Origin of the sequence: Bifidobacterium olomucense (genome assembly GCF_012932375.1) — a bacterium.
Classification (GTDB): Bacteria; Actinomycetota; Actinomycetes; order Actinomycetales; family Bifidobacteriaceae; genus Bifidobacterium; species Bifidobacterium olomucense.
Map to the genome: position 1 here is coordinate 288,357 of NZ_JAAIIG010000003.1, position 54,539 is coordinate 342,895.

A 54,539-nucleotide genomic window follows, 5' to 3' on the forward strand; every position below is an offset into this window, starting at 1 on the left:
CGCGGCCCGCGCGGCGGCAAGCACCCTGTCGCGCGGAGTCACATTGGCTTGATAAGCGGTACCACGCAAGGCGGCCTCGGTCAGTGGTGAGCCGGCAAACTTGGGCAGGCCCGAGCTCGTGACGCGCACACCGCAAGCGGCCAAAGACTCGAATACGGTCCGTTCCCGTTGCAGTTCATGCGGGTCAATCATCGCAGGTACGGGAATATGAGGATTGGCCGGCTTCGACGCGAGTGCGTCTTTGAACTGAATGAGCTGAATAAGCGTATGGCTTTCCGGTTCGAGCTGCGTGTATCCGGCCATGGCGGTGAGCCCCGGACAGGTACCGGTACCAAATGCGGCCATGGCCGCCACAGTCGTACTGGGCGCACAAGTGGAAATAGGCCTTTGATTGACGCGATCGTTCATCAGGGACCGCAGGTACGGGGCGTGCCCAAGACGCATGGCAAGATTCCAGTAGCCGAGTCCGTCCACCAGCACTATGATCGCGGATTTGACATCCGGAAAGCCAAGAGCCTCCTGACATGCTTTGGGATCGGCATGGACTTTGGTGGCGATTGGATGTCCGATTGCGCTTGACAACGCCGGCAACACTGCTGACAGGTGCAATGCTCCTCCACGACCGCCATGCTCACCTGCAGAAGTCCCGTTTACGTAAACGGCATCTCCATAGGCTGCGGTGGGGACCAAGCGCAACAGTTCATCCATATCCGGCGTTTCGACAGTCATAGGCTTTATGGTAACCCCACCGCCCCCACAGCGAACGGTTCTCAATAAGAAACATGTAGGGGGAAACTTGCAAAAACAATCATTTGCACAACATCCCAGTTCGCTATATTCCAATATTCCGGCCGTTTTTCCTGAGTGATTGGCTGGCTAAGAACCTCGTACCAGACTGATTGAGCATGATTCGCTGCGGGGAGTGCAACGGCACTGCTAATATGGGGCAAGTTTGAAAGGGAGTTCCATGGCATCACACCGCAAACCGTCCGTGCAATCCTATGACCCGCGTACCGTCAAGGAGCATATCGTTGAGACGCCGCTCAATGAGGAAATGAGCAAGTCATTCCTTGAGTACGCGTATTCAGTGATCTACGCGCGCGCCTTGCCGGACGCACGTGACGGCATGAAGCCGGTGCAACGCCGTATCGTCTACCAGATGGGTCAGATGAATCTGAGCCCGGATCGCCCATACATGAAGTCCGCCCGTGTGGTGGGCGAGGTGATGGGTAAGCTGCATCCGCACGGTGATTCCGCTATTTATGAAGCCATGGTGCGCTTGGCCCAGCCGTTCGCGATGCGCCTGCCGCTGGTGGACGGCCACGGCAACTTCGGTTCGCTGGACGACGGTCCGGCAGCCTCCCGTTACACCGAGGCCCGTCTCGCCCCGGCCGCACTCGGCATGAACGCTGATATCGACGAGGATACGGTTGATTTCACGCCGAATTACGACAATAAGCTTAAAGAACCGACCGTTCTGCCGGCTGCGATTCCGAACCTGCTGGTCAATGGCGGCTCGGGTATTGCAGTGGGCATGGCCACGAACCTCGCCACGCATAATCTCGGCGAGGTGGTGAACGCCGCCAAGTTCCTGATGGCTCATCCGGAGGCCACGCTTGAACAGCTGATGCGCTATGTACCGGGCCCTGATTGGCCGACCGGCGGCACTATTCTTGGCCGCGACGGCATTCGTGAAGCCTACGAGACCGGCCGTGGCACGCTCACTACGCGCGCCACCACGCATGTGGAGCATGTGACCGCCCGCAAGCAGGCGATTGTGGTGACCGAACTGCCGTACATGGTAGGCCCGGAAAAGGTGATCGAACGTATCTCCGATGGCGTGAAGAACCGCAAGCTGGAGGGCATTTCCGGCGCGTTTGACCTCTCTGACCGTCACAATGGCACCCGTCTGGTGATCGAAATCAAAACCGGTTTCGATCCTCATGCCGTATTGGTGCAATTGTTCAAGCACACGCCGTTGCAGGACAACTTCGCCATGAACAATGTGGCACTGGTGAACGGTCGTCCACATGCGATGGGCTTGAAGGAAATGCTGCAGGTGTGGATCGATCACCGCCGCGTGGTTATCCGCCGCCGCAGCGAATATCGCAAGAAGAAGGCTCAGGAGCGTCTGCACTTGGTCGAGGGCCTGCTTCTGGCCATGCTGGACATCGATGAGGTGATTCAGGTGATCCGCACATCGGATGATGCGGATGCCGCCAAGACCCGTTTGATGGCCGTCTTCGATTTGGACGATGTGCAGGCCCAGTACATTCTGGATTTGCGCTTGCGCCGCCTGACCAAAATGAATCGTATCGAGCTTGAGGCCGAACGCGATGACCTCAAGAAAAGCATCGAGGAGCTCACCCGCATCCTCGCCTCCGCCGAGGCGTTGGATCAGGTAGTAACCGATGAGATGGATCAGGCCGTGGCCAAGTGGGGCTCCCCACGCCGCACGGTGCTGCTCGACGTGGACCCGGATGGCACGCTGACTCCGGTGGCCGCACATGGTTCCGGCACGTCCGAACTTGCCCAGTCCGCTCTTGAGGCCGTCAAGTCAGCAGCCACGATCTCCTCCGCCGCAGCTGATGTGGCCGCCGCCACCAAGGCAGCGAAGAAGAGCGGCGAGGAGAACGCTCTGGCCGGCGCATTGAAGATCGATGATGAGCCGTGCGTGGTGATGATGAGCGCCACCGGTCTGATCGCCCGCACCACGCCGAGCGCCATGGATGTGTATCATGCACGTTCCGCGTCCGATAAGCGCCAGCCGAACGATCAGATCACCACGATCTTCCCGACCTCCACGCAAGCGACGTTTGCGCTGATCACCTCCGCAGGTCGCTTGGTGTTGGCTCATGTGGTCGATCTGCCGGCGTTGCCCGCCTCGGAAACATTGACGCTGACCGGCGGCGTTCAGGCCGATGAGCTGATTGGCATGACCGAATCCACCGATCCGGTTCCAGGTGAGCATGTGGTGACCGCCATCGCCATGGAACAACCAAAAAAGGGCGATGAGGACGCTGCCGAACCGGCCCCGCTCCCCTCGCTGGCTCTGGGTACGCGCAACGGCGTAGTTAAACGTTGGAACCGTGAGGCACCCACCACCATGGATTCATGGCCTGTGATCGATCTGAAGGAAGACGACGAAGTGGTGTTCGCCGCCACCGCCGAGGATGACGATCGGCTGGTGTTCATCTCCTCCGATTCTTCGCTCCTGACGTTCGAGGCGAAGAATGTGCGCCCGCAAGGTCGTACCGCAGGTGGCATGGCCGGCATCAAACTGGCCGCCGGAGCACATGTGATGGCGTTCAACGTGGTACCCGCAGGCAAGGTGGCATGGACGTATGAGGAAGGCGAAAACGGTTTGAGCTCGGCCTCCGGCGCCGTGGTACTCACCGTTGCCGGCGATGTGGATGCCTTACCTGGCACTGAGAACGGTGCTGCCAAGGTGACACCGCTCGAAATGTACCCGACCAAAGGTCGTGCCACGGGCGGCGTGCGCTCGCAACGCTTCCTAAAGGGCCAGAACACACTGATTTTGGCATGGGTGGGTCTCTACCCGCTCAATGCGGCCACATCGTCTGGGACCGCGGTAGAGCTGCCGAAACCGGATATGCGCCGCGACGGCTCCGGCGTGGATCTCGCCTCCCCCATCGCCTTCATCGGCTAACCATCTTCCTGGACAGCTCTTGGCTCCCCTCCCCCAGGGGAGCTCTCGTAGCAAACTCATATCCCCCGACACGCAAACCTCTTTCCATTATGGAAAGTGATACTATTTTCCATGACGGAAAGAGGTTTGATATTCCCCGCAGGCCTCATCCCGCACCAAGGAGGCCATCATGGCGAACATGCAGAAAGCACAACAGTCGCAACAGTTGCATTCCGACAGCCATACCGGCAATCAGCAGCAAACGGTTGATGCACTCAGCGCCCTGCAAGCGCTCGATACCGATCGCGCGAAAATCGCATCCGGCTATGCGGCCCGCCGCACATCCAACATCGTTTGGGTTGCCATCGTATTCGGTCTGCTCACATTTACGTATTGGCTCATCCCTCAGGCATGGCTCAACCGATTCAACCTGCCGTGGAATCCCATATGGATTGTGGCTGCTCTGCTGGTGATGAGCCTACTGCTTCTCATTGCGGCCATCATGCTCAATAGCCGCCGCCAGGGCATCGCCCCTCAATGGCAGGCGCCAAAACCTGCGATGCGGAGCCGCCGCTATAAGATTGCGATTGCCGTGCATTTCTTCGTCAATTTCATTCCACCGATTTTGGCGCTTGCCGTAGGATTCGCCACCACTGCATGGTGGTCAGCCGTGGCAGTCGCATTGGTTGGCGCGGTTATCAATGGTGCTATGGAAGCGTGGGAACTTGACGAAATCGTCCGCGCATTGCAACAGCGCACCACCCCTGAGTCATCTGCCCTCGGCTCTTCAGCGGAGGTACATCATGACATCGGATAATCCACAGCCGGTATTCAACGAAGTCATTCATGCTCCGATTCGATTGCGCATCTGCGGCCTGCTTGACACCTATGGCACGATGCGGTTCGATGTACTCCGCGATACGCTCGAAATCAGCGACGCCACATGCTCCAAACATCTCAAAACACTGGCCGAGCACGATTACATTCAGCTCGATAAGAAGACCGGAGATGGCGGCAAAGCGTACAAGGTTACTTGGGTAAAGCTCACCCGCGAAGGCAAGCAAGCGTTCCAATCCCATGTAGCCGCCTTACGTCAAATCGTCGCCGGACAGTAGGCTCCGCCTTCTCTCAGCGCAAGCCATACCCAAAATCACCATTACACGCATGGCTTGGCGCAAGCTTACCCAAAATCACCAAAGCGCCACCCAGCACACCAATCCGAGGCATCTATGCAAGCCATCTTTTACAAAGATTTCCAGCAGCTCCGTCATAACACCGCGATGCTGGCCATCGCCATCATCGCCATCGCCATGCCAATGCTGTGCATAGCCACGATTCCTTTGCTCGGTATACGAAGCGATGCAGCAAACGCCCTGTACCAATTCGCCATCATCACATTGGGCATGTGCTTGGCACCTATGCTTTCCATCGATGCTATTCGCAGCGATCTCGCCAATGGCACTATCCTCACCATACGAGCCTGCGGCCGACCGCTGCGTCAATACGTCATCGCGCAACTGGTGTGGGCTCTCATCCCCATCACCATTGCGAGCGCACTACTCACCGCATTTGCCTATGTCATCGCTCCGACGCTGCGTTCAACAATCCTTACTCCGCAAGCAATGGCGGGCGCATTCACGCCCACGCTCATCGCATTCGCACTCTATCTCTGGTCCATTTGTATCAAAGGAAAGGCTTTACTCATGACCAGTTCCACTCTCGCACCGAGTAACAACGCTACCGATGTCAATCATCTACCAGCCATCCGCGTCACGGATATGACGTTCGGCTATAAGCGCGGCAAACCCGTGCTGGAACACATCAATCTCGATGTTCCAGCCGGCCAGTCGCTGGGCATTCTGGGATACAACGGCGTGGGCAAAACCACCCTGTTCGGCATTATCACCGGTCTGTTGCGCCCGCAACATGGTTCCGCTGCAATCAACGGCAACATATTCCATTCGATGCGCGAAGTGTTTCAGTTGAGCGATTCCGGAAACCTCTCCCCTACGATGACCATCCGCGAAAATCTCAAGTTCCGTTCGATGCTCTATGCCACACACGAGAACCCGCATCCCCTTGACATGCAGCATCTCGATGCGCTGCCTATGGTGCAGGCGTTCGAACTGGGCGAGCATCTCGACAAGAAAGTCAAGGATCTTTCCAGCGGCCTGAAAAAACGTGCAGGCATCGTGGCGGGCATGTTGTTCGACCCGAAGCTCATTCTGTTGGACGAGCCGACCAATGCGGTGGACCCGATCACCCGCCAACTGCTTATCGGCTTGATGAAGCAGCTCAAAGCGAATGGTCGCACGATATTGACCATTACGCATGATTTGGAGTACTGCTGGGAAGTTACCGACCGTGTCATCATCCTCGACAACAAGCATCTCGTCAAAGATTGCACCATCACTGATTTCCCAAGCATAGAAGCATTCAAACAAGCTGCCACGCTCGGGCATGAACGCAGCAACGTGAACTTCGGCATCAGCAAACAGTAGTCATCAAAGGAGGCTCTTATGCACGCAATGCTTTGGAAAGATTGGACTCTGTTACGCAAGAACCCGTTATATCTGGCACTCGGCATCGGCCTTTGGCTGTTCATTCCGGTGATGATTGCCGTGCTCTCCGCCAGTGACCCCAAAAATCCTGCCACTATAGACGGATTATCCGCGGCACAGACGCTCGCGCCGTGGTATGGGCTTTTGGGCAGTGAATTGGCAATATGCACGCTGATGGCCAATCCCAATGAGATGGATATGTCGGCCGCAGTGGAAAGCGACGGCACTGTGGAAACATGGCGCGCATCCGGCCACTCGATGCTGCAGTATTGCATCGCCAAAAGCCTGTTGCCGATGCTCATCGCCGAAATCATGTCGATGAGTATCCTTGGCTATCTGGCTTGGGGAGGATTGGCCCATTGGAGCAGCGCCGCGATTCCCGAAACCGTGTGCATTGTGCTTACGCCAGCGGTGATTGCATTCGCCGGCGAGCAGATGCTACTTGCCTCGCATGCGGCCTCAGTCGGCTCGTTCTCGGTGGTGTCGCTGGTGTCTTCTGTGCCGATGCTGGCGTTTATCGTTGTGATGCTAATGATGTCCGCGACTTGGGCGTTGATTGTGCTGATTACATTCGGCATCCTTGCCGTTGCGTTCAGCATTATTTCCGCGCATCGACGTTATCCTATGACGTTGCGCCCCATTCTGTAATCACACTTCTCTGACCAGCCACATTCCGGCCTAGACTAGGCGAAAGGCTCTGGACGATATTAGCATCTAGAACCTCTGCCATACCTCGACCTACACTGCATACCCCGGTCTACACTGGGCGACGTAGGAGGTGCCTCATGAAATTACTGGTCGCCGCATCGAATGAGCCGCTCGCCCGCGCCATTCGCGGCACGTTGCTGGGCGCGCAGCATGAGGTTGACCAGACCGGCACCCGGGAAGCGACATTGCGTGCGATCATCGCGGCACAGCAAGGGCAGGTTGTAGCGGAGGCTGAAGTTGGAGCCAAAGCACCGGCCGACAATCAGACTAAGACTGTGCAAACTGGCGCTCCGGCCCAAACCTCCACCTCAGCGCAGTCCCAATCCGCGAACGATACTGATGTCACCCCTATAGTCCCCTATGATGCCATCGTGCTCGATGAGGATCTGGTCGAACCGCCGCACAATGATTTCGTTGCGGAACTGCGCAACGCCGACCCCTCATTGAAGATTCTGTTGCTTGCCACTACCCCGCTGAGCCGCGCGACCGGCGAAGGCAATCGTTGGCGAGCGCTGCCGCATGAATACGCGCCAATAGAATCGAATCAATCAACCGAGCCGACTGCATCATCTGAATCCAATGGGTCCAGCGAATCCGACGATTCAAAGGAATCCGGCACACCAGTAAACACCAACCAGCCGGATGCCGTGCTGCGCAAACCGTTCTCCGACACCGAACTGCTTTCATATATCAGCGCGCTTGCAGCCGACTCCCCTGCCATGATCATTCGCGGCAATCTCACGTTGGACACCACCCATCGCCGGGCCTACTATGCGTCCACGCATAGTCCAATCACACTCTCCCGCTTGGAATACAGCCTGCTGGAGGCGTTGGTCAAAGCCGACGGTAAGTTCGTGAACACCAAGGAACTTGTAGGCCTTGTGGGCGGACCGTATTTTGAGCAACAGGGCTTGCTGCGCAACGCTTTGTACACGTTGGACAAGAAACTCACGCGCGCGGGCCTCATCATGACCCAGCGTGGTTCCAATTATCGCATTCGGTAGCGCTCGCAAACGCCTACTGTCATTGAATACAAATAGTGTGCTTACGAACAAGTTGTTTATGATTAACTTGTTCGTAAGCACACTATTTCACGATAGGAGCAAACTACTGCCTCACAGCTCGGGCACGACCTCGATCTTGAGGCCCTGCATGCTGAGCGCGTATTCCATGGCTTCGTTGATTTGGTCGAGCGGGAATACGTTGGTCACCAGGTCCATGACGGGCAGGCCACGGTCCTTGGCTTCCTTGAGGAATTCCTGCGCTTCCAGCCAGTCGCCAGCCTGATAGGTCCAGGAGCCGGTGAGCTTTATTTCCTTCTGGCATATATCCAGATGCGGGTTGTAGGTGGCGTCACCGGTATTGGTGAAGAAGCCTACCTCGCAGTAGGAGCCGCCACGGCGAATGTACTTGAACAGGGCTGCTGCGGCCGCGGGTGAGCCGGTGCATTGGAAGCCCATTTCCGCGCCGAGCCCTTCGGTCGCTTCGCGCACGGCGTCGGCCGCGGCATCCACGGAATCATAATCGGAGAAGTTCACGGTGGCGGTGGCACCGAGCTTCTTGGCCATCTCAAGTCGGGCTTCCTTGGCGTCCACGGCCACGATGTTGCGGATGCCGTAGGTCTTGAGCAGTGCGACCAGCAACAGGCCGATCGGACCGCAGCCTTGGACCAGCACATGGGAGCCGTGCTTAAAATCATAGATCTTCTTGGCTTCCTCCACAGCGTGCACAATCACGGCGGCCGGCTCGATCAGGATGCGCAGATCACGGTCGGGCATGTCGTTCACATTGAAGATCACCGCGCCCGGATTGCACTTCATATAGTCGGAATACCAGCCGTTGAAGAAGTGGCCTTCGCCGGGCATCAGGCCGTGGATTTCGCCGTTTTCACACAGATGGATCATGTCGGCGCGACGCTTACAGATGGCACAGTGGCCGCATGGGCGCAGACCGGTAACGATCTTGTCGCCCACCTTGAGCGGTTTGCCGGAATAATCCGTGGTGACATTCTTGCCGATTTTCACGACTTCGCCGGTGGCTTCGTGACCGAGCACGATGGGCGCGAATCCGAACGGGTCGGCACGGTATTCGGATTGGTCGGTGCCGCAGATGCCGCAGCCTTCAACGCGGACGAGCACTTCGTCATCGTTGATTTGCGGCAGTGGGAGCGTGCGCACGTCGATGTGCTTGGGCTCCGTCAATACAGCAACGCGGCCTTCTGCGGGGATGGTTAGTTCGGACATTGTCATAACTCCTTTGTGATGAGGGAATGCCTTCACTTGGTTACATTAGTCCGATTGCCCCGTAGAACGCTACAGCAACACTTGCGCAACAAGCTTCTCGCTTTCTCGGTTCCCTTCCATATGCGCCTACTAAGATGCGGCACACTATCGATTCAGTACCGAGACAGCATATACGGGAAGATAATCCACTTGCCCAACGGTTTTCACGTTTGATTCTGCGAGCACTATGCCTCGTTTCATACCGTAGCTCTCGGTGGCGAGCGCCTTATTCAAAGCGCTGTGCCGCGTGTAGGTCTTGCCTGATTTCACCTCAATCGGCATCACTGTGCCTCTCGGATGTTCGACAACGAAATCAAGCTCTCCGATCATGTTGTTCTTGAAATAATACAAATCGAAACCGTGCGCTTTCAGTTCCTGTGCCACCACGTTTTCATACAACGACCCGTAGTTGATATCGGTGCGATCATTGATAAGGTCACGGACTACGTCCATGCCACACATGCAGGTCAACAGACCTATGTCGCTGAGAAACAGCTTGAATAGGTTCGAACGTTCCGCCAGCATCAACGGGTAGCGCGGTTCGTCTACGTTGTATACCGGTAACGCAACTCCTGCATCTACCAGCCAAAGGAACTCCTCCTGATAGCGCACATATCGAGCCCCCGATCCCACGCTCGTTACCTTGAATCGTTTGTTTTGCTGATTGAGTTCACTAGGAATCAAATCATAGATTCTGCGAACAATCCGAGATTGTCTGATGCTTTCCGTGTATTGCGAGATATCTTCCCGATAGCGGGAGATGATGTTCTGTTGATATACGCGCAACGATTGCACGTTATGTTCATTTACGAAATTCGCGACGGCTGCCGGCATACCACCGACGATGAGATATTCATGAAATAGTCTGGTCAGTCGCCGATGCACAGCATCATTGATTTCGCGCTTCTCTTCAATCGCCTCATGCACTTCCGTGAAAACGTTGGCTGGCACACCATTCGCCCAACAATATTCCTCGAAATCCAACGGATACATGGTAATCGAATCAAGATATCCCACCGGCACGGATCGAACACTCTTCAGTTCCACCCCAAGCAACGAACCAGACAGCACGAAGTCATAGTCATCGAACTGGTCCACCAAGAATTTAATCTTGGTCGCCACTTCCTTGCACTGCTGTATTTCATCGAGAAAAACTAGCGTCTCACCTTTGACGAGCTCATCATCCGCATACGCCGAAATGGCGAGAAACAGATCTTTCGCGTTACGCGCAGCATTGACAGCGTCTCTCGCATCCTCATTGTCGATGAAGTTAAGCTCGACAACATGCCGATAATTGGCTTTGCCGAATTCTCGGACAAGATACGTTTTACCGACTTGTCGCGCACCGTCCACCAGCATGGCCTGCTTAGTATGATGTTCTTTCCAGAACAACAATTGCGTCATGGCTTTTCTTCTTAACATGATACCCGCCTCAACTTGAGTATGCACATTACAGAGTAGTTCTGATACTAATTAAAGAACATTATAGAATGTATCTATGCTTATGAATTGCATATTACAGACATAATCAACATCATGAATTGCACATTATAGAAATAATTGATGCACCCTAATCAATCACTCACATTCCGGCATATGTCGCAACGGCGACTACAGATGAGCGTAAGAACGCAAAAAGACTGATATCACGCTCGCACCAACATGTCTGACTACATTCCTTCCGGAATGCACTTATCACGCCAGTAGTATTCCTGATCATGCTCGTTGATTTCGCGTAACACGCGGCATGGGGTGCCGATTGCCACCGAGTTGGCGGGAATGTCTTTGGTGACCAGACTGCACGCACCGATAACCGAATTGTCTCCGATGGTGACACCCGGCAGCACGGTGACGTTCGCTCCAATCCACACGTTGCGACCGATATGGATTGGCTCCGAGAACTGCGCGAGTCGCTCACGCAGGTCAGGGCGAATCGGGTGGCCGGTGGTGACGAGCGTGACGTTCGGACCAATCATCGTATGGTCGCCGACGAAGATCTCGCCATCGTCCACGAGCGTCAGATTGAAGTTCACATACACGAAACTGCCCAAATGGGTCGAGCAACCCCAATTGGCGTGAAACGGCGGCTCGATCCAAGTCTTCTTCCCCATTTCGGCAAAATACTTGTGCAGCAACTGGTTTCTCTCCGACGAGGTAGCCGGCAGATCATTGGTTTTACGCAGCATGTCTCGCTGCTCCTGCTGGGCAGCGTCCATCAGTTCGCTGTTCCACAGATACACCTCGCGCGAATGCAACACATCCAAGACTTCCTGCGGCACGCTCATACGATTGCCCTCCTGCTTCATTGCGGTCTGTATCAATCTCAGCCAAGCTGGATCAGTCCATCATCCCAGACCAACCTCGCTTCAATTCCTATTCATGTTAGCTGAATGGCAGCGCAAACTCATGCATACAGAATCATGTCAAGCAAAGAACAGTCAAGCAGCCAAGGGACATGACAGGAGACTATATCTCATCTCTTTTCACTCCGCCTTCATATGAGCGACTTGCCTTTCCTCCTGTAGTATCTCGTCAGCCCCAAGCATTCTGACACCCGCCAGGCATCCAACGAATCCAGAAGTTGACTCCACACTGAGGTAACCAGTATCGAAAACATGTGCCGTCGTGTAACGGGCAGGTAGTACATATTGGGGACGAAGATTCTGCTTAAGCTGCGCTGCGTCAGTGTCGGCAATGACTATTTCTGTTGTCGCCCCTCGAAACACTATCGCCATATTCTCCACATTGCACTTTTCCACTGCCACGATTGATTCATGAATACATGAGTCAATCATCATATGAACTATTACATCGCAGCCGCCTGCAGGCCTAGATGACACATCAAAACTGATGTAATTCGATCGACTCAAATGAATAACTGTCTCGAAAGAATCAGACAACCACATCCACATAGGTAAATCAGTGATTCTGCGAAACGTTCCATTGCTACGGTCACCGGCAATGCTGATTGGCGGCATCTGCGGCTGACCAATCTGCGGATATAAGCATTCCGCGGTATCCATCAATGAAACCCGACTTGATTCATCCTGAATACGCAGCGCTAACGGCAACCTGCCAATGCCCGGAGAGGCAACGGGCCAACCTGGATCTTTTGTGCCGGAAAAACAACGGTCCATAATATCTGTTTCCTCAGGAATCTGCTGTTGCCATTGCAGTGTGGTGACGAATGTTTCTCTTCCCAGATAAGTTCGAGGATTACGACCATCGGCATCGGCATACCGCCGCACGCCCAAGCAGAATAGCAACCATCCGTAGCGAGGATGGCACGCAATATCCGCATGGCCTACGCATTGAACCGGGAAGCTGAGTCCCATATTTCTATGGGTAAGAAGCGGATTATTCGGGCTGGGACGGAACAGTCGAGATTCATAACAATTCTGGCAAAGCCGAGATACACGCGATGATTGCAACGCCTCATCTAAGCTCCGCGGCGCATATGCTCGCGCAACCATCTCTGAATGATGGAGATAAGTGCCTCCTTCAGCTGTAAACAGATAAATATAATCACCATAACGGTATAGGTGTGGTCCTTCCGGCCAGAAGGCCTCAGTTGACGCACCATGCCAAATGACCGTCCGCTCTCCCTGCAATTCCCATGAATCCGAAGAGATCCTCTGCGTCCATATTGCAGTCTGTCCACTCCACTTAGGGCGTTCGGCTGGTGTTGTCTGTGTCCAATACATCACACCATCTGAATCGATATAAATATCCGGGTCAATGCCAACCGCACCTTCTATCCAGAACGGTCCATTCCAGGGACCAGATAGAGAATCAGCAGTAATGATGAAGTTTCCTCCAGATCGCTTATATGCGAGTATTGCCTGCGGCGAATGCCCCTGCCGCAAAGCAAGATCACAATCCACGTTCTTCACCGTACAAGCGATGATGTACCTGCCATCCTTTTTCCGCATTGTAGGCGCAAACAACCCGCCAGAGTCTCGCGCACAATCCAGAAAAAGCTTATTCCCCATATCAGCATCGACAGCAAAACCGGCATGAGTCCATGTCAATAAATCTGGAGATTCGGTTATTGGCAATCCGGGCACCTGTTCGAAACTTGAGTTAACCACAACGATAGATTCACGATCCTGGTCCCATAAGCATGTTGGATCAGGCATCATGCCCCGGAGTACGGGATTAGCCACTACTTTCGATTCAACCGTTACATTAGACGCACTCTGGGCTTGCATGGTCGAACCTCCTTAACTGTTTCCTGCATGTATCAACCACGTTGGTGATCTGCTGAAATGTATGCTATCATTTTTTCGTGACGTTACGAAATTCGCAACGTCACGATTATCAAAGCGCAGACGATGTTGTGGCGCAAAACAGTGCAAGGAGTCACTAACGATGAACAGACCTCAATCCGCCTTCCACAGGATCACTACAGCAGCATTGACATCAGTACTGATGCTTAGCGTCGGAGCATGTGGGAACTCCACGTCCGCAGGCAACGCTAGCAGTGGCATGGATATAAAGCTTTCCGACATAGAGCACGCCCTGACAAGCGACAATGACGTGAATCTGACCATGTGGGCATCTTCATACGAGTATCTCAAGCAATCAGTACAGGCATTCGAGGAAAAATATCCGCATATCCATATTGATTTCGTCAACCCCGGTTCCCAATCCGACATGATGATCAAATTCCAAAACGCAGTGACCGCGAAAAAGGGAATTCCAGATATACTGCAATTTGGCTATGACAGCTACCCACAATTCGCGGTAAGCGGCTCCCTGTTGAATTTCAAATCCGAAGAAATCGAGAAAGCTTGGGCGTCAAAATACTCACCGTCAACTTGGCAAGCGGTCCACGTAGGCCAAGGCCTGTACGGTTTACCGCAAGATCAAGCGCCAATTGCCATGTATTCCAGAAAAGATATCCTTCAGGAGCACGGCCTTGAGATTCCAAAGACTTGGGACGAGTTTTATGAAACCGGTAAGAAGCTGCATGAGGCAGATCCATCCAAATACATGGGATTCATTGACGTAACCGATTCAAAGGCGTGGAGCACGTTTTACCGCCAAGCATCAGCACCCCTATGGAAGGTAGAAAACACCTCAGAAATAAGCCTCTCGACCGATAGCGCACAAGCAAGGAAAGTTACTGCTTTTCTCCAGAAATGCCTTGACGATGGCGTATTGAAAGGCGTTTCAAACGCAACCGATGAGTTCATGCGCGATATCAATGCCGGAAAGTATGTGACCTGGATTGACGAGAACTGGAGAGGCGGATTGATTGAAAAATCATACCCCTCTCTTGCCGGAAAGTACACGGTCACACTTCCCCCAGCCTGGGGAGACGATCCACAATCCGTGAAAACGGCAAGCGGTGGTTCCATGCTTGCATTGTCAGCTGCCATTCCACAAGAAAAAGCGGCAGCGGCACTGGCTTTCATGGACTGGCTCAACACTTCCGAGGAATCCATTGAAGCATTTCAGAACTCAAATGGCTTCTTCTTCATGGCTTCGTCGAAATTCCAACAAGAGGCAGCAAAGAAGAAGACCATTGATGAATTCTTCGGTCAAGATGCAAATTCTGTTTACTTCGAATCCGCTAATAAAGTGAATGCCGATTGGTCATACTTGCCTTTCCTTAGTCAATTGAATACATATTTCACTGATGTCATTGCCCCCGCATTGTCTGACGATGGCGATCTTGAGGATGCAATCAATGCATTCCAGCCAAAAGTAGAGGATTTTGCTCAAAAACAAGGATTTACTGTTAATAAATAATAATTCATTATGGTTGTTGCTGCAAATATTTATTGCAGCAACAACCGGATTTCTTAGAAAATACTTGTAAGGTAAAAGATGTTTAAAGTACATTCTCTACACCATGACAATAGAAAACAGTATTCAAAAGACAAGAAACAAAATATAGGAATAATTTACTGTCTACCATATATCGTGGTTTTCATGTTAGGAATGATCATTCCTATGATCTACTCCATATACTTAGGTTTCTTCCAAACAAGAATGATTGGCGGAAGCACATTCGTAGGGCTTGATAATTATATTCAAGCGTTCTCAGACCATCAGCTATGGGATGGATTCCGCAGAGTTCTCGCCTATTTTGTCATACAGGTTCCGGTTTGTCTCATGCTTGCTTTACTGGCAGCTTTAATGTTGGACTCAGGGAGAATCAAGCACCTCGCTGTACCAAGAATCCTCCTGTTCTTACCTTATGCCGTACCCAGTGTTATCGCCGCGTTGATGTGGGGTTATATCTGCGGTCAACAATATGGTCTAGTTGGTCAGATGTTAAACATTTTCAGCATCCCCTCTCCGGATTTATTGTCTGGTCAAATAGTTTTATTTGTAATTGCAAATATTGCTACATGGACTTTTATGGGATATAATATGCTGATTTATTACTCAGCCTTACGAGTAATCCCTATAGAATTATATGAGTCCGCCAGAGTCGATGGAGCCTCAGAATTACGAATTGCATGGTCAATAAAAATTCCTCAAATAAAAGGGGCCATCGTAATGACTGTTGTCTTCTCGGTAATCGGAGCATTGCAACTATTCAATGAGCCAAATACATTAAAAGCCATCTCACCGGAAACTATTACCAGTTACTATACACCGAATATGTATACATATAATCTCGCTTTCGCCGGTCAAAATATCAACTATGCTGCTGCCGCTTCTATCGTTATAGGAGTAATTACCATGATCCTTGTTGCCATAGTGAAAATTGCCGGCGATAAATGGGAACAAAAGTAATCATATTTACCACCTAAAAAGGAAAATACTATGCGCAATAGTAAACACGCTTCTCTACTTGAGCTGACCATTGGTCAAAAAATCATGTCTATAATTTTGCACCTTGTCATGCTGATGATGGTTCTGTACTGCATTGTTCCACTGGTATGGCTAGTTATGTCTACCACAAAAACAAACGAAGGACTATACTCGTCCCCTGGTTTATGGTTCGCCGACGATAACGTATTCTTGCAAAATATCGTCAATACATTTAGTTTTCAGAACGGTATTTACGGACGATGGCTGTGGAATACGCTTATGTACGCGGTGGTTGCTGGCTTGGGGTCAACACTATTCGCAACTTTCGCCGGGTATGCCATCGCTACGATGGATTTTATTGGAAGAAAGTGGCTGCTGGCAACAACACTCGCTTTCATGTCCATTCCCAGTAGTGTGATTACGGTGCCATTGTATCTATTGTATTCGCAAATAGGCCTCGTGGGCACTCCGCTCGCTGTTATCATCCCGCAATTATCGAATGCCTTTGGTCTATATTTGATGATTATCTATGCGCAAACTTCAATTCCGATTCCTCTCATCGAAGCCGCGCGTCTCGACGGAGCGAATTCGTGGACCATTTTCTGGCGTATCGCTTTCCCTCTTCTTTCCCCAGGATTCGTAACGGTGCTCTTGTTCTCCTTAGTAGGTGTTTGGAATAATTATTTCCTACCCCTGATCATGCTTTCGGATACCAAAGATTACCCGTTGACAGTAGGACTTAACGTATGGTTGAAAATGACTTCAGATTCTGCGCAGCTCTCCGTTCCCAATAACCTGATTTTGACGGGATCCTTTATAGCAGTTATTCCTCTTATTATTGCTTTCGTTTTTTTGCAGAAGTTCTGGCAGTCCGGTCTTTCTGCAGGATCCGTCAAAATGTAACAGTAAGACCGATTTCTCTAGGAATATATCATGCCTCCTTTTATCTCAATAGACAGCAATAACAATGCGACTCTCATGGTTCAAGGTAAACCATTTCTTGTCCTCGGCGGCGAAGTTCATAATTCCAGCGCTTCCAGCTTGGAATACATGGCTGAAAAGGTATGGCCTAACGTGGCTAAGCTCAATATAAACACTCTCCTGGTCCCCGTCTATTGGGAACTGATCGAACCTAGTGAGGGACACTTCGATTTCTCGATTCTCGATGGTTTACTTCATCAAGCTCGAGAGCACGACACGCATTTGATTCTGCTGTGGTTCGGTTTATGGAAGAACGCCGAATCATCGTACGTTCCCCAATGGGTAAAACAGGACACAAAGCGATTCTGGAGAGTTATTACCTCAGCCGGAACCCCGTCCAACTGTATTTCACCATTCTGTGCAGAGGCCATAGCCGCGGACGCCAATGCTTTCTCGCGACTCATGCACCACATCAGGACCATGGACAGCGATGATTCCACAGTATTAATGATGCAGGTGGAAAATGAAGTCGGAGTGCTAGGAACGGATCGTGATCGATCAGATACAGCCAATCAACTGTTCATGTCTCAGATTCCCGAAGCGCTGCACGCCATTGCCGATGCCGGCACCAATTGGGATCAGGCATTTGGCGAACGCTCTGCAGAGGCATTCATGGCACATGCTTTCGCCTCAGCAGTAGAACAGATCACGCATGCAGGCCAACAGCAGTATCCGCTCCCCTGCTATACGAACGCTTGGCTTCGCCAATACCCTTGGTATCCGGGATCATATCCAGTCGGCGGACCGGTAGAATCAGTTCATGATATTTGGTTCGCCACAGCCCCATCTTTAACGGCGTTGGCTCCCGACATTTATCTTCCAAATGCGCCTTCCGTTATGAAGCGGTTTCAGTCTGCCGGCAGACCGCTCCTTATCCCGGAAGCACGGCAAGACGTCTCCACAGTATCATCCGCACTCTATGCGTACGGCATAGGTTCATTACTGTATTCCCCATTTGGCATCGAAGATCTCGAAGAGCACGGGGACTGTCAACCAGCATCTTCCGAGCTTCTGGAATCATTAAACATCGATCGCGAAGCTTTCAACACGACAAATACCAGTTACTGCCTTTCCCAACTTAACGACTTACTTTCCGAGAGTTTTCCGGCAATAAGGCAATACAGGGACCACCATCGAATCACTGCATTTATTCAACGCGACATTGACGATCGAGGTCATCTGATACATATTTCAGGAATGGATGTTCTGTTGCGATTCCAACGGATCCAGCAATCACCACTCTCTTCGGGGCTTATTCTTGATGATGGCGATGGCGAGCTTTACTGCTTAGCGATGAATTGCTCCATATCTGTAGGTGATTGCTCCATGGGTTGCATGAACAACATGATCGAGCATATCGAGGAAGGAAAATTCGTTTCAGGTCAGTGGGTAAAGCGTCGCGTGCTGAATGGCGACGAAGGTGCCGTAGCGGTATTCGACGATGTTCCCAGCTGGCGTCGGATTCATGTATCGGAAAATCGAAAAAAGGACTGAGTCCAGTCAGAACAGCGATCTGGAATAGGCAAGAACATGGTTACGATAAAAGATGTAGCAAAGGAAGCTGGCGTATCTGCTTCTACCGTTTCTTATTATCTCAAGGGAGGCGAATCGGTATCCTCCCACACAGCTAGGAAGATTCGCACAGCAGTTAAGAAACTAGGATATACGAGGAACACCTCTGCACAGTCTTTGCGCTATGGAAAAACCTATGCGATTTCCATAGGAGTACACGAGTTGGACATTCCCTACTTCTTCTCAAAGTTTAATTCAGTGGCTATTCCGATTGTGGAAGAAAAGGGATATCGAGGCAATGTTTTCCAAACCGGCATCAAGGCTTCGAGCGTCGAAAAGGCACTAAGACGTATTTCGGATCAACCATGCGATGGTCTCATTTTAGGATCGACGAAGTTACCAGTACGTCGAATTATTGAGATAAGCAAAAATAAACCCACCGTTCTGCTCGACGACTGTTCTCGGGAACCAATATTGGATACCGTGAATACAGCAAACAGTGAGGGCGCTTATGTTGCGGTAAGCCATCTTATTGGATTAGGTTGCTCCAACATAGCTATGATAGGCGTTGACCTCCGAAAAACAGCTCACGAAGACAGCGATCCAACAATACAATCATTACGATGCATGGGTGCTATGAAGGCCTTACGCGAGTCCGGATTACCAGTCTATGAGAGTCTCATCATCAACAGCAGGAATTTATCTGTGGATGAAGGCTTGTCTGCCGCACATCGCTTAGTTAAGGCGCATGTACCATTCGACGGCTTGTTTTGCGCATCCGATGCAGTGGCGTTTGGCGCCATACGCGGATTGGTCGATTGTGGATACAGCGTGCCCGCTGATGTGAAGGTTATTGGAATGGATGGCATATCGCTGAATCCATACGCTATCCCATCTATCAGTTCCGTTGAAATAGATATGCATGATTTTGCAGAAAAAACAGTCGACATGCTTATCAGTAGAATTTCAGGGGAATACCAAGGGCCAGCTCGCAGAGTTAACGCTCGATATAGTCTTGTAGAGAGGGAATCCACGCAAACAGCTGGACGATGAGGTACGCAACAATCGTCGACTGTTTTCCTTCCGCGTAATCTAATCCCGAACTTCAGGAATTCTTACTGTCGTCATATGCACTTCCAGCATAGGCTGATTTCATATGACGTTCAGATATACGCTGCAGCTGTCATAGCGGACAATTGCTGTATGTCCACGATGAAGATGGAGCATCAAAGCAGAACGACAACATCATTTGCACGACGCAGCTATATGAACTCACACACAGTAATCAAAAGACTTAAAGGACACTTCTATGAGCAAGGCTCCTGATCATATTCTTTTTGGTGCCGCCTATTACGACGAGTACATGCCCGAGGACCGTTTGAACAAGGACATCGCGCTGATGAGGGCCGCGCACATCAACACCGTGCGCATCGCCGAATCCACGTGGAGCACGATGGAGCCCCAGCCCGGCGTATTCGACTTCTCCCACATCGACCGCGTGCTCGACGCGATGGGCGCGGCCGGCATCGACGTGATCATCGGCACACCGACCTACGCGTTCCCGTCCTGGCTGTCCAACATGTATCCGGACGTGCTGGAGACCACGCACAAGGGCAAGGCCGTCTACGGCGGCCGCCAGATCATGAACATCGCGGACGCCTCGTTCCTGTTCTACGCCGAGCGCGCCATCCGCAGGCTCATCGCCCACGTGGCCGGCCACAAGGCCGTCATCGGCTACCAGGTCGACAACGAGTGCAAGTACTACGACGTGGTGTCCAACAACGTGCAGAAGCTGTTCGTCAAGCACCTGCGCGAGAAATTCCACGACGACCTCGACGCCATGAACCTGGCCTACGGGCTCGACTACTGGTCCAACCGCATCAACTCGTGGGACGACTTCCCGGACGTGTCCGGCGCCACCGGCACGATCAACGGCTCGCTGGGCTCGGAGTTCGACACCTTCCGCCGCAAGCTCGTCACCGACTACATCGGCTGGCAGGCGGACATCGTGCGCGAGTACGCGCGCCCCGACCAGTGGGTCACCCACAACTACGACCTCGAATGGCGCGTCTACTCCTACGGCCTGCAGCCGTGGGCCGACGACTACGAGACCTCCAGGCACCTCGACATCGCCGGCGTGGACATCTACCATCCGGGCGAATCGCACCTGACCGGCCGCGAGATCGGCATGGGCGGCGACCTGACCCGCTCCTTCAAGGGCGGCCGGAACTGGCTGCTCATCGAAACCCAGGCCCAGGGCCAGAACGGCTGGCTCCCCTACCCTGGCCAGCTGCGCCTGCAGGCATACTCGCACCTCGCCAACGGCGCGGACTCGGTGATGTACTGGCACTGGCACTCCATCCACAACTCGTTCGAGACCTACTGGAAGGGCCTGCTGAGCCACGACTTCGAGCCGAACCCCACCTATGAGGAGGCCGGCGTCTTCGGCGGTGAGATCGAGCGCGTCGGCTCGCACCTGGTGAACCTGAAGAAGCGCAACAAGGTCGCCATCATGATGAGCAACAAGACGTTGACCGCGCTCACCCGCTTCACCATCGAGACCGGCTTCCCGGACCCGGACCCGTACGACGAGGGCGTCTCCGGCCTGACCACGTACAACGACGTGATGCGCTGGCTGTACGACGCGCTCTTCGACCTCAACATCGAAGCCGACTTCGTGCCGTACACCGCCTCCGAGCAGACCCTGGAGCAGTACAAGCTGCTGATCACCCCTGCCCTGTACGTGGCGGACGAGGAGCTGATCGCCCGCATCCGCACGTACGTGGAGCACGGCGGCAACGTGCTCGCCACGTTCAGGTCGTTCGTCGCCGACGACAACGTGAAGGTCTACCACGACCGCCAGCCGCACAACCTCACCGACGTGTTCGGCGTGAGCTACAACCAGTTCACCAACGACATGACCGACGTGGAACTGGCGTTCAGGGGCACGCTCGAAGGCACGCCGACCGTGCAGCCGCAGCACTTCCTGGAACTGCTCAAGCCTGCCGAAGGCACCGAGGTGCTCGCCGACTACGGTGATTCGGTCTGGGGCAAGGCCGGTTACGCGGCGATCACCCGCAGCGAGTTCGGCCAAGGCTCCGCCGAATGGATCGGCACGATGACCTCCACCGAGGAAATCAAGCCGGTACTGCTCGAGGCCGCCCGCAACGCCGGCGTGGTCGACTGGTCCACCGACGAGTTCGCCGGCACCACCGTGCGCGTGCGCCGCGGCGTGAACCAAGCAGGCAAGCCGGTGACCTACTTCCTGAACTACTCCGGCAAGGAAGCGGCCTTCAAGGCGCCGGTCGCCGGCACCGACCTGCTCGCCGGCAAGCCGGTGGCCGCCGGCGACACGCTCACCATCCCCGCCTGGGGCGTCCTCATCATCGAGGAATGAGAAATATACAATATTGTAGATTCGTTCTGATAGAGGCCCCGGCAAAAAATTGAACCGCACCCCGATTGTTGGACTGAAGTAATTCAGGTTCGATGATCGGAGGTGCGGTTTCTCATGTCTGGGGATCGCAGGCGTCGTTACAGTGATGATTTCATGCGGGTCGTTGCCGACCCGATTTCGGCAGGGTGTGGGGAGTCGTTCCCTTGCCGCGCGGCTTAGCGTGCCGCGGAAGACCGCGGAAAAATGGGTGTTGTTGTACCGGATCGGCGGGAAGGCGGCGCTCATGGGAGAACACAAGGGCAACAAGGCCTACGACTACGAGACCAAGCTCGCGGCGGCGCGGGACCATGTGGAGCGCGGCCTGACGAAGGCGGAGGTCATGGCCCGGTACGGGATCGCGAGCATCACGGCGCTGGAACGCTGGTGCTTGGAGTACCGTACGGGAGGTCCGGAAGCGTTGCGTCCGAAGCCGAAGGGCAGGCCGAGAGGCGCGAAGTCCAAACCGAAATCGGCTCCAGACCGTGAGCGGGAATTGGAGGAGGAGGAGAACGCGTACCTCAAGGCAAAGGTCGTGTATCTGGGAAAAGTCAACGCCCTGCTGGCGGAGAGATCGGCAACCGGGACAGAACGGCGATCGTCTCGACGCTGGCGGGGCTCGGCCATCCGCTCCGGTGCCTGCTGAGGGCGGCGGGGCTCGCGAGAAGCACGTACTGCTATCTTCTGTCCCATCCCGGACGGGTGACCCCCGGCCGGACATCGAGCCGATGGTCGCCGAGGTCTTCCATCGCACGCCCAACGGGTGCAGCCACCGGCAGATCCGCATGTGCCTCGTATGCGAGTTCGGCGTGCGGGTGAGCCACAGGAGCGTGCTGAAGGTAATGCGCCGCATGAACCTTGAATGCCGGATACGTCGGCCGAACCCGTACCGGGGATACAGCTGCAAGGGCGACACGGGTGCCAGGGTGCCGAACCTGCTGGAACGCGACTTCTCGGCCGACAGACCCTGGATGGAGCCGGGCACGGACGTCACCGAGTTCAGGATCGTGGGAGGCAAGGCGTATCTCGCGCCCGTATACGACACGGGATCCAAGGAGATCGTCGCATGGGACGTCAGCCGACATCCGACCTCGCCCAGCAGCGACGCCTGCTCGACATGCTCGCTAAACGCCTACCCGAGGGCGCGAATCCCGTTCTTCACTCCGACATGGGTTGGCACAATACCAGCACGACTGGTGGAGAAGCCGCCTGACGGAGTTGAACATCCGCCAGTCCATGAGCAGGAAGGGCAACTGAATCGACAACGCCGCCACCGAGCAGGTGTTCGGCCATCTCAAGGACGAGTTCTACACCGGCCGCGAGTTCACTTCCTTCGAGGAATTCAAGGCCGGATTGGACGCGTACATCGTCCATTGGAACACCAAACGAAGGCAGGAACGACTTGAGGGACACACCCCGGAGGAGTTCCGGAGCATGTCCCTCACAGCCTGATCAGGTACCCTGAATAAACCACGTCCAACTTTCGGGGCGCAGTTCATTCTTCGGCGGGTTGGCGGAATTGGACCGATGCCGGTGTTTTTCGGAAAATGGGCCGGTGTTGTCAGTTCCATCCTCCGACGAGTTCGAGGCAGCAGTGGCCCGTCACCGGGCGTCCCCGGTAGGTGCCGACCACTTGGCTCGCGCCTTCGTATTTGCGGCCGGAGGGGTTCGGCGAGGCGATTTCCTGTTCGTCCATGATGGACGTGACGGTGAGTTTCGCTTCCCATTCGGGGATGGAGACGGTCCATCCGGTCGGATATTTCATGCCTGTCGTGGGACTTTCCCACACGTTGAAGGAGTCGTCGACCATCGGATCCACGCCGGCGGAAGATTGGGTGCCGTCCTCGTGCAGGACGCTGGCCCAGCAATGTTCGCTGCCGGTGGCCAGTTCGGTTACACCCCATAGGCTGATCACGTCGGGATCGTTGTCGAAGCAGAGGTTCATCCACAGCCATTTGCAGTTGTAGCCGTCCTTGAGGCTTCTGCCTTTGGGCATGCCGGCGAACTGACGGTCCATCCACACCATTCCCTCCACCTCGTGGCGCTGGCCGTCGAGAGTGATAACGCCTTTGGCCGCCATGTGCGGGAACGAGTATTGGTAGTTGGGTACCCCGGCGATCTGGAAGTAGCCGGTGCCGAGACTGTAGAGCGGGTATCCGGTGCCGTGCAGGTCGAGGTAGATGGATCCGTCCGGCATGGCCGATGCGATGCGCATGTTGTCGAGGTCGCCTTCGATGACGTCCTTGTCGGTGTGGATGTGCAGTCCCTGGCCTGCGACCTGTCCTCGCCTGACCTTGTAAAAACGGTCTTCGTGACGGTAGATGCGTCCGGTCTCATCGGTGATGGACAGCACACTGTTGATCATGCGCACCGGCAGGTATTTGGAGAGCTGCAGGACGCTGACGTGGTACATGAAGTCAAGGGTGTGTCCGTCCGCCTCGAAATGACCGACCCAGAACCATGAGTTGCCGGCTTTGTCGGTGCGTATGAATGTGTCTTGGATGGGATCCACCAGCGGTTCGGTGCCGTGGTGGAAGGTGCGGATGTTGCGGGTCAGCGAGTTGTTCGTGGTGTTCATCATGTCTCGTTTCGTTTTGGTTCCGTGTTGTCTGTTGATGCGTTGTCGTTTCGGTCACTGTCCGACGAGAGTCCGTTTCGTCGTGCCTCGGTGCGTTCGAGTCACCAGAAGCGCCGTGACGAGGGCGGCCGCGAGGATGACCGCGATGGCGGCGAATGCCAGCGTCGAGCCGAGTATGGATTGCGCGTGTCCGGTGGCGGTGGGCGCGAGGGTGGTGGACAGTGCGGAGATGGATACGATGAGGGCTGTGCCCATCGAGGAGGCGATCTGTCCGACGGTGTTGGTGACGCTTTGCGCGTGTCCGATGTTTTCGTTGTCGAGCGCGTTGATGCCCCAGGTGTTCACCGGGGTCATGGCGAACATGAGTCCCGCGTAGAGCACGGTGTAGGCGCATGCCGTGAGGATGACCGAGGCGTCCGCGCCGAGCAGAGCCATGAGCACGCCGCCGATGGTCATGACCGTCAGGCCGGGCAGGGCGACCTTGCGGATGCCGTATTTGTCGAACATGCGGCCCGAGACGATGCCGCAGCATGCGCCGATGAGGGCGCCGGGGAGCATGGCGAGCCCACTGGCGGTGGCGGATGCGCCGAGCACGGCCTGGATGAACATCGGCACCATGACGTTGCATCCCATGAGGGCAGCCTGCATGCATGCCACGATGATCACCGAATGCGCGTAGGTGCGGTTGTCGAGGATGCCGACGCGCAGCATCGGTTCCTTCGCCTTGAGCTGTCGGCGTACGAACACGGCGACGAGCAGTACGCCGATGACGATCAGCGCGACGGTGAGCGCCATGTTGCCGGTGGATGTGAACGTGGACAGTCCGTACAGCAGGCATGCCAGGCCGACCGAGGAGAGCAGCACGGAGACGGGGTCGAACGCGCCCGGCTGGAATCCGTCGAAGTTGCGCAGGTAGACGGCGGCCAATGCGATGACGATCAGCGAGACTGCCGCCATGATGACGAACAGCGTGCGCCAGCCGAACGAGTCGATGATCACGCCGGAGATGGACGGGCCGAGCGCCGGGGCGAAGCCGACGACCAGTCCGGTGATGCCCATCGCCGTTCCTCGGCTTTCCTTGGGGAACACGAGCAGGATCACCGCGGTGACCATCGGCATGATGGCGCCGGTGCACAGGGCCTGCAACACACGGCCGACCATGAGCAGGGGGAAGGTCGGTGCGAACGCGGCGACGAGACTGCCGGCCGCGAACAATGAGATGCAGCCGATGAACAGCCTGCGGGTGGAGAAGCGTCCCATGAGGAACGCGGCGAGCGGGATGACTATCGCCTCGACCAGCGAATAGCCGCTGGACAGCCACTGCACGGTGGTGGAGTCCACGCCGAGGTCCTTCATGATGGACGGCAACGCCGGCGTGACCACCGACATGTTGAGCACGGCCAGCAACGTGCCCATGAGCAGCACGATGACCATGATCCATTGTTTCCTGTTGATGCCAAGTTTCACAATAACACTCCGATAAACAATAGTTGTTGATTATTCAACGAGCATCAATTATCATCGAAACGCAGCGGATGACAACCACCGATATGCGACATTTCTCGCTTATTCGACGATTCGCCTGAATCGTCGAACAATCCACGGCTTATGGGACGGAGCGGGAATGACGCTACCGGCAGAACGAAAGGAGCATGGTGACCGATCTGCGCATCGTCAAAACCCGCAAGGCAATCCGCGAGGCGTTCCTGCACCTACGGGCATCAGGAGTTCCGGTCTCGAAGGTCAAGGTCAAGGACATCTGCGACCTTGCGCTCGTCAACCCGAGCACGTTCTACAAGCATTACCTCGACGTATACGACCTCAACGACAATCTCGAGGACGAGACCATCGACGCGATGCTGGAGCATTACCCCGACAAGGACAAGATCCTGTCCGATCCACCCGCATTCCTCAATGGCTGGAGACCGGCCATCGACAGCCAGATCGACGATCTGCGCGTCCTGTTCGCAGGCCGCCCCGAAGCCATGTTCCGCAAAATCGAATCGACGCTCGTCGAACGTTACTCCGCCCGAGCAGCGAACGAGCGCGAGCGCATCGCCGCCGTCTTCTCCATCGCCGGGGCCCTCCACTCGCTTGGCCTGCTCAAGCTGGAAGGCGGACAAAGCGACGACGAGATCATCGCGGCGGTCGTCGAAAACCTCAACGCCATCGCCGCTCGGATCCCCGACGGACGATAACGAACACCCCCTATACGAATCAACGGCATCATCACACGGATACTCTTTAATCATCTAGTCGATCATCATGGAACAGATAACAGAACGTCATCCCATCCCCTCGTCGGCATCGCGATTCGCCGCATCGATACTGACCGCGTTGGTCTTCGTCGTCGCGCTGAATCTGCGAGCCCCGCTCACATCCGTCGGCCCGCTGCTGCCATGGATAGGGGCGTCCGAACATCTCAACGCGACGATGTAGGGTCTGCTCGGCTTGTTGCCTATCCTCGCGTTCGCCGCCGTCTCCCCGATGGCGCACCGGGCCGCCGGACGCATCGGCATCGAATGCACCGTGCTGGCCGCGATGGTGTTCCTGACGCTCGGCATTGTGATCCGTTCGGCATGCGGCACCATCGGACCGTGGGCCGGCACGTTCGTCATCGGTTGCTCGATCGCGGTGGGCAACGTTCTGGTGCCGGCCATAGTCAAACGCGATTACCCCGGTCACGCATCACTTGCCACCGGCATGTACTCCGCATACATGACCGGCATGGCCGCGTTCGCCTCGGCCGTGACATTGCCCCTGTCCGATGCAATCGGGTGGCGGGGCACGCTCGGCATCTGGGCCATTCCCGCCGGAATCGTCACGCTGCTGTAGCTGTGGCGTTCACGGGCGAATGCGCGAAGGACGACCCCGGCTGCGAAGACCGCCGCCGATGCGCAGCCCCGCAGCCGACGGAGTACGGCATCGGAGACCCGACTCCGAGTCTCCATGTGGAAAAGGTCGGAGGCATGGGCCGTCACCCTGTTCATGGGGCTGCAATCCGTGAACTATTACGTGTGCGTCACCTGGCTGCCCACCATCGAGGTCCCCTTCGGCGTGCCCGCCGACCGGACCGGCTGGCATCTGGCGGTCTTCCAGCTCGTCGGCATCGTCATGGGACTGCTCATCCCCGTGCTGCTGAAGGGCGACAGCCAGGTCGCCGCCGTTGTCGTCGCCAGCGTGCTATTGGCCATCGGCGCGCTCGGACTGGCATTCGCGCCGCGGCTTGATCTGCTGTGGATCATCGTCACCAGCATCGGCTCGGGATGCTCTCTGGTCGTGGCGCTCTCATTGATCGGATTGAAGACCTCGACCACCGAGGAGACGACGCAACTGTCGGGCATGGCTCAATGCGTCGGATACCTGCTCGCCGCGGTCGGTCCCATGTCGGCCGGAACGATCTACGACATCACCTCGGGATGGCGGACGGTGCTCATCATGCTGACCATACTGGCCGTCGCACAGACCGCCATCGGCATCATCATCGGACGGAATACGGAAGTGGGGCGATGACCATGCTCGGCGAAACAACCCACGACGCAATGGTACTAGCCCGGTCGGTGGGCTACTATCGCAATCGGCGGCTAATCCTTGCCGACGTGAACCTCACCATTGCCACCGGCGGACGATGGGTGCTGTTCGGACCGAACGGAGTGGGAAAATCCACACTGCTGGAAATGATCGCGATGCGCACCTACCCCAACGTCGGCGGACTGCGCGTCTTCGGGGACCGAACAGTCGCGGGCTCGGACCCGGAGCGCCGTCGCACCCGCATAGCCATCGTCTCTGCGGCGTTCGGGCACAACATCGGGTCGGGAATGAACCCGCTCACGGTCGTCGCCTCGGGGATTCCACGAGGAACGAAGGATTCGTCCGACGAGGCATACGAGAAGGCGTACGCGATGATGCGCCGACTCGGCATCGCATATCTGACCGGCAAACAGTGGCGCAACCTGTCCGAAGGCGAGCGCACGAGGGTGATGATCTCCCGCGCGCTCGTCTCGCCGGCGGATCTCCTGATCTTCGATGAACCGACCACCGGCCTTGATCTGGGTGGCCGTGAAACGGTGTTGCGAGAACTGTCGGCGCTGGCCTCGCGAGGGGACGAGCGCACGATGCTACTCGTCACGCATCAGGTGGAGGACATCCCCGCCGGATTCGACCATATCGCGATGATGGGCCGAATGATGGAACACGAGTGCATGACATACCTCGACACGCATCCGCGCATCTACGCCACACTTGACGGCAACACGACACCGGGAACCATCACGTTCACCGGACCACTTGACGAAGGACTTACCGACGAACGTCTCGAATCGATGTTCGGCGTCCCGCTACACGTAGAGCGAACCGGGCAGCGATGGAGGGCCTCGCACCGGCTGCGTTTCGCATGAGCGGTCCGAATGAATGCCTCGTCGCCGGTTCCAGTGCTCCTCAGTCGTTCCGTCTCATTTGACTGGGGAACACTGGTGCCGTTGTGGACACAACCGGGACACAATGGCCGCGGAGAACAGCGAAATCGACGGCAATTAACGAATCTCGTGAGCGTCACCAGAACGGCTTCATTGCAACGAAAACACAACTGACGAAGCTTGCAGAAATCAACGAATCAACCCTTCAAACCAGCAAGGGGTTACTCAGTCATTCCAAATAACGGATCAGAATCATACAAAGGAGCTTATTGGAAAAATCCATAACAAAGCGCGAAAAACACCATGGCGAATACCTATGGCGGCAACCAGTGATGCAGCTCGAAATCGCAAGAAAATATACAGAGAACAAGCTGATAATTAACGCCGCACTCTCCCATGTTGTATTCTGGTGCGGTTCTCCCAAGTTGGCTGACTTGAGCGGGCCATTGATGACCTGTACATATTATCGGGAGGACGATGATGAACAAGAAGACTGCATCATTCGAGCTCACATGTCTGATTTGCGGCAAGGCAATTAGTCTTCTTGACGCGGATTTATTTGCCGAAGATTCGAACGATAGAAGCTTCTTGCCCAATGGCGCCATGGAGCTATGCTCATACGGACATTACGGCACTACATTTTTCGACCCCTGTGACGGTACACAAGTTGCCGCTCTCATCTGCGATGAGTGTATGGAAGAACGCAGCAGCCGACTTCTCTATGTCAACAAACAACGTCAACTCAAACCATTCAACATCGCAATGAAAGAACTTGAGGAACGATGAAAGGCCGAGAAAGCTGAGCGCGAAGCAAATCCTATGTCCCCTCGCTGTTCCCCAGAAGAATTGCCGGTGGACGAGGACGGTTATCCGATTATCAACGAGGAATTCTTCCGCACAATAATCCCGGAGGAGCCATCAACAGACAATTAACCGATAACCTCTCACCCACATAATCGACACCATCCAAACAACGTCAGGAGCAATCATGACTAATGGATTCACCACACCCTTCTACTAGGCAACTATTGCCTAGTTTGAAAGGAACATCACCATGTCTCGAACATGGAAGGACCGACCATACCGAATCATGGAGGCCGAGGCCAAGCGAGCAGGATATACGCACAACAGATACTGGCTACTCCCCTATAGCGCATCGCGAGAACCTGCACCTGATGTAACGTCATATGCTTATGCCACCAGACATAACGCACATATCCCCGCACGTCGCATACGAGACTATCGCTGGATTGAGGATGATTGGATTCCCGATTACGGAGCCAGCCACCGCGTTCGCGAAGCACTCAATGCCGCAACTATCGCAGCCAATAACGGCTACGATATACGCGACTGGGACGACCCCATCGCATATCAAAGACGCCGACGCTGGATTATTGGGGCATGATCAATAACTGTGTTGCGCTCGCAACAAGTCGTTTGCGAGCACAACACTAAGATCATTGCTTCAAGCACTGTGTATTGACACATTTATTTACCTTTTCACTGCATAATGGGGAGTGTGATGATGACAGGCCAGCAACAAGCATCGCAATTTAGTATTTCTCTCACCGATGAACAATATGCGCTCATCGCGCACGCCGCTTCATTGACCGGCTTGACGCTCTCCCACTGGGCCACACAACATCTTATTGATGCAGCATGCTACGAAATCAACAAAGAAACAACCTTACAATTAGACTCCGCATCATTCGACATTTTCATAGCAGCACTGGAAGCCCCTACATCCGATGCGGCCAAAGAACTGGTGGCAAGGAATCCACAATGGGCTTGAGGTTCCTTCCCTATTTCAAATGTTTAACGAGTATTTCTTAAGTTGTACTAGTATGCATCATTGCCAGAATCCATGCCGTCCAATTTGAGAGAGGAAAGATATTCATGCTTATCGCATCATGTATTTTTGCCGTACTTGCAGGTTTGCTACATGCTTTGATTTTCGTTCTGGAGTCATTTCGATGGACTGAACCGAATACCATGAAAACTTTCTCCATCTCCTCAGTCGAAGAAGCCGAAGCGACCAAGGAGATGGCCTACAACCAAGGGTTTTACAACTTGTTCCTCGGCATTATGGCTGCCGCTGGTGCAGTAATCACTCTGCTCGGCCAGCAGTCTCAACAGACCGTTGGCATCACACTGATGGCAGCCGGCACAGCATCAATGGTGCTCGCCGCACTGGTACTGTTCACCGGCAGTCCGGACAAGCGCGCAGCCGCCGTCAAACAGTTCACTCTGCCCGCGCTTTCCCTAGTCTTCCTCATTATCTCTGCTCTTCTGTAATCGCGACAACAGGCAACATCACTGACATGAACCGGGATTAGCATCGGGCGCAATATCCGAACATCATCCAGACAACGGAGGAGTTGCACCATGGAGATGCTCACCGTAGGACCAAAAGACATCTATCAGTTCGCCACAGTCAAGGAGTTCGCTGAAGCATTCGAACTTGGCCCGAGCGACCTGGTGGTCAGCATCGGCATGATTCATGACGCTTTTCTGAAGCCGTATCTCAATGGCGCAAACGTGTTGCTGGTGGATAAGTACGGCAATCAGGAACCTACCGATGTAATGATCGACGAGATCATCCAGGACGCTGGTCAGTTCGACTACAACCGCATCGTCGCCATCGGCGGCGGCGCGGCCGTGCACGCGCTGAGCTACCAGCTGGGCGGCAAGTATCATGTGCCGCACGGCGAATCGAACTATGCGATGTTCACCGGCGTGCTGCGCAATTATATGGAGATCAAGTCGGATGGTGAAATCGCAAAGCTAAACGCCGTGCTCGCCGATTTACTTGACTGCGATGTGGTTAACGTGTACGACGAGCTGGAAGCACTCATCAACCAGTTGTTGCCGAAGAAGGCACTGCATGAGTATGGCGTAACGCGCGGGGATCTGCCGGAGTTCACCGAGCGCGTGATGACCACACAGGAGCGACTGATGCGCAACAATTTCGTACCGCTCGACGCCGCCCGCGTGCGTAAGATTTTTGAAGAGTTGTACTAAAGCCTAGCAACGATAGTAGTGCGCGAAGAGACTCCAGCAGATTATCTGCTATTTACCTGCAGGAGCCTCTCCCCAAAAAAACGATGAGGCTCTTGCGAACACCGAAGTTCGCAAGAGCCTCACTCAACCATTAATGAGAATGGTTATCAACATACCTTCCACATCTGCTGAGTGATACAATAGAACAAGCGTTCGAGCCGTTTTTTCTTGATATTTCAACGTTTTAGGGACTATCGGTATACCATTGATAGACCATTAGCAACGAAACGTTTGTTGGCGAATGTTGGCGAATGGAGGTCCTACGATGCCACGACAGAAGCGGAACGGTGCCATATACCCCATCAAGCAGACCTATCGCAAGCTGCTCAGCGACGGCAAGGAGAGGCAGTACGTGCGGTGGAAGGCCAAGGTCGGCGACACGTGGGTGAGCGGCAAAACATACGAGGAATGCGATGAGAAAATCAAACAGGCGCTGCGCAACCGCAACGAGTGGGGCGTGAGTCTGGACCGCAGCATAAGTTTGGGCGAATACGCGGATCAATGGTTCGAGATGAAGAAGCGCACCATCGACCCGAACAGCATCGATTTGTATAAATCCCTGATGAAAAGGCATCTGGCCAAATACCGGGACACCCCGTTGGCCGACGTGACCCCCTCCATGTTGCAGAGGCTTTTGTCGAACATGCGCAACATCGACGGGACCGAGTCCTCGCTCAGCCGCAGACAGTCCATGTACAACGTGTTAAGGCAGATATTCCAAGCCGCCACGGCCGATAGGATAATCCCCACGAATCCGGTCACCACTGCCATCAGGCCGAAGCAGAGGGACGAGAAGCTTTCAGTCAAGGGCAGGAGGAGGGCGGCATTGCCGTCCCCCGACGACTCCGCGAAGAAGGATGGCCGCACAGGAGTCCAGAATCGTCAGGCGTACACCCCCGAAGAGATGATGCGCATGCTTCAGGCTTCGACCGATGACATCTTCACCGGCGCACGGCAATGGTGGCGACTGTTGACCGGCATGCGTCAGGGCGAGGTGTTGGGCATCACGTTGGATGATCTGGAACTGTGGGAGAAGCCCGGCGCGAACGGCGTATACGTGGGACAGTACACGGTGAACTGGCAGTTGTCCGAACTGAACAGGATGCATGGCTGCGGGGAGTCTGACGGACGCGGCGTCTATCCGTGCGGGCAGAAGCGTCCCATGCTATGCCCGGACGCGCAATGGGTGGTGCCGGATGATTTCGATATGATTCACTTGTATAAGAGGTTCGCGTTGACGCCTCCGAAAGCGCAGCGCGGCAGCGTGAAGCCGTTGATTCCCGAACTGGGTACGGTCATACACCGTTATCTTGAAGCGACGAAAGACGTACCCAACCCATATGGGCTGCTGTTCCGTACGGAGAAGGGCCTGCCCATAGACGCGAACGATGACCGCAGGGGTTTCCGCGAACTGATGCGCAAGGCCGACATTCCTGATTATCAGCACCGGTATGTGCATGAGTGCCGCAACTCGGTAGCGTCCCTGTTGTTCAAGATGGGCGTTGACCCCGGCATCATCCAAAGGATTCTCGGCCACTCCTCCATAGAGATGAGCGAGCATTACCGTACCGTGCCGATCGAAGACCTGCTGTCAGGTATGGAGACGATTGGTGAGAAACTGGATTTGAAGCAGATCGAGTGGCGTGATACGACAAAGGCCCCCGCAGGGGCCTAGGAAACCTTTCCCGCTACTCGGCGGGTAGGCTAACCGGCATCGTCCTATACGGACGGTGCCGGCGACTCCTCATACAACCTGTATGCGAGCTACCTATATTCTATGACCGCTAACGCACTTGTTCCTTTCAGGATAGAGGATACTCCCATCCGTTGGCCCCGTTTTTGTACACCAAATAACCGTCCGTTGATGGCACGTCCAACATGACCTTGCCTTCCGCCTTCACTCCCTGCCCGATGGTCCCAGGCAGTCTCTCATTGTCGGGAATGCAAGAGTAGACCGGCATATTATCAATCGTGCCGTCCAGATTGCCGTTCCATTGAGTTCCATCCTTTTCGATGTACGTCCACACAGCCGGGCTTCCCAACGCCAGTTGCCCGTACCGGGAATCAAATTCCGACGTGGTTTCCACCTCAATGTCGAGCATGACGAAATGTCCGTTAGAAGGTGTGGTGGACGCCCCCTCATAGGCGGGGGTGCATGGGGCGTCGATGATTATGTTCTTGACCGTCCATTGAGCTATGAGATCGCTGCTGCCCGCACTGGCTGATATGCCCGCCACATCCCCTATATGCTTGATCAGGTTCCCTCGACTACTGGTCTTCGGCTCCTCTTTTTGTTGGGGTTCTGCCTTCTCCGGTTTCTTGTAATCCTCGGCTGTTGCAGAACGTTGCTCGTTGTCGCGGATGACCATGCCAACGGTGATTGTCATTCCTACGGACAAAGCCACTACGACAACGGCGGCAATGATCAGCTGCCACCATTTCAATACCACGACGCCCTTGTCTCTGATAGGCGGCTGTTGCGGGATTGATGGTTGCTGCGGGTTGCTCATGGTGTTCTCCTTGTCTCTTCTTTGCGATCAGTCCAGTGTATCCGAGTTTCCGCGCGCCTGTTTGCGGTAAACGCTGTTTGGGTGAATAATCAGAGTCATGTAGTCGAACAAATGTTTGCCTCTTGCAGTGACGCGAGCCGCATCAGGATTACCGACCCGAACGATTGTTCGACTCATGGGATAAAAGAAAAGGGAGCGCGCCTCTTCCGCCAAGAATACGACGCACTCCCCCCAGCATTGCCCGATTCACCAGAAAGGAGAAAGGGACATGAACTAGTGTATATCGCCCCCCTTATCTTCAAGGCCGGCTCTTGCAGCGATATCTTCGGCGCGCGCAACAAGCTCTGACACTTTGATGTTCAGCGCCCCCGATATTTTGCGAAGCTGCTCGTAATCCACTGCGGACTTCAGAGTGAGAATCTTCCGAAGCGTTGTCAATGGAATACCTGACTCTTTCGCAAGAGCCGGAGTGCGGATACCTGCTTCTGCCTCAAACGCTTCAATCGCCCTTATCAAGGCAATCGAACTTGAGGTTATTTCTCTTTTATTAGTACCCATATGGGTTACAGTACTCCATTTCAGACAACAAAGCAAACCCAAATGGGTGACACGCCGCATTGCTAAGTAACCCATTTGGGTGATAAAGTGAGCCATATGAACAAGCAAGCAACATCCCAGAATCTTGGAGAAGCCATGAAGCGTCTCTTCAAAAAACAAGGCTTAAGCCAAGATGAAGTTTCTCTTGAGACAGGCATTCCGATCACCAGTCTCAGTCGAAAACTGAACAGTGGAATCTTCAAATATGAAGAGATGTGCTCCATTGCGAATTTGTTAAAGATGCCATTATCGCGCCTTATTGAGCTAGCCGAATGGCTCCAAGAGGGGAAGAGTTTTGACGCGTATCTCGCCGCTGAGGAGCAGTTACTTGATAACCAAAAGCATCCCCAGTAGAGAAGGTAGCGTGACGATGAACGCGAGAATCAACGAGCTTGAAGCCCGCGTCCACTACCTCGAAATGAAGGTCAGTCAATTGGAACTTGACTCGATTTCCACGAATCAGAGGATTTCGACTCCATCATCAATCAGGGATGTGGGTGAAGCTGAGGGGAGCGCCCGGAGTCCAGAAGAACTCCGATACACGTACACACGTGGAAGAAATGTCGCCTACGGACCGTTCGGGCCATCCGACGTAGCCGCCTCCACTGGCGGCGACACGATTCATCCGAACACGTAGCTCATTGTATTCATCATCCGGCAACGGGCCGAAGTCCTGCCCGTTGAAGTGAATCATCCAACTCATTAGTTTTTCACCTCCCTTCCAGAAAAGAGAACCAGCATGAACACCACAAATCGTAGCCCAGTCAAACAGCGGCTTATCTATATGGAGAAGGTGGCGTGAAGATGGACGTTGACTCTTATCGGCTGGCTCATGATGCCGATTATGCGGCATGGCTGGTTCAGGGAATCAAGAACGGTCACATCTACCGCCTGTATTTCCCTGACTCCGTTCCCGGTGTTGACCAGCTACTCGACATTAATCCGAATCTCATAGGCAGATTCACCTACGGAAACCCTATGCGCATGGAGGTCAATAAGGGGAACGCGGCTTACGTCACATTCCCCAGCGCACGGTTCATGGACAATCAACGCATCATCGATTGGCTGACCATGATTCAACAAGACGAGTTCACGACCTCACCTGCGGATACTGAACCGTCCAAGCTTGTCCTTCCCTGTTTGTCCCAGAAAGAATAAGCCCGGTGAACGAATTGCGAATGTTGGTGGCGCGGAACTTCACCCGAAGCGGTTTCCCGTCTGCGATGGTCTGATGCAAACCGTCCTTCACTACAAGGAACGGCAGCGAGACGCCATCATATGAGCTGATTTCATCCACGGTGAGCGACTGTCCACTGATGTTGGTCAGCTCCCATTCGTCTTGACCGGCGTAGACCGGTTGACTCCAATACTCCATTTAGTTTTTCACCTCCTCTCCTAACTGTTTGTTTCGCGTTATCCAGCTTACGGGGAGACGACATACACACGAAAAACCAGAAGAAAGGATCCGTCATGGTCTGGTTCATCATCTCCATCATCCTTGTGATCGTCGGAATAGGCATGTTCGCCGTAGCCGTCGCCGGCAATCGCGGCAAGGGGGCCGGGCTCGCCGCAATCCCCTTCGCGCTGGCGGTCCTGTTGATGATTCCGGCGTGCCTGTACTCGTTGGACGTGGGCGAAGTGGCGGTCATCCGCAACATGGGCGGCTCCGTCGCCGGCCATGCGGAGAACGCGGGATTCCACGGGAAATACCCTTGGCAGTCCGTCATCAAATACGATACGCGAAACAACCTCATCAACTTCTTCAAGGACACCGGCTACAAGTATCACGGCGGTTCGGCGGAAGGCAAGGAAGTCACCGTCAACGACAGGAGCGGCGCTTCGGCGGACATCGACATACAGGTCAACTATTCGCTGGACCCGTCCGCCGCAGAGATGCTGTACTCGGAGTACGGCAAGCAGACCACGTTCACGCAGAACTACATATCGAATGACCTGCGTTCCGTGGCGAGGGAAACTTCCGGCAGGTTCGACACGATCACGATGCTCACCGACCGTGGCAAGTACACGAAGGCCGTGCAGGATGCCCTGACCGCGAAATGGAAGGACATCGGCCTGACCGTCGAACAGGTCAGCGTGCAGGACATCCGCTACCCGAAGTCCATCACCGACAGCTATGCGCAGGCCCAAGCCGCCGAGGTCGCCAAACAGAAGGCCAAGAACGAGCAGGAGACCGCGAAGGTCGAGGCCGAAACGAAACGCATCAAGGCGCAGGGCGAGGCCGACGCGAACAAGGCGTTGAACGATTCCCTGACGGACAACGTGCTCAAGCAGCATTACATCGACGCATTGTCCAACGCGGACCAGCTGATCGTCACTCCCGACAGTGCGAGCACGCTCATTCAACCCAAGTGAGGAATCCCTTATGAACACGGTTGGACGTCACGTCTCCGGGTATCGCAAGCCCGAGCCTGACGCGCATGAGCGGCAGCTGGCTTTCAAGACCCTTTTATGGCTGATCGTGTTGATCGTCTGCCTGATCTGGGTGTTGACGCATTCGGGTTGCGCTCACCCATTGGGCAATGGGCTGGCTTCACTGGTGGGTTTCGGTTTCGTACCCATCCGCATTGTCTGCCTGTTGACGGCGGACAGTGAATAAGGACTTTCCGATTCGGCGTGGAAAACCGGTCGGGACAGCGGAAGGAACAACCGTAAACCCTCGTGATAACTGAACAGCAGAACTATTGGAATCACAGGGTGTTTGACCATACTCGGTTGATTTCATCCCCGGTTGGCGGGCATGGGATTTTTTTACCTTTCCTTGCCTGTGCCTGTCAGCCGGTTTGGGCGGTAGCAAGTTGCCCCCGGTACGCAGATCACACGGGTCATGACGTGTGGCAAACGTCGGGACTGAGGGTGCGATTCCCTCGCCGTCCACGCGCATAACTGAAAACCGTCATCGGAAGTCTCTCGAAAACACCGCATAGTAATCGGGTTTCGGCTGGCTTGTGAAACCGAGAGACGGAGTGCAAAGAAAAACCTATTCCCATATATAAGGAGTATTCCGATGACGAACCTCGATGATTACACCGTCAGCACCTTCGACCTGAAGTGCATGGAGGCCGACAAGCGGGCTTACGAGAGCAACATTGCAATGTTCGATGAATACGTCGAACTGTTGAAGCAAGCGGTTCACGGCGATGAGTTTGAAGCCATCGAACCATTATGCTCCGCTGTCGTCAACGTTGTCACACAACTCACTTCGCAAAACTATACGGGCCCTGAAGATGAAACGTTTGCGTTCATCCACAGCCGCAACAGCAAATCAGATTCCGAAAAGTAAGAGAAACCCCAGCTGGCACTGGGGTGAAAGAAAAATACTTCCACATTCAAGGATAAGCAATGGCAAGTACTTTGACAGTATCGGCACGGAACGTTGACGCGAGCCTCGACGCCGCTGCCGATAAACGGCAGATGGAGTTGGCTGTCAGCGACATGCTGGTGAACGCCTACGACTGGATTACCGAGGCTGTTAAGGCGACGAACACCGACCCTTTGCAAGCCAAGTCCATGCGCGCATACGTGTACACGATTGAGGAGGCCACGAAGCAACGTGACCTGTCGAAGTCGATTCAGTTGGATGCGCAGGAGATGGCGCGCCGCGCGGATTATGCGCTTGGCAAGGCCATTCGAGACGGACAAGCAAACGGAACCGTCACCAGCACTGGAACACAAATAAAAAGAGGGAATCAACATAAAAGTGGAGAACAACTTGATAAGGCGTTCTCCACAAGCAAGAAGATTTCCGCTTATGGCTTGTTTCCTAGCGGTGACGCTAAGACTCAAGCCTACGAGATGGTTGATAATGCTTCACCCGAAGAGTTCGACACTATTCTTGCCGAAGCGCACGCCGAAGGCAATCTGAGCCGTGCGAACGTTTCTCGTAAGGCGAAGTCGTTGCACACCGAGCCGGTCGATGAAGTCATCGACGTTGACCCTGCAACCGGCGAGATTCGTGAACCGCATTGTCCGAAACGGACCGTTGAAATCTTCAACACGATAATCGCCGGGGCGACGCCCAGCCTTTCCGTGTTGTCCCTCATCGATTGGAATCAGATTCCATCGGGCCAGGCCGTCGAATGGCATGCGCAATTGTCTGAGGCAATCAAATCGTTGCAATCCCTGAACAAAAGACTTTCAAAGGTGATGAAATGACACCGTACGAGTTGAAGTTGAGCCGAGAGTCACGGCAGAAAATCGACTATAAGAAGCGTGAAATCAACCGCACGTACAAGCATTACCGGATCAAGCTCGGTGACTGCGCCATAGACAGGGAAGCCCAACGCGAGGCCACGTCCCAGGCGGTCAAGGCTTTGGCGGATAGGTTCGATCCTGATCTGATGGGAACCATAACGGTTTCCCATCGTGACGGAACCTATTGGATTCTTGATGGCCAACATCGCTGTCTCGCGTTGAAGCTGGTTCTGGGTGACGATGCCGATGAATGGCCTATCGAGGCCGACGTGTACGAGGGGTTGACGGAGGAAGAGGAAGCCGAGATGTTCCTCAGCCTCAACAATACGAAAACCGTCAGCGCGTTCGACAAGTTCAAGGTTTCCGTCACTGCCGGACGCGAAGAGGAAAGCGACGTGAACCGTATCGTCCGCTCCCACGGTCTCAGGGTTTCCCAGAACGGCAAGCAGGGAAGCATCGGGGCCACCTCGGCTTTGATGAACGTGTACCGGCTGGGAGGACCGAAACTGTTATCCGCCACCCTGTACGTCATGTCTTCCGCATGGGAGTCAACCGTCTGGGATTCGTTCATCATCAAAGGCATGGCCCTGTTTCTCAACAGGTATGGGGACCGTGTTGACAAGGCCGCACTCATCAAGAAGATGTCCGCGCTGCCGATGGCGAACAAGTCGCTGAAGATAGCATCCGAACGCATTCGCCTATCTTCCGGCACGTCGAAGGATAAATCGTGCGCCGCCGCGATCACCGATGAGTACAACAAGGGGCGACGCGGAGTCAAATCGCTTGGTTCTTGGTTCAAGAATACAGGTAAGGAGGATTCCGATGCCTGATTTCAATAGGCTGCTTGATCTGCTCAGGGACTTGTTCGACACGGTTTTCCCCGATGAGGATTCCGCCATGAGGTTTCTTGGCGTCGGCCGTGACTACTTCCGTCAATATTACAAGCCGTACTGCGGTTTCAAACAGGGCAACAGCATGACGTTTAGGAAAAGCGAACTGTTGGAGCGTCGTGAACAACTGCGTCATGAGGCGGGTGGTGTTCGCGGCTAGGTTGCTTACCCCCAGGGATGTGCGTTGCAGGACGTTCACGGCTTACGCGAGTTTCTTTCGTCCTGACGCGTATGACGCGGATGAGGTGGACGAGTTCATGGATGAGGCGGAGACCACGATAACGGTTCTTTGCCGGGAGATTCTGGAATTGAGAAGGCAGGTGGCTTGTGGCTGAGATTTTGCAGATGAGCGACGCGGAGTATTTCGCGGATGACGCCATCGACCAGACTGCGTTGAAGAAGTATCTGATCAGTCCGAAGGCTTACGCGCAATATGTGACCGGCGAACACCAGTCTTCCCCGGTGTTGGAGTTCGGGAAGGCGGCGCACAGTCTGATACTAGGCTCCGGCCCCACGGTGTTGGTGAAGCCGAACCGTCGTACGAAGGAGGGCCGGGCCGAATGGGAGAAGCTGACCGGGGAACATGCGGGCGAGGATGTCGTCTGGGTGTCCCCCGACGATCATACGGCTTTGCAAGCCATGCGGTCTGAGTGCTCGTATTTCTCCACTCTGCCGGGCAAACCGGAGATGGCGTTGTTCGCGGACGACCAGATCACCGGTTTGGCGTTGAAGGGCAAGGCGGATTGGCTTCCCACGGACCCTGACGTGGATGGCGTGTACAGGATTCGTGACTACAAGACCACGGTGAAAAGCCCGGTGGATTTCACGAAGAGCGCGTGGATGTACGGGTATCACATTCAGGCCGCGTTCTACATGCGTCTCTACCGTGCCACCGGTTACACGGGGCCTCTTGGTTTCGAGTTCGTCGTGCAGGAGAAGAACCCGCCCTACGACTGGATGCTGTGGCGTTTGGATGAGGATGCGCCGGAGATCGATGTCGCCAACCAGCAGATCAACCTGGCTTTGAAGGGCATCAGCTGGTTCCGCGAGCATATGGATGACCCGTTGGATGCGATGGCCTCGTACGGGTTGGACCATAATCCGCAGCCCATCCGATTCCCTGATTGGAAATTACTGGATTTGGAGGAGGAGATTGACTCATGGCGGTAGTGAAGAAGAACGCCAAAGGCGGACGCGGCACGTACGCGGACTTGGCTTCTCTCATGGCCTATGTGGACGAGACGCTGCATGTGAAGGTCAGGTTCACGACCGTATACCTGCATGACATGTTGCATCAGGCGACTCAGATTCAGGTTGGTGACCAGTGGAGTGATCCGATCTGTCCGATTCCCGTGGAGACCGGGGACGGCAAGGGGTTGAGCGTCATGCAGCAGTTGGGTTCCGCTTTGACCTATGCGCGTCGTTACTCGTTGTGTGGCGCGTTGGGTATCGCCACCACTGACGACGACGGCCAGACCTCGGGTTACAGGAAGCGTTCGTTGGAGTCCATGACCGATGAACAGCAGCAGCGCATCGACCAGATATTGGAGACGATGAGGATTCCTCCCCGTCAGGAGTCCGCGTTCATCAGCGGCATTCTGCAACGCAACGTCACGTATGGCACGTTGACGGAATTACAGGCGAGACAGTTCATCGAAGCGTACGACAACCGCAATAGGAAGAAGGAGGTTCAGGAATGAGCCAGAAATATGAGGAAGTCCCGTTGGAACAGGCTCGTGTGGGCTTGTGGGTGAAGTTCATGCTCACCGAGGACATCATCGACGATGAGGGGAACGTGGGATTATGCAAGGGCGTGCAACAGTTCGGTACGCTCAAGCGGCCTGATTTCGGGGATGATGCGTTCGGTGACATCGCGAACCTGTTGACCTCCGTCGTGTATGACGAGAAGCCGTTGGGTATCGAGGTGGATGGGGATGTGTGGCCGTTCATCTACCGTCTGGACGGCAAGGTGAAAGTGGACCGTCGCGTCACCGGTCTGCATGTGTATCAGGTTGAGCCTGAAAAGGAACCCGAGTCTGAAGCGCCGGAACCGTTGAACGATATGGCCACTCGTATTGAGGACGTGCAACCGGGTGACATTCTCTCGCTTGGCTGGAAGACGTTCACAGCGAACGGAATCGTGGAACGTATCGAAAAGGCGTCGTTCGACGGCGGCTTGTTCAACGTGTGGTTCGAGCATGTCAAGGAGCCTTATCTGGCTGGCGAGAACAATTTCGAAGTGCGTTCCTGCTACCGCCCGAAATATGAGCTGCCGTCCGAGCCTGGCTTCTACAAGGCGGATACGGGCAGTGTGTGGAAGTTTGACGGCGACCTGTGGACGCCGGTTCTCGACCATGACGGCAATCTGGCCCCGGCGAAACCGATGCCGGTACGCAATCCGAGGAACTTCCGTAAGGACAGCATCAAAAAGCATCGTTTCCCGTTTACGGAGGTGCGGTTTGACGTTCAGTAGGAAGAAGGACTGCATGTGCGACAGGTGCAATAACGGCGGCGGTGCGGGCGTCTGCCCGGATTGCGGGCGTACGGATTGCGCGAAGGCCTTGTCGCACACGTTCATGTGCAACAAGCTGGCGGCGGAGAAGCACAGGATGAAAAGGAGGATTATCTGATGGCGTTCCAATCGGTCGTGGTGGGCAACATTTCGAAGGATATCGAGTTGAAGACCACGCAGAACGGCAAGCAGTACGCGAATTTCACCGTGATCAACAACACTCGCGTGAAGAACAAGCAGACCGGTAACTATGAGGACAGTGAAGCGGACACCACGTTCGTGAACTGCAAGGTGTGGGATGATCTGGCGGCTCATGTGGCGCAATCCCTGGGCAAGGGCATGAGGGTCGTGGTCGTGGGCTCCATGCGTTCGCACTCGTATCAGGGCAGTGACGGGAACACACATCGTTCGCTCGACATGAACGTCGAGGAGATCGGCGTCTCGTTGAGGTTCGCTACCGTGCAGGTGCAGAAGGCCCAGAAGCAGCAGGGTTTCCAACCGAACCAGTATCAGCAGTCGTATGGGGTGCCGAACTATCAGCAGCAGTGGGCACCGCAGCCGAATACCGTGCAGCAGACTCCCCAGCCACAGCCGCAGCAGCAGCCGCAGCAGCCGGCTGGTGATCCTTGGGCTGGTGGTGGTTATGACAGTGGCCCGGACAGCTTCTAACCCGTCCCGCCATGTATGCGACTTGGTGGATGAGCGTGACGAATACCGGTGTGTTCGTTGCGGCAGACCGTCTCATTGGGCTGGCTTCTCGCGTCATCACCGGCATTTGAGGAGCCACCCGTATCCACGGTTGCATGAGGCAAGCAATCTGATTCTCCTGTGCGGAAGCGGCAGCGCCGAGGGCTGTCACCTGTGGGTGCATACCCATCAGACTGAGGCGAAACAGTACGGGTGGATCGTCAGTGGTTTCGATGATCACCCGGAACTGGTGCCGATCCTTACCAGACTGCATGGCTGGGTGTTGTTGGACGACATGGGAGGTTGGACGCGATGCGCGAACCCTTCGACCTGTTGATCGACGTGTTTGTTCTCAACGCCTCGTTCAGAAGCGAATTGTTGAGAACGGACCCTGTGATGTTCTGGCGGCTGCTGGAAGCGGTCCCATATCTACAGGAGCGTGATTCTGATGGTTGATTTCGATGCGATGACCGATGCGCAGTTCATCGAGCACTGCCGCAACGGCGGGGATACGACGGGTGTCATCTACAAGCGTCCGCCCCGATGCGACTGGTGTGGGAGCACGGTTCGTGTGGACCGTACCGCCACGTGCCGGAATTGTCGGGTGAGGATGCGACGGCGTGAGGATCCGGAGTTCGCCCAGCATTTGCGTGACGTGACGAACGCACGGAATGCGAGGAACCGGGAGAAAGTGAATCGGAAGGCGCGTCAATGGGCTAGAAAGCATCCGGCGAAGACTCGTGCGATTGCCCGCAACTGGTATTTCCTCCACCGTGAGGAGTCCGCCGCCTACCACAAGAAGTACATGGCCGAACATCCCGAGAAGAAGGCCTTGTATTTGGAGAATCAACGACGCAAACGACAGGAATCAAAGGAGAAAACCGATGAGTGAACCATCCTGGAAAGGCAAGACCTGCAAGGAACTGGAAGGGTTGCGGGTGAAGGTCACGTTCGTGAGCGGAGCCACGTTAGATGGCATTCTTCACGCGGATGGGCACATCTATTATTCCAGCAACTATGCGGCTTTTCGTCCGTTCAAACTGAAAAGCAGGGACTACAGACTGATAGTGGGTTTGGCCGACGTTGTGAAATCCGTTGAACTGTTGGACGACCCCGAGTATGAGCGCATCGACAGTTTCGAAGATGTGCGTAAGGGTGACATTTTCGTGTCCAAAACAGGCAACAAATATCCGGTGTTCGATGCGACGTTTGGCATGTTGAAAGGCCAGACCCCTGAACGCAACGACTTCTGCTCGTGCCTGAACCCATATTGGTTCGCCTATGCGCTGCGCCGGAAACCTCAATTGCCAGATAAGCCCGGCCTGTGGGAAGACAAGAACGGTGATGTGTGGGTGTATGCAGACAACTCATTCTCGATGCGGTGCATCGGCGGACATTTCACCACTGGCGCACGCGAGTGGACTATCAGGGGCACCGTCCGCATGGTCGATCATTCTCAAGACCTTGCCCCGTTCCGCCCATACAAGCTGGAGGGCGATGAATGAGTGAACCGAAACTCACCGAGAACATGATCGCCACCGCCGTCACGTCCATGCTGTGCAACGCATGCGGCTGTCAGCCGCTCGAAGCGCTCGACACATGGGATGGGTGGCTTGTGGAGCATGACCGGAAGACGTGGGAGCAAGGCCATCAGGCGGGAATCATCCAAAGCGTCACCGGAATACCCGCAGACAACCCGTACAGAAAGGAGGAATCTTGAGTCAGGCGAAGAAAGGTCCGTTGTTGCCTTTGGCCCGTCAGGGTGAGGCGATATTCACGAACATCTGGCTGAAGGAACGGTTGGGCCGTCCCCTGTATGCGGCCGAAGCGCAGACGTTCGGCCGTATGTGCTTGGACGAATGGCGGTACCGGTTCGGCAATCGGATGCCGTACACGATGCGCGTGGGCGAGGATTCCAGCCAACGCACCGTGTACCTGCCGGAGGATATCCCCCTGTTGGTGAAGGCGTTCGACAGGTATGTGAAATCGAAATCCTACAGGCGTGTGCAAGCCGAATTGGAGGAACACCATGACCAGTGAGCGTAGGAAGGAGATGGTGCGTACTTGGCATGAGCGCGGCATTGATTCCGAGACGATATGCCGTCTGTTGGGTTTGAGCGCGGATGAGGTGACGGCCATCATCTTCAGCAAATCCGAGCCGGAGAAACGGTCCGAACCGGAGTTCACTGAACCGACATTGTTCGGAGATGACTAGTGGATTGGCGGGATAAGGCCGAATGCAGGGACATGGACCCGGATTTGTTTTTTCCGAAGACGGTGAAGGAGTTCGGTCTGGTGGTCGGCGTCTGTATGGAATGCCCGGTCAAACTCCAATGCCTCAAGTATGCGGAGACCCGTGACCGGCTCGACGATTACCCGTTGACGGGAGTTTGGGGCGGCAGGGATTTCAGCAAGCGTTGGCATGAACGGTACAGGAGCAAGCATAGGAGGAAGCAGTGAGGCCTGTTGACTGGTCGGAGTCGCCACCGGAATACGAGTATTGCCCGGAATGCGGCGGAATCATGAACGTGTGGGGTGAGTGCATGGATTGGCGTTCGCACACTGACCCCACGGAATCCTACAGAGATGAGGATTAAATGACATTAGACAAGAATCTGACGTTCGGGGAGATTCTCGAACAACGTCCCCTCAATGATATCCCCTATGAGGCGTTCGTGCGCGGCAAGGCGGCTCAACAGGATGCGACCATGCCGACCCTGTTCGATCTTGAGGGTTTGGACTAGTCATGCGGTTGACTATCGAGATTCCGAACGAGTCTTGGTTTTCCAGTAATTCGCGCGGGCATTGGGCGGTGAAGAAGCGTTGCACTGATGCCGTGTTTGCCCGCGCCTACTGGATAGGCCAACAGCAGCGCACGTTAAGGAAACTGTCTAAGCCCGTGTTCGCCAAATGTCATGTGACCGTGTATGTGGCGTATCCGCCTCATGCGGGCGGGCGCAAGGATCCGGGCAATAGCGAGCCGATGGTCAAAGCGGCCATCGACGCACTCACCAAGGCCGGCTACTGGGTCGATGACGATTCGACGCATGTAATCGGCCCGGATTACCGGCTGGCCGATCACAGGAGCCGGCCGGGATGGCATGAACTGGTATTCGACTTGGAGGAGATATGAAGGTTGACAAAGTGATCATCACGCACACCGTGTTCAAGCCGAAGGTTCCTTGGCGCGTGTACTGGAATCTGGGGTGGATGGTCTGGTGTGCCACGTTCATGGGCGTGCACATCGGCACCGAGCATTGGCTGAGTGCCGGATTCCAATGCTTCTGCTGCTGTTTGTTCCTGTATATGACCGTTCAGGAGTGGCGGCGTTGCACGCATCATACGGACACGTACACGTATGAGGTTCCCTCCCCCGACAGTAAGGAGAACCAATGAGCGTGCGTAAACAGCCCGGCAGGGGCGTCGCGTTTTCGGTGTACTGCGATGCCGTGGACTGCAAGGAGGAGTTTCTTATCATCGCTGACAGGTTGCAAGGCAATGATGTGGTGGCGATCACCGGCATCTGGTGGAGCGACGGCGAACTGTATTGGCGGTGTTGCGACGTGCTGGATGCGGTGGATTACGCAGTTGACCAAGGCTGGCAGGAAGGCACTACCGGCATCCAACGCGGCCACATCTACTGTCCCAAGCATAAGGAGGAGTCATGAGCTACTACCTGTACATGGATCCGCAGGAGAAACGCCACGAGTGTCCTGACCCAAAGTGCCCCGAGCATACTTATTCGGCTGTCATGCATTGCGCGTGCGGCAAATGGTATGTCGTGAACGGTTATCTTCCATGCTCTATAGGCGTTTGGAAGCATCGCCCGGCTTGGTGGGTGCGATTGTTCTACCGTGAGGCGTTCGACAAGCTGGAGCACGATGACACCGATATCGTCTACATGGAGGAATCATGAAAGGCCGTTCAGCCTATACCCGGTTGACTGACATGCAAAAGGAAATCCTGTACCGGCTGATTAGTGAGGGTGTTCTTTCCGCGAGGCAGATAGCGGAACAGGCTGGTTGTGCGATTAATCAGGTGTATACGTATCGGCACAAGATGAAGTCCGGTGAGGAGCACCGTTTGACGGATATCAGTTGTCTGGTATTACGAGAACGCGTCTCGTATATCCCGGAGATAACCGTGGTGAATCCCGATGATGTCAACGGTCGTTCGTTTCTCGCGTCGGACACCAGTTTCGACTGTTCACGATGTGGTTTTCCGATGATGGCCGGCTGGTTCACGTTCAAAGACAAATACACGGCCATACCGAACTTCAACTACTGCCCCAATTGCGGCGGTCTTATCGACAAAACGGAGGAATCATGAGCGTCAAACCGTTGCCTTGCCCGTATTGCGGGGAAATGCCGTTGATCAGCCGTTGGCGGTTCCGTCGCATGCGTCCGAAATATTGCGCCTACCATCCGCCCAGGATGCTGCCGCCCCAATGCCTTGGATTGGATGACTACAACGAGATATCAAACGACGTGTACAGCGTGTCCGAAGCGATTCTGGATTGGAACCATTGGGCGGTATGCGCCCGGCAGAGGGAGGGATTCGACCCTTGGACAAACTTCTAGACACGTTGATTCGCGAGGCCGAACGGTGTCGCAAGGCCTACGAGAACTGCCCCCTGTGACGAGAACGCCTACCGGTTGAAACGAGCCGAGATCAAACTCAACGCGGAACGAGTGCGGAGGATGATGCCATGACCCAACGGGGCGATGACGTGAAGCTCATGAAATGGTTGGCCACCAAAGGGTATTCCGTGGTCAGGTCGGCCGGTACAGGGCATTGGAAAATCTACTAAGACGAGAATCTGATGGCCGTCACGTCCGGCACTCCCTCGGATTGGCGGAGCAGACACAATTTCCTAAAAGACCTACGGAGGCGAACATGCTTGGAGTAAGACAACCCGACCCGAGACTCTGCTGCCCCATGTGCGGGAGACCGGGCGTCATGCGGGAGCACGTCAACCGGAACTTCGCCGGCGATGGCGAAAGCATCTACAGGATGACATGTCCTTCCGGGCATATCAGCACGAACTGGAAAGTTCAACCCGGATACGCGTACCGGGATTGGCTTGACCTTATCGGCTTGACGGAAACACGATTGAAGGAGCATAGGCAATGAGCGTCATCGGATTATTCTGGTTCGTTCTCGGTGCCTTGTTCATCATCGTGGGGTCACGTGTGACCTACATGTGGTTGAGGAAGAACATGATGCCGAACGACAGTCTGGAAGACCGGCTGATGGGAATGTTCATCGCAATCGCATGCCCGACAGTGGGCCTGCTGATCGCGTTCGCCATCTACCAGATTTTCATGATGATGGTGTTCCCCTCTTCAATGCAATGACCTATTGGCAAACCGCCCGCACTCTTATATATAAGGTGCGGGCTTCATTATCGGAGCTTCAAAATGGCAAACACCGAAGAAATGAGAATCTTCGCCAAGTTCTCAGCGGATTTATGGTCGAACGAGAAATTCTGTCTCTTTGCGGACAGGAATCCTCGTGCCGCTATCGTATGGATTAAATCGATTACGTTCGCGGCTTGCAAGAAAACCGATGGTTTCATCGGAGAGTACGCGATGCGTCATGCGCTTGGCGCGTCCAAGCGCGACATTCGGCTTTTGGTAGAGAATAATTTCCTCGAAGCCGGGGAAAACGGTTGGATTATTCACGATTATCTGTCTTCCCAGTTCGCAAGCTCCAAGATTGACGAGATGGCGGAACGGCGTCGTGAAGCCGCTCGCAGGGCTGGTATCGCTTCCGCGAGGGCGCGTGCTGAGAAAAATTCCGTTGAAAACCGTTCAACGGACGTTGCAACGGACGTTCAACGCACGTTCAACGAACCGTTGAACGGAAATCCAACGAACGTTCAACGCCAAGTCAACGGTATGGGCAACGATTTTTCAACGGAAAACCAACTAGATATAGATATAGATAATATTAATTATTCTTTTACTCCCCCCACCCCCTCACGACCCGATTTCGACAAGCTGGCCGATGACCTCGAAGCCATCTACCCGGTGAACCGTTTCGACGGGAAGACCTCGCAGACCCGGTTCCAGTTGGAAGCCGATTGGCCGAAGATCGTCAAGGCCGCTGGAGGCTTAGACCCGGTGGAGTTTCTTCTGGGCAAGGTCAGGGATTACGTTGCGGCCACGGACGCCCAGTACGTGAAGACGTTCAGCCGGTTCCTCGGCGGCGAACTGTACACGCGCAACTGGGAGAAGCCCAAACCGTCGAAGCCAACCCCCCGGCCCAACGGTCCGGTGAAGTCGCGCAGCCAGCAGAATCTCGAAGCGAACATGGCGAACACGTGGAAGTACATGACGCCGGAAGAGCGCGCGAAATTCCAGAACGGAGGTGTTTTCGATGCTCAGCAAGGGTGAAGCCGCCGCCGTTTTGAGCATCATCATGGGCCATCACGGGAACGCGCAATGGAACGATTTGCAGTTGGAATCGTTCTGGAGCGAACTGCTGCCGAACATGACGCAGCAGGAGGCTTTGGAGGCCGTTCGACGTTTCTACCGGGCGAACGATTCCGGGCGCTGGTGCGGTTCCGGTGATGTGAACGCGATGGTGCGCAGGATTCGCAACGAACGCAAACCTTCCGAGGCTCAGATCGGCCGGGAATGCGAGGCTCAGGGTTTGACCGGGGACGCGGCATGGCTGTATCGGCGTCAGCGCATGTTGGGCCGTCAGCCGGATGATGCGTCGCGTATCGTGGCCGGTTCCCGTGACCCGCTGCAATTGCCGCCCGCTAAATCCCGGAAGCGGCGTGAGGGCGGGGGCTTCATCGGCGGCTTGGGTTTGGGTGATGTTCTGGGCTGAACACGCCGGCGTTTCTTGCGCGGATGCGGGCTGGCTTGTGGTTTGATTGGAATTGTTCACAAGCCAGCCGAGACCCCGGAAAGGGTTGAGGTTGGTTTCCTGCATCCAAAATCGCATCTGCCGTTACCCGTCCTGTTGGCGTGAAATCGTCGTTGACGCGCCCACCATGGTCGTCGAGGTTGCAGGGCTCACGAATCCGAGCCTCCTGTGCGCCTTCCACGAGAAGCAGCTCACGACGGACTTCCAATGGCTCAGGTCGAGCCTTCCCGACCTGGAAGCCTACCGGTTGAACCGCGCGTACGGGCACAAGACGGGTGGCGGCGGCAATTCCGGCACGGCCCCCGCACCGTTGCGCGAGAGCCTGTCTGACCTGCTGTATGCGAACGATGATCTGGGATATCCGGGATTGCAGGGCACGTTCTACGAGTGGGCTCGCACGTTGAAACTCAACCTCCCCCCGACCGCGAAGCCCATGGACTTGGTGGAACGCATCAGCCAGCATCCCCATCTGACCGAACACGCGGCCACGCCCGTGTACGCGCAACTCACGCACATGCTGGTCAACCGGCTGAAACGGTTCATGGCGGACGACGGGGACGCGATTCTGCTCGGCCCTTGCGAGGCCATCGGCTGCGACGGCACCATGACCACCACGAACGGGGATAAGACCGCACGCTGTTCGAAATGCGGGATGCGCATGCCGGTGGCGATCATCCGCGCCCAGCTCGTGCAAGCCGTGCTCAGCAGTGAGGCCGCGTACACGCAAGCCGGCTTGCTGGCGAAGGCCGGGGAGATCGGCGTGAAGGTCAACAAAAGCACATTGCGCTCGTGGATTCACCGTGGGCAGCTCCCCCAAGCGGGCGAGAACGAGGAAAGCCAACCCGTGTACCGGTTCGCGGACCTGTACCGGTTGGCGACCGGTTTGACCGGCACGCCGGACATCTGGCAGATCATCAACAACTCCAAGGAAGGAACACAGCAATGAGCCAGCAGATTCAAAACATCCCATTCCACGGCGACACCATCGAAGCCGTCATGAGCGAAGGCAAATGGTTCGCCTCGCTGAGGCGCATGTGCGAAAACCTCGGGGTCGCGTATGCGGCGCAATACGTGAAGCTGAAAGAGAAGCCGTGGGCAACTATTTCGATTATCGAAACGGTTGGCGCGGACGGCAAGAGTCGCGAAATGACGATGATTGACCGCCGTACCATGACCATGTGGCTCGCCGGCATCAACGCAAGCAAGGTGCGCGAAGACCTTCGCCCGAAAATCGAAGCCTACCAGTGCGAAGCCGCCGACGTGCTCGACCGGTATTTCAACGAGGATGCTACCTCGATCATGGTCAAGGCTCTCATGACTCCGGCCGCAGTTGCCAAGCTGCTCACCGCATATGACAACCAAATGAAAGAGAACGCCCGGCTTGTCGTGCGTAACGCGGAACTGGAGCCGAAGGCCAAGGCGTTGGACGATTTCACCGAGACAGGTGAAGCCATGACCTTGCGTGACGCGGCCAGTCTCCTGTGCAACATGGGTTGCGAGATCAAGGAAAGCGAACTGCGCCAGTGGATGCTCTCCCACAATTGGATTTACCGCAAGGGCAAGGCGTACAAGGCGTATCACGACAGGCTCGCCGCGAAGCATCTCAAATACTCGCACTCCCAACGTCTCGGCCAGCATCGCGACGGCACCATGTTCGAGTTCGAACCGACCGTGTACGTCACCCGTCGCGGGCTTACGCTGCTGCATCAGCGTCTCAGCACGGAACGTCTGAACCTGACATTGGACGAAGCCAACCGCGTCAAGCCCGGCGACTTCCAGCCTATGCTTCTCTCCCCCAACACAGTCAACCCCATCGCATGAAAGGAACCAACATGGGAACCTCAGAAGCCGAAGAAATCGACCTGCCGTCCTACCTCGGCATCAGCGCAGTGGAAGCACACCTCGTGCATCCCGCAGACAACGAAGGCAAGCATACGCACGTCGTCGCCCACGATATTACGATCATGCCGCAGATCGGCGTCATGTTCCACGAGGCCGAATGGGACGGAGACCCGGATTACGGGCGCGAGACCCCGAGCACGATCATCGTACCGTTCCACAATATCGCCGCCATCCGTGACGTGGAGACCGTGACCATCGGCGCGGAAGACCTCGATGATTGGAAGAACCGTCTGGTGACGGAGCACAACGAGCTGTTGGCCCGCTACATGAAGCTTGCCGGCATCCTCGACCTCGAAAGCGAGGATGGCGAAGACGTGCTCGCCGGCCAACGTGGACTCATGGAACAGCAGAGGGACCTCATGCGCGCCTATCTGCGCGTACTGGAGCAGCGCGCCATGAAGGCCGGATTGAGCTTCAAGGGGAACGCATGAACGTCAAAATCGATTTCGGGGGCTTCAATCTCCTGTGCATGCTGTTGGGCGTCCTGTTCCTCGGATTGAAGCTCGCCCATGTCATCGAATGGTCGTGGTGGCTGGTGCTGCTGCCCTTATACCTGCCGTTTGTTGTCTTCCTTGTTGCCGTCGCCGCCCTCTTTATCCTTCATCTCTTCAAAGATCGGAGCAATCAGTGAATTATTCTCTGCCGAACATTCCCGGCCATGTGACCGGCAAGAAAGCCACATTGTCCATCAACAACGGGGAAACCGTTGTAAGCGGCGTCATCAGCGACATCATCCTGAGCAGCCGCAAACAGGAGGAATCGGAGTTGACAGTGAATTTCGATGGCGGCTGCGTCAGCGCCTACGTGTGCGAAAGCACGCCGCACGAACTGGAAGTGGAGGAATAAATGGCGAAACTCACCGCGAAGAAACGCAAGAGGCTCAAGTCCAGCACATTCGCCTTACCGGGGGAACGCAAGTATCCGCTGACCGACGCCAGCCACGCACGTAACGCGCTGGCACGAGTGGCCCAGCATGGCACAGCCGTCGAGAAACGCAAGGTGCGCGCAGCAGTGCACAAGAAGTATCCAAGCATCCAGATCAGCGGCATGAAGAAGAAGCGGAGGAAGAAGTGAGCAGGAAGATTCGTATCGGCTGGGAAGATATGCAGCCCGGCGACCTGATTCACGTCAAAGGCAGCAACAACACATACGTGTACAAGCATATGATGATGCAATGCCCCGATTACGCGGTAGTAGACTCGGAAAAGACCAAGGCGTCATATTTTGTCTTTGGCGCAGATAATCCTCGGAATATTACCGCGTTCCACACGATCTGCCGCGATAATTTCGATTACGCGACCCGCCCGGCTCCCAAGAAGCCGCGATTGCAGGAGCCGTCAAAACCTGGCGAATATTGGGTGCAAGTGGCTTATGACTTAGGCGCGGATGACGGTCATAGATTGATGTGGGCCAAGCTTATCAAACGCGCCCGCATGATCGCGGAAGAATGGCGCAAGGAAGGCCCTTGGATGTCCGTAAGTCAGAATTTCTTCCCTACCGAGTGGACCAGCTGGGAGAACATTCTCGAACATAATCATGTGGTTCAGGTTCTATCCGCCGAAGAATACTACACGCGCAAGGCAGCAGGCGAACTGTGAACCCCGAGACCCATACCAGAACAAGGAACCCATGATGATTACTGCGAGTGAAAGCAACGCTCTGACGGACGCGCTGCCTGTCGCCTTGTTCCTCATACTGTTCGGCCTCATCATCCTTATCGAATCCACGAGAAAGCATTAGCATGCAACTGTTCACTAGCGATGGTTTCCAACCACCGGAACCAGATTATTCCAAGCCTCTCGGCACCGTCAGCGAGCCGGAAGCCGCTGATACGCCGGAAGCAACCTATAAGACGGTCGATATCCCCATCGCAAACGTGGAATGCAATCCTGCCACGATCAGGAAGATTTTCGGCATCCCGACCGAACAGCCCGTATATGAGCTGCGCTTAGTCAAGCCGAACGGCTTTGGAATCGCATACCCGTGCACCATCGAGATCGACAAGAACGGAGACCCGTCTTTCGTCCACTGTCCCGGCAAGACACCCAATGCCGGAATCATCGTCATCGATTTGAAGGAAGACCAATGAGACGTGAGTTTATCATCGACGGCGGCATTGCCACTGAAGAGTTCCCCTTCGGGTCGATGCTGTGCCGTTTTTCGTCCACGAATGGCGGCCATGTGGGTATTCGAGTGTGCAGACGATGCAAGATTAACCCATGCCAATGCAGGATGGCCGATAGGAAGCTGATGTGCACAGTCAAACGTAAGCCAGTCCCCTATTGTTCGGAAACCATGCTGGAGAACCTAAGGAAACAAGATATCAGCCGGCTTCAATCGGGAAACCCTGATTAGACCATCTCGAAAGCATGGAAGCACATCAATCAACGTGATCGAAAC

At 55.1% G+C, this 54,539-nt stretch carries 68 protein-coding genes and 3 pseudogenes (1 of these 71 only partly in view); 60 read left to right on the forward strand and 11 right to left on the reverse strand.

Going from position 1 to position 54,539, the window contains the following annotated elements; all coding sequences use genetic code 11:
* A protein-coding gene (locus tag G1C97_RS05005) for an alkaline phosphatase family protein (protein ID WP_169240807.1) crosses the window boundary here: on the reverse strand, positions 1–729 show its 5' portion. 564 nt of this gene lie to the left of the window's left edge; 729 of the gene's 1,293 nt are visible here — the first part of the coding sequence; the start codon lies at positions 727–729; its stop codon lies off the left edge, out of view.
* A gap of 238 nt (positions 730–967) precedes the next feature.
* Here G1C97_RS05005 and G1C97_RS05010 point away from each other — a divergent pair, with 238 nt between their 5' ends.
* From G1C97_RS05010 to G1C97_RS05035, 6 genes are all read left to right on the forward strand, one after another.
* Positions 968–3,670 (forward strand): DNA gyrase/topoisomerase IV subunit A, encoded by a 2,703-nt coding sequence (locus G1C97_RS05010; protein WP_169240808.1) that lies wholly within the window; start codon positions 968–970, stop codon positions 3,668–3,670.
* Positions 3,671–3,839: 169 nt separating this feature from the next.
* On the forward strand, positions 3,840–4,466 hold the full coding sequence (locus G1C97_RS05015; RefSeq protein ID WP_169240809.1) for a hypothetical protein: 627 nt from the start codon (positions 3,840–3,842) through the stop codon (positions 4,464–4,466).
* The gene (locus G1C97_RS05020; protein ID WP_169240810.1) at positions 4,453–4,764 is read left to right on the forward strand and encodes a transcriptional regulator; all 312 of its coding nucleotides are present in this window, start codon (positions 4,453–4,455) and stop codon (positions 4,762–4,764) included. Before G1C97_RS05015 ends, G1C97_RS05020 begins: the two co-directional genes overlap by 14 nt.
* 114 nt (positions 4,765–4,878) lie before the next feature.
* Positions 4,879–6,150, forward strand: coding sequence for an ABC transporter ATP-binding protein (locus G1C97_RS12225; RefSeq protein ID WP_240951013.1), 1,272 nt, complete (start codon positions 4,879–4,881; stop codon positions 6,148–6,150).
* Between the two features lie 18 nt (positions 6,151–6,168).
* The gene (locus G1C97_RS05030) at positions 6,169–6,858 is read left to right on the forward strand and encodes a hypothetical protein (RefSeq protein ID WP_169240811.1); all 690 of its coding nucleotides are present in this window, start codon (positions 6,169–6,171) and stop codon (positions 6,856–6,858) included.
* 137 nt (positions 6,859–6,995) lie between these two features.
* Positions 6,996–7,922, forward strand: a complete 927-nt coding sequence (locus G1C97_RS05035; RefSeq protein ID WP_169240812.1) for a response regulator transcription factor — start codon at positions 6,996–6,998, stop codon at positions 7,920–7,922.
* Positions 7,923–8,033: 111 nt separating this feature from the next.
* Here the strand turns inward: G1C97_RS05035 and G1C97_RS05040 are convergent, their stop codons facing one another.
* From G1C97_RS05040 to G1C97_RS05055, 4 genes are all read right to left on the reverse strand, one after another.
* Positions 8,034–9,161 (reverse strand): zinc-dependent alcohol dehydrogenase, encoded by a 1,128-nt coding sequence (locus G1C97_RS05040; protein ID WP_169240813.1) that lies wholly within the window; start codon positions 9,159–9,161, stop codon positions 8,034–8,036.
* Positions 9,162–9,305: 144 nt separating this feature from the next.
* Positions 9,306–10,604, reverse strand: a complete 1,299-nt coding sequence (locus tag G1C97_RS05045; RefSeq protein ID WP_169240814.1) for an ATP-binding protein — start codon at positions 10,602–10,604, stop codon at positions 9,306–9,308.
* Positions 10,605–10,870: 266 nt separating this feature from the next.
* Positions 10,871–11,485, reverse strand: a complete 615-nt coding sequence (locus G1C97_RS05050) for a sugar O-acetyltransferase (RefSeq protein ID WP_169240815.1) — start codon at positions 11,483–11,485, stop codon at positions 10,871–10,873.
* 198 nt (positions 11,486–11,683) lie between these two features.
* Positions 11,684–13,411: a family 43 glycosylhydrolase gene (locus G1C97_RS05055; protein ID WP_169240816.1), complete on the reverse strand. Its 1,728-nt coding sequence runs from the start codon at positions 13,409–13,411 to the stop codon at positions 11,684–11,686.
* A gap of 160 nt (positions 13,412–13,571) precedes the next feature.
* On the opposite strand from G1C97_RS05055, the gene G1C97_RS05060 reads away from it, so the two are divergent.
* From G1C97_RS05060 to G1C97_RS05095, 8 genes and pseudogenes are all read left to right on the forward strand, one after another.
* Positions 13,572–14,957 (forward strand): ABC transporter substrate-binding protein, encoded by a 1,386-nt coding sequence (locus tag G1C97_RS05060; RefSeq protein ID WP_169240817.1) that lies wholly within the window; start codon positions 13,572–13,574, stop codon positions 14,955–14,957.
* 78 nt (positions 14,958–15,035) lie between these two features.
* Entirely contained in the window at positions 15,036–15,953 is a 918-nt protein-coding gene (locus G1C97_RS05065; RefSeq protein WP_169240818.1) for a carbohydrate ABC transporter permease, read from the forward strand.
* A gap of 30 nt (positions 15,954–15,983) precedes the next feature.
* Positions 15,984–16,874: a carbohydrate ABC transporter permease gene (locus G1C97_RS05070; protein ID WP_169240819.1), complete on the forward strand. Its 891-nt coding sequence runs from the start codon at positions 15,984–15,986 to the stop codon at positions 16,872–16,874.
* Between the two features lie 30 nt (positions 16,875–16,904).
* Positions 16,905–18,446, forward strand: coding sequence for a DUF5597 domain-containing protein (locus G1C97_RS05075; protein WP_169240820.1), 1,542 nt, complete (start codon positions 16,905–16,907; stop codon positions 18,444–18,446).
* Positions 18,447–18,482: 36 nt separating this feature from the next.
* Positions 18,483–19,517, forward strand: coding sequence for a LacI family DNA-binding transcriptional regulator (locus G1C97_RS05080; protein ID WP_169240821.1), 1,035 nt, complete (start codon positions 18,483–18,485; stop codon positions 19,515–19,517).
* A gap of 256 nt (positions 19,518–19,773) precedes the next feature.
* A complete protein-coding gene (locus tag G1C97_RS05085) occupies positions 19,774–21,861 on the forward strand; it encodes a beta-galactosidase (RefSeq protein WP_169240822.1) in 2,088 nt (695 codons plus the stop codon).
* A gap of 114 nt (positions 21,862–21,975) precedes the next feature.
* A pseudogene (locus tag G1C97_RS05090) lies at positions 21,976–22,543 on the forward strand (helix-turn-helix domain-containing protein).
* A pseudogene (locus G1C97_RS05095) lies at positions 22,495–23,349 on the forward strand (IS3 family transposase). The pseudogenes G1C97_RS05090 and G1C97_RS05095 overlap by 49 nt, the downstream one beginning before the upstream one ends.
* 109 nt (positions 23,350–23,458) lie before the next feature.
* Here G1C97_RS05095 and G1C97_RS05100 read toward each other — a convergent pair.
* Positions 23,459–24,478 carry a lipocalin family protein gene (locus tag G1C97_RS05100; RefSeq protein WP_169240823.1) on the reverse strand — a complete coding sequence of 340 codons (1,020 nt, stop codon included), beginning with the start codon at positions 24,476–24,478 and terminating at the stop codon, positions 23,459–23,461.
* 51 nt (positions 24,479–24,529) lie between these two features.
* Positions 24,530–25,942, reverse strand: a complete 1,413-nt coding sequence (locus G1C97_RS05105; protein WP_169240824.1) for a DHA2 family efflux MFS transporter permease subunit — start codon at positions 25,940–25,942, stop codon at positions 24,530–24,532.
* A gap of 185 nt (positions 25,943–26,127) precedes the next feature.
* Between G1C97_RS05105 and G1C97_RS05110 the strand changes: the two genes are divergently transcribed.
* From G1C97_RS05110 to G1C97_RS05155, 10 genes are all read left to right on the forward strand, one after another.
* Positions 26,128–26,673, forward strand: a complete 546-nt coding sequence (locus tag G1C97_RS05110; RefSeq protein WP_169240825.1) for a TetR/AcrR family transcriptional regulator — start codon at positions 26,128–26,130, stop codon at positions 26,671–26,673.
* Positions 26,674–26,740: 67 nt separating this feature from the next.
* Positions 26,741–26,914, forward strand: a complete 174-nt coding sequence (locus tag G1C97_RS05115) for a hypothetical protein (RefSeq protein ID WP_165777283.1) — start codon at positions 26,741–26,743, stop codon at positions 26,912–26,914.
* 12 nt (positions 26,915–26,926) lie between these two features.
* Positions 26,927–27,310 carry an MFS transporter gene (locus tag G1C97_RS05120; protein ID WP_169240826.1) on the forward strand — a complete coding sequence of 128 codons (384 nt, stop codon included), beginning with the start codon at positions 26,927–26,929 and terminating at the stop codon, positions 27,308–27,310.
* A complete protein-coding gene (locus G1C97_RS05125; protein ID WP_335341335.1) occupies positions 27,311–27,988 on the forward strand; it encodes an MFS transporter in 678 nt (225 codons plus the stop codon).
* A 2-nt stretch (positions 27,989–27,990) separates the two neighbouring features.
* Complete coding sequence (locus G1C97_RS05130; RefSeq protein ID WP_169240828.1) at positions 27,991–28,872, forward strand: ABC transporter ATP-binding protein; 882 nt, start codon at positions 27,991–27,993, stop codon at positions 28,870–28,872.
* Between the two features lie 495 nt (positions 28,873–29,367).
* Complete coding sequence (locus G1C97_RS05135; RefSeq protein WP_169240829.1) at positions 29,368–29,676, forward strand: hypothetical protein; 309 nt, start codon at positions 29,368–29,370, stop codon at positions 29,674–29,676.
* Positions 29,677–30,412: 736 nt separating this feature from the next.
* Positions 30,413–30,682, forward strand: a complete 270-nt coding sequence (locus tag G1C97_RS05140; RefSeq protein ID WP_169240830.1) for a type II toxin-antitoxin system TacA family antitoxin — start codon at positions 30,413–30,415, stop codon at positions 30,680–30,682.
* Between the two features lie 104 nt (positions 30,683–30,786).
* The gene (locus tag G1C97_RS05145) at positions 30,787–31,185 is read left to right on the forward strand and encodes a DUF1304 domain-containing protein (protein ID WP_169240831.1); all 399 of its coding nucleotides are present in this window, start codon (positions 30,787–30,789) and stop codon (positions 31,183–31,185) included.
* A gap of 90 nt (positions 31,186–31,275) precedes the next feature.
* The gene (locus G1C97_RS05150; protein ID WP_169240832.1) at positions 31,276–31,911 is read left to right on the forward strand and encodes a dehydroquinate synthase/iron-containing alcohol dehydrogenase family protein; all 636 of its coding nucleotides are present in this window, start codon (positions 31,276–31,278) and stop codon (positions 31,909–31,911) included.
* A gap of 304 nt (positions 31,912–32,215) precedes the next feature.
* Positions 32,216–33,625: a tyrosine-type recombinase/integrase gene (locus G1C97_RS05155; RefSeq protein ID WP_169240833.1), complete on the forward strand. Its 1,410-nt coding sequence runs from the start codon at positions 32,216–32,218 to the stop codon at positions 33,623–33,625.
* 127 nt (positions 33,626–33,752) lie between these two features.
* Here G1C97_RS05155 and G1C97_RS05160 read toward each other — a convergent pair whose 3' ends face one another.
* Together G1C97_RS05160 and G1C97_RS05165 are read right to left on the reverse strand one after the other, a co-directional pair.
* Positions 33,753–34,460 (reverse strand): hypothetical protein, encoded by a 708-nt coding sequence (locus G1C97_RS05160; RefSeq protein WP_169240834.1) that lies wholly within the window; start codon positions 34,458–34,460, stop codon positions 33,753–33,755.
* Between the two features lie 273 nt (positions 34,461–34,733).
* Positions 34,734–35,018: a helix-turn-helix domain-containing protein gene (locus tag G1C97_RS05165; RefSeq protein ID WP_169240835.1), complete on the reverse strand. Its 285-nt coding sequence runs from the start codon at positions 35,016–35,018 to the stop codon at positions 34,734–34,736.
* A 96-nt stretch (positions 35,019–35,114) separates the two neighbouring features.
* On the opposite strand from G1C97_RS05165, the gene G1C97_RS05170 reads away from it, so the two are divergent.
* Positions 35,115–35,411 (forward strand): helix-turn-helix transcriptional regulator, encoded by a 297-nt coding sequence (locus tag G1C97_RS05170; protein WP_169240836.1) that lies wholly within the window; start codon positions 35,115–35,117, stop codon positions 35,409–35,411.
* Between the two features lie 127 nt (positions 35,412–35,538).
* Here G1C97_RS05170 and G1C97_RS05175 read toward each other — a convergent pair whose 3' ends face one another.
* The gene (locus G1C97_RS05175; protein WP_169240837.1) at positions 35,539–35,751 is read right to left on the reverse strand and encodes a hypothetical protein; all 213 of its coding nucleotides are present in this window, start codon (positions 35,749–35,751) and stop codon (positions 35,539–35,541) included.
* 396 nt (positions 35,752–36,147) lie between these two features.
* On the reverse strand, positions 36,148–36,432 hold the full coding sequence (locus G1C97_RS05180) for a hypothetical protein (RefSeq protein WP_169240838.1): 285 nt from the start codon (positions 36,430–36,432) through the stop codon (positions 36,148–36,150).
* A gap of 95 nt (positions 36,433–36,527) precedes the next feature.
* On the opposite strand from G1C97_RS05180, the gene G1C97_RS05185 reads away from it, so the two are divergent.
* The 35 genes and pseudogenes from G1C97_RS05185 to G1C97_RS05350 all read left to right on the forward strand — a co-directional run bounded on the left by G1C97_RS05185 (position 36,528) and on the right by G1C97_RS05350 (position 54,228).
* Positions 36,528–37,430 carry a prohibitin family protein gene (locus G1C97_RS05185; protein ID WP_169240839.1) on the forward strand — a complete coding sequence of 301 codons (903 nt, stop codon included), beginning with the start codon at positions 36,528–36,530 and terminating at the stop codon, positions 37,428–37,430.
* A gap of 10 nt (positions 37,431–37,440) precedes the next feature.
* Positions 37,441–37,674, forward strand: coding sequence for a hypothetical protein (locus G1C97_RS05190; protein ID WP_169240840.1), 234 nt, complete (start codon positions 37,441–37,443; stop codon positions 37,672–37,674).
* A 408-nt stretch (positions 37,675–38,082) separates the two neighbouring features.
* Entirely contained in the window at positions 38,083–38,358 is a 276-nt protein-coding gene (locus G1C97_RS05195; protein ID WP_169240841.1) for a hypothetical protein, read from the forward strand.
* Positions 38,359–38,489: 131 nt separating this feature from the next.
* Positions 38,490–39,230, forward strand: coding sequence for a hypothetical protein (locus tag G1C97_RS05200; RefSeq protein WP_169240842.1), 741 nt, complete (start codon positions 38,490–38,492; stop codon positions 39,228–39,230).
* A complete protein-coding gene (locus G1C97_RS05205; RefSeq protein ID WP_169240843.1) occupies positions 39,227–40,099 on the forward strand; it encodes a DUF6551 family protein in 873 nt (290 codons plus the stop codon). The genes G1C97_RS05200 and G1C97_RS05205 overlap by 4 nt, the downstream gene beginning before the upstream one ends.
* Positions 40,092–40,319, forward strand: a complete 228-nt coding sequence (locus tag G1C97_RS05210; RefSeq protein WP_169240844.1) for a hypothetical protein — start codon at positions 40,092–40,094, stop codon at positions 40,317–40,319. The genes G1C97_RS05205 and G1C97_RS05210 overlap by 8 nt, the downstream gene beginning before the upstream one ends.
* A gap of 167 nt (positions 40,320–40,486) precedes the next feature.
* On the forward strand, positions 40,487–41,329 hold the full coding sequence (locus G1C97_RS05215; protein ID WP_335341328.1) for a PD-(D/E)XK nuclease family protein: 843 nt from the start codon (positions 40,487–40,489) through the stop codon (positions 41,327–41,329).
* Positions 41,320–41,859: an ERF family protein gene (locus tag G1C97_RS05220; protein WP_169240845.1), complete on the forward strand. Its 540-nt coding sequence runs from the start codon at positions 41,320–41,322 to the stop codon at positions 41,857–41,859. The genes G1C97_RS05215 and G1C97_RS05220 overlap by 10 nt, the downstream gene beginning before the upstream one ends.
* A complete protein-coding gene (locus tag G1C97_RS05225) occupies positions 41,856–42,632 on the forward strand; it encodes a hypothetical protein (RefSeq protein WP_169240846.1) in 777 nt (258 codons plus the stop codon). The genes G1C97_RS05220 and G1C97_RS05225 overlap by 4 nt, the downstream gene beginning before the upstream one ends.
* A gap of 156 nt (positions 42,633–42,788) precedes the next feature.
* On the forward strand, positions 42,789–43,340 hold the full coding sequence (gene ssb, locus G1C97_RS05230; protein ID WP_169240847.1) for a single-stranded DNA-binding protein: 552 nt from the start codon (positions 42,789–42,791) through the stop codon (positions 43,338–43,340).
* A 466-nt stretch (positions 43,341–43,806) separates the two neighbouring features.
* Positions 43,807–44,250, forward strand: coding sequence for a hypothetical protein (locus tag G1C97_RS05235; RefSeq protein WP_169240848.1), 444 nt, complete (start codon positions 43,807–43,809; stop codon positions 44,248–44,250).
* Positions 44,243–44,863, forward strand: coding sequence for a hypothetical protein (locus tag G1C97_RS05240; RefSeq protein ID WP_169240849.1), 621 nt, complete (start codon positions 44,243–44,245; stop codon positions 44,861–44,863). The genes G1C97_RS05235 and G1C97_RS05240 overlap by 8 nt, the downstream gene beginning before the upstream one ends.
* The gene (locus tag G1C97_RS05245; protein WP_169240850.1) at positions 44,860–45,078 is read left to right on the forward strand and encodes a hypothetical protein; all 219 of its coding nucleotides are present in this window, start codon (positions 44,860–44,862) and stop codon (positions 45,076–45,078) included. The genes G1C97_RS05240 and G1C97_RS05245 overlap by 4 nt, the downstream gene beginning before the upstream one ends.
* Complete coding sequence (locus tag G1C97_RS05250) at positions 45,075–45,398, forward strand: hypothetical protein (RefSeq protein WP_169240851.1); 324 nt, start codon at positions 45,075–45,077, stop codon at positions 45,396–45,398. The genes G1C97_RS05245 and G1C97_RS05250 overlap by 4 nt, the downstream gene beginning before the upstream one ends.
* Positions 45,388–45,573, forward strand: a complete 186-nt coding sequence (locus G1C97_RS05255; protein WP_169240852.1) for a hypothetical protein — start codon at positions 45,388–45,390, stop codon at positions 45,571–45,573. The genes G1C97_RS05250 and G1C97_RS05255 overlap by 11 nt, the downstream gene beginning before the upstream one ends.
* Entirely contained in the window at positions 45,573–45,818 is a 246-nt protein-coding gene (locus tag G1C97_RS05260) for a WhiB family transcriptional regulator (RefSeq protein ID WP_335341329.1), read from the forward strand. Before G1C97_RS05255 ends, G1C97_RS05260 begins: the two co-directional genes overlap by 1 nt.
* A gap of 137 nt (positions 45,819–45,955) precedes the next feature.
* Positions 45,956–46,102: a hypothetical protein gene (locus tag G1C97_RS05265; protein ID WP_169240853.1), complete on the forward strand. Its 147-nt coding sequence runs from the start codon at positions 45,956–45,958 to the stop codon at positions 46,100–46,102.
* A 2-nt stretch (positions 46,103–46,104) separates the two neighbouring features.
* Complete coding sequence (locus tag G1C97_RS05270; protein WP_169240854.1) at positions 46,105–46,491, forward strand: RusA family crossover junction endodeoxyribonuclease; 387 nt, start codon at positions 46,105–46,107, stop codon at positions 46,489–46,491.
* Entirely contained in the window at positions 46,488–46,754 is a 267-nt protein-coding gene (locus G1C97_RS05275; protein WP_169240855.1) for a hypothetical protein, read from the forward strand. Before G1C97_RS05270 ends, G1C97_RS05275 begins: the two co-directional genes overlap by 4 nt.
* The gene (locus G1C97_RS05280) at positions 46,751–47,026 is read left to right on the forward strand and encodes a hypothetical protein (protein ID WP_169240856.1); all 276 of its coding nucleotides are present in this window, start codon (positions 46,751–46,753) and stop codon (positions 47,024–47,026) included. The genes G1C97_RS05275 and G1C97_RS05280 overlap by 4 nt, the downstream gene beginning before the upstream one ends.
* Positions 47,023–47,274, forward strand: a complete 252-nt coding sequence (locus G1C97_RS05285; RefSeq protein ID WP_169240857.1) for a hypothetical protein — start codon at positions 47,023–47,025, stop codon at positions 47,272–47,274. Before G1C97_RS05280 ends, G1C97_RS05285 begins: the two co-directional genes overlap by 4 nt.
* Positions 47,271–47,687 (forward strand): helix-turn-helix domain-containing protein, encoded by a 417-nt coding sequence (locus G1C97_RS05290; RefSeq protein WP_169240858.1) that lies wholly within the window; start codon positions 47,271–47,273, stop codon positions 47,685–47,687. Before G1C97_RS05285 ends, G1C97_RS05290 begins: the two co-directional genes overlap by 4 nt.
* Positions 47,684–47,938, forward strand: coding sequence for a hypothetical protein (locus G1C97_RS05295; RefSeq protein ID WP_169240859.1), 255 nt, complete (start codon positions 47,684–47,686; stop codon positions 47,936–47,938). Before G1C97_RS05290 ends, G1C97_RS05295 begins: the two co-directional genes overlap by 4 nt.
* Before the next feature lie 549 nt (positions 47,939–48,487).
* Positions 48,488–48,715: a hypothetical protein gene (locus G1C97_RS05300; RefSeq protein ID WP_169240860.1), complete on the forward strand. Its 228-nt coding sequence runs from the start codon at positions 48,488–48,490 to the stop codon at positions 48,713–48,715.
* 63 nt (positions 48,716–48,778) lie between these two features.
* Entirely contained in the window at positions 48,779–49,756 is a 978-nt protein-coding gene (locus G1C97_RS05305; protein ID WP_169240861.1) for a hypothetical protein, read from the forward strand.
* Complete coding sequence (locus G1C97_RS05310; protein ID WP_169240862.1) at positions 49,740–50,198, forward strand: hypothetical protein; 459 nt, start codon at positions 49,740–49,742, stop codon at positions 50,196–50,198. The genes G1C97_RS05305 and G1C97_RS05310 overlap by 17 nt, the downstream gene beginning before the upstream one ends.
* Positions 50,199–50,342: pseudogene (locus G1C97_RS12490) on the forward strand (twin-arginine translocation signal domain-containing protein); the annotation flags it as partial.
* A gap of 22 nt (positions 50,343–50,364) precedes the next feature.
* Positions 50,365–51,183 (forward strand): hypothetical protein, encoded by an 819-nt coding sequence (locus G1C97_RS05315; protein ID WP_240951015.1) that lies wholly within the window; start codon positions 50,365–50,367, stop codon positions 51,181–51,183.
* Complete coding sequence (locus G1C97_RS05320) at positions 51,180–52,058, forward strand: phage antirepressor N-terminal domain-containing protein (protein WP_169240864.1); 879 nt, start codon at positions 51,180–51,182, stop codon at positions 52,056–52,058. Before G1C97_RS05315 ends, G1C97_RS05320 begins: the two co-directional genes overlap by 4 nt.
* An 11-nt stretch (positions 52,059–52,069) precedes the next feature.
* Entirely contained in the window at positions 52,070–52,570 is a 501-nt protein-coding gene (locus tag G1C97_RS05325; protein WP_169240865.1) for a crAss001_48 related protein, read from the forward strand.
* Positions 52,567–52,770 carry a hypothetical protein gene (locus G1C97_RS05330; RefSeq protein WP_169240605.1) on the forward strand — a complete coding sequence of 68 codons (204 nt, stop codon included), beginning with the start codon at positions 52,567–52,569 and terminating at the stop codon, positions 52,768–52,770. Before G1C97_RS05325 ends, G1C97_RS05330 begins: the two co-directional genes overlap by 4 nt.
* Positions 52,767–52,985, forward strand: coding sequence for a hypothetical protein (locus G1C97_RS05335; protein WP_169240866.1), 219 nt, complete (start codon positions 52,767–52,769; stop codon positions 52,983–52,985). The genes G1C97_RS05330 and G1C97_RS05335 overlap by 4 nt, the downstream gene beginning before the upstream one ends.
* Positions 52,986–53,213, forward strand: a complete 228-nt coding sequence (locus G1C97_RS05340; protein WP_169240867.1) for a DUF6582 domain-containing protein — start codon at positions 52,986–52,988, stop codon at positions 53,211–53,213.
* Positions 53,210–53,737 carry a hypothetical protein gene (locus G1C97_RS05345; RefSeq protein WP_169240868.1) on the forward strand — a complete coding sequence of 176 codons (528 nt, stop codon included), beginning with the start codon at positions 53,210–53,212 and terminating at the stop codon, positions 53,735–53,737. The genes G1C97_RS05340 and G1C97_RS05345 overlap by 4 nt, the downstream gene beginning before the upstream one ends.
* A 143-nt stretch (positions 53,738–53,880) precedes the next feature.
* Positions 53,881–54,228 carry a hypothetical protein gene (locus G1C97_RS05350; RefSeq protein WP_169240869.1) on the forward strand — a complete coding sequence of 116 codons (348 nt, stop codon included), beginning with the start codon at positions 53,881–53,883 and terminating at the stop codon, positions 54,226–54,228.
* Positions 54,229–54,539: the final 311 nt, after the last annotated feature.

Excerpts from the sequence above, each read along its gene's own strand:
- G1C97_RS05010 (WP_169240808.1), top strand. The coding sequence starts at position 968 with ATGGCATCACACCGCAAACCGTCCGTGCAATCCTATGACCCGCGTACC.
- G1C97_RS05015 (WP_169240809.1), top strand. The coding sequence starts at position 3,840 with ATGGCGAACATGCAGAAAGCACAACAGTCGCAACAGTTGCATTCCGAC.
- G1C97_RS05020 (WP_169240810.1), top strand. The coding sequence starts at position 4,453 with ATGACATCGGATAATCCACAGCCGGTATTCAACGAAGTCATTCATGCT.
- G1C97_RS12225 (WP_240951013.1), top strand. The coding sequence starts at position 4,879 with ATGCAAGCCATCTTTTACAAAGATTTCCAGCAGCTCCGTCATAACACC.
- G1C97_RS05030 (WP_169240811.1), top strand. The coding sequence starts at position 6,169 with ATGCACGCAATGCTTTGGAAAGATTGGACTCTGTTACGCAAGAACCCG.
- G1C97_RS05035 (WP_169240812.1), top strand. The coding sequence starts at position 6,996 with ATGAAATTACTGGTCGCCGCATCGAATGAGCCGCTCGCCCGCGCCATT.
- G1C97_RS05040 (WP_169240813.1), bottom strand. The coding sequence starts at position 9,161 with ATGTCCGAACTAACCATCCCCGCAGAAGGCCGCGTTGCTGTATTGACG.
- G1C97_RS05045 (WP_169240814.1), bottom strand. The coding sequence starts at position 10,604 with ATGACGCAATTGTTGTTCTGGAAAGAACATCATACTAAGCAGGCCATG.
- G1C97_RS05050 (WP_169240815.1), bottom strand. The coding sequence starts at position 11,485 with ATGAGCGTGCCGCAGGAAGTCTTGGATGTGTTGCATTCGCGCGAGGTG.
- G1C97_RS05055 (WP_169240816.1), bottom strand. The coding sequence starts at position 13,411 with ATGCAAGCCCAGAGTGCGTCTAATGTAACGGTTGAATCGAAAGTAGTG.
- G1C97_RS05060 (WP_169240817.1), top strand. The coding sequence starts at position 13,572 with ATGAACAGACCTCAATCCGCCTTCCACAGGATCACTACAGCAGCATTG.
- G1C97_RS05065 (WP_169240818.1), top strand. The coding sequence starts at position 15,036 with ATGTTTAAAGTACATTCTCTACACCATGACAATAGAAAACAGTATTCA.
- G1C97_RS05070 (WP_169240819.1), top strand. The coding sequence starts at position 15,984 with ATGCGCAATAGTAAACACGCTTCTCTACTTGAGCTGACCATTGGTCAA.
- G1C97_RS05075 (WP_169240820.1), top strand. The coding sequence starts at position 16,905 with ATGCCTCCTTTTATCTCAATAGACAGCAATAACAATGCGACTCTCATG.
- G1C97_RS05080 (WP_169240821.1), top strand. The coding sequence starts at position 18,483 with ATGGTTACGATAAAAGATGTAGCAAAGGAAGCTGGCGTATCTGCTTCT.
- G1C97_RS05085 (WP_169240822.1), top strand. The coding sequence starts at position 19,774 with ATGAGCAAGGCTCCTGATCATATTCTTTTTGGTGCCGCCTATTACGAC.
- G1C97_RS05100 (WP_169240823.1), bottom strand. The coding sequence starts at position 24,478 with ATGATGAACACCACGAACAACTCGCTGACCCGCAACATCCGCACCTTC.
- G1C97_RS05110 (WP_169240825.1), top strand. The coding sequence starts at position 26,128 with ATGGTGACCGATCTGCGCATCGTCAAAACCCGCAAGGCAATCCGCGAG.
- G1C97_RS05115 (WP_165777283.1), top strand. The coding sequence starts at position 26,741 with ATGGAACAGATAACAGAACGTCATCCCATCCCCTCGTCGGCATCGCGA.
- G1C97_RS05130 (WP_169240828.1), top strand. The coding sequence starts at position 27,991 with ATGCTCGGCGAAACAACCCACGACGCAATGGTACTAGCCCGGTCGGTG.
- G1C97_RS05135 (WP_169240829.1), top strand. The coding sequence starts at position 29,368 with ATGATGAACAAGAAGACTGCATCATTCGAGCTCACATGTCTGATTTGC.
- G1C97_RS05140 (WP_169240830.1), top strand. The coding sequence starts at position 30,413 with ATGATGACAGGCCAGCAACAAGCATCGCAATTTAGTATTTCTCTCACC.
- G1C97_RS05145 (WP_169240831.1), top strand. The coding sequence starts at position 30,787 with ATGCTTATCGCATCATGTATTTTTGCCGTACTTGCAGGTTTGCTACAT.
- G1C97_RS05150 (WP_169240832.1), top strand. The coding sequence starts at position 31,276 with ATGGAGATGCTCACCGTAGGACCAAAAGACATCTATCAGTTCGCCACA.
- G1C97_RS05155 (WP_169240833.1), top strand. The coding sequence starts at position 32,216 with ATGCCACGACAGAAGCGGAACGGTGCCATATACCCCATCAAGCAGACC.
- G1C97_RS05160 (WP_169240834.1), bottom strand. The coding sequence starts at position 34,460 with ATGAGCAACCCGCAGCAACCATCAATCCCGCAACAGCCGCCTATCAGA.
- G1C97_RS05165 (WP_169240835.1), bottom strand. The coding sequence starts at position 35,018 with ATGGGTACTAATAAAAGAGAAATAACCTCAAGTTCGATTGCCTTGATA.
- G1C97_RS05170 (WP_169240836.1), top strand. The coding sequence starts at position 35,115 with ATGAACAAGCAAGCAACATCCCAGAATCTTGGAGAAGCCATGAAGCGT.
- G1C97_RS05175 (WP_169240837.1), bottom strand. The coding sequence starts at position 35,751 with ATGATTCACTTCAACGGGCAGGACTTCGGCCCGTTGCCGGATGATGAA.
- G1C97_RS05180 (WP_169240838.1), bottom strand. The coding sequence starts at position 36,432 with ATGGAGTATTGGAGTCAACCGGTCTACGCCGGTCAAGACGAATGGGAG.
- G1C97_RS05185 (WP_169240839.1), top strand. The coding sequence starts at position 36,528 with ATGGTCTGGTTCATCATCTCCATCATCCTTGTGATCGTCGGAATAGGC.
- G1C97_RS05190 (WP_169240840.1), top strand. The coding sequence starts at position 37,441 with ATGAACACGGTTGGACGTCACGTCTCCGGGTATCGCAAGCCCGAGCCT.
- G1C97_RS05195 (WP_169240841.1), top strand. The coding sequence starts at position 38,083 with ATGACGAACCTCGATGATTACACCGTCAGCACCTTCGACCTGAAGTGC.
- G1C97_RS05200 (WP_169240842.1), top strand. The coding sequence starts at position 38,490 with ATGGAGTTGGCTGTCAGCGACATGCTGGTGAACGCCTACGACTGGATT.
- G1C97_RS05205 (WP_169240843.1), top strand. The coding sequence starts at position 39,227 with ATGACACCGTACGAGTTGAAGTTGAGCCGAGAGTCACGGCAGAAAATC.
- G1C97_RS05210 (WP_169240844.1), top strand. The coding sequence starts at position 40,092 with ATGCCTGATTTCAATAGGCTGCTTGATCTGCTCAGGGACTTGTTCGAC.
- G1C97_RS05220 (WP_169240845.1), top strand. The coding sequence starts at position 41,320 with ATGGCGGTAGTGAAGAAGAACGCCAAAGGCGGACGCGGCACGTACGCG.
- G1C97_RS05225 (WP_169240846.1), top strand. The coding sequence starts at position 41,856 with ATGAGCCAGAAATATGAGGAAGTCCCGTTGGAACAGGCTCGTGTGGGC.
- ssb (WP_169240847.1), top strand. The coding sequence starts at position 42,789 with ATGGCGTTCCAATCGGTCGTGGTGGGCAACATTTCGAAGGATATCGAG.
- G1C97_RS05235 (WP_169240848.1), top strand. The coding sequence starts at position 43,807 with ATGGTTGATTTCGATGCGATGACCGATGCGCAGTTCATCGAGCACTGC.
- G1C97_RS05240 (WP_169240849.1), top strand. The coding sequence starts at position 44,243 with ATGAGTGAACCATCCTGGAAAGGCAAGACCTGCAAGGAACTGGAAGGG.
- G1C97_RS05245 (WP_169240850.1), top strand. The coding sequence starts at position 44,860 with ATGAGTGAACCGAAACTCACCGAGAACATGATCGCCACCGCCGTCACG.
- G1C97_RS05255 (WP_169240852.1), top strand. The coding sequence starts at position 45,388 with ATGACCAGTGAGCGTAGGAAGGAGATGGTGCGTACTTGGCATGAGCGC.
- G1C97_RS05265 (WP_169240853.1), top strand. The coding sequence starts at position 45,956 with ATGACATTAGACAAGAATCTGACGTTCGGGGAGATTCTCGAACAACGT.
- G1C97_RS05270 (WP_169240854.1), top strand. The coding sequence starts at position 46,105 with ATGCGGTTGACTATCGAGATTCCGAACGAGTCTTGGTTTTCCAGTAAT.
- G1C97_RS05275 (WP_169240855.1), top strand. The coding sequence starts at position 46,488 with ATGAAGGTTGACAAAGTGATCATCACGCACACCGTGTTCAAGCCGAAG.
- G1C97_RS05280 (WP_169240856.1), top strand. The coding sequence starts at position 46,751 with ATGAGCGTGCGTAAACAGCCCGGCAGGGGCGTCGCGTTTTCGGTGTAC.
- G1C97_RS05285 (WP_169240857.1), top strand. The coding sequence starts at position 47,023 with ATGAGCTACTACCTGTACATGGATCCGCAGGAGAAACGCCACGAGTGT.
- G1C97_RS05290 (WP_169240858.1), top strand. The coding sequence starts at position 47,271 with ATGAAAGGCCGTTCAGCCTATACCCGGTTGACTGACATGCAAAAGGAA.
- G1C97_RS05295 (WP_169240859.1), top strand. The coding sequence starts at position 47,684 with ATGAGCGTCAAACCGTTGCCTTGCCCGTATTGCGGGGAAATGCCGTTG.
- G1C97_RS05300 (WP_169240860.1), top strand. The coding sequence starts at position 48,488 with ATGAGCGTCATCGGATTATTCTGGTTCGTTCTCGGTGCCTTGTTCATC.
- G1C97_RS05305 (WP_169240861.1), top strand. The coding sequence starts at position 48,779 with ATGGCAAACACCGAAGAAATGAGAATCTTCGCCAAGTTCTCAGCGGAT.
- G1C97_RS05310 (WP_169240862.1), top strand. The coding sequence starts at position 49,740 with ATGCTCAGCAAGGGTGAAGCCGCCGCCGTTTTGAGCATCATCATGGGC.
- G1C97_RS05315 (WP_240951015.1), top strand. The coding sequence starts at position 50,365 with ATGGTCGTCGAGGTTGCAGGGCTCACGAATCCGAGCCTCCTGTGCGCC.
- G1C97_RS05320 (WP_169240864.1), top strand. The coding sequence starts at position 51,180 with ATGAGCCAGCAGATTCAAAACATCCCATTCCACGGCGACACCATCGAA.
- G1C97_RS05325 (WP_169240865.1), top strand. The coding sequence starts at position 52,070 with ATGGGAACCTCAGAAGCCGAAGAAATCGACCTGCCGTCCTACCTCGGC.
- G1C97_RS05330 (WP_169240605.1), top strand. The coding sequence starts at position 52,567 with ATGAACGTCAAAATCGATTTCGGGGGCTTCAATCTCCTGTGCATGCTG.
- G1C97_RS05340 (WP_169240867.1), top strand. The coding sequence starts at position 52,986 with ATGGCGAAACTCACCGCGAAGAAACGCAAGAGGCTCAAGTCCAGCACA.
- G1C97_RS05350 (WP_169240869.1), top strand. The coding sequence starts at position 53,881 with ATGCAACTGTTCACTAGCGATGGTTTCCAACCACCGGAACCAGATTAT.